We start from the raw sequence: 57,671 nt of genomic DNA on the forward strand, positions 1-57,671 counted from the left end.
GTGGTAGCGCGCCTGTCCCCTCCCCGCCCCCGCCTGCCATTCCACGTAGAGCGGCACCGAGACCTCGGGGCCATACTCCGTTCGCAGCTCACGGCCGGCCCCCACGCCCAGCACCGTCTCAACCTCGGGAGAGACAGACACCACCATGCCCTGGCCCCACCCTGGCCGCTGCTCCAGCCGCAGCGCTCGGCGAGGTGAGCGCCCTGCATCGAGCAGTGCCGTCGCCACCACGCCTCCGTCCGCATGAGGGACTGTTGCCTGGACCCATGCGCCAAGAAGACAGGTTGCGACGAGCAGGACGGGCACCAGGAGGCTCCAGGGAAGGACACGCGCCCATGCCCCACTGCATACGCCATGCTCAGTGGCCGTCCTCTCGTGCACGCCCCTGAGCCGTCCAGAATGGGAGACCCTTCGAGTGAAGCAGGGCCTGCGACGAGCCACCTTCCGCAGTCCTTGATGTCTCATGCGATGAGCTTGAATGCGGGCGACAAGCCGCCTGCCAGCAAGCCTCGAGGTCCCATCCGGCTTCTGGCGGCACCTTTTCGAGCCACGGGTCGCCTTCCTACACGCCCTGATGTCTCACGCGGCATGCCTGGTGGCGACGAGCCCCTGGACCACGAGCCCATTCCCGCCTGCCCGATACCTGGCATGACATGCGCGATGTCCGTCGCGCCTCGCCGTGACGTGAGCGGAGCATCATCCCCTTGTCACCTCGCGGGACGCGCGTCCGCCGCACGACACTCACTCGGTACCCGACGCCCATCCCGCACGGCCGCCCGACTGCTTTCATGCATGCAACGCCAACCTCGTCCGTGAAGGCTCCGCGCCGACATGTGGAGTGAAAGGGCACGCTGCCCCACAACCCACACGAGCATTGCTGCTGCCGGGCGCCTGGGAAATGACCGTTCAGGCGTTCACTACCCTTCGTGCAGCCGGTGTGCGCCTACCCCCGTGGGCGAGGGCCCTTATAATCAAGATGCCTTTTCACCCCGTGGAGGGGGTGCGCCTTCGGGCGTTCCACCCCTGACACGAGCGTAACGCGCGGTCCCACTCCGCGGCGGGGTCCCGAAGGGGCAGCAGGGCTGTCGTGCCTGGGACCTCGTCGGGGTGGGTGTGGAATGGCAGTCATGCCCTCCAGGTTGACCATTTTGGCCCCCCAGTCGGCGCGGCTTTCCGCGTCCCCGGGTGGCTCCGAGGGAGAGACATGAAGGACGCTGAGAAGGGTTCGTGGGTCTCCAGAATCGCCGCGTTGCAGGACGTGAAGACCTACGCGGAGCTCAACTGGGAAGGCTCGTTCGAGGAGTACCTCGAAATCGTCCGGCAGAACCCCAAGGTCACCCGCACCGCCTTCCAGAGGATCTACGACATGATCCTCAGCCACGGAAAGACGGAGTACATCGACAACAAGAAGAAGCTCATCCGCTACCACTTCTTCAGTGACGAGAAGTTCGGCGGCCGTGACGCCATCTTCGGGCTCGATGTCCCGCTCATGAAGCTGGTCAACGTCTTCAAGTCCGCCGCGCAGGGCTACGGCACCGAGAAGCGCGTCATCCTCCTCCACGGCCCCGTGGGCTCGTCCAAGTCCACCATCGCGCGCCTGCTGAAGAAGGGCACCGAGGACTACTCCAAGACGCCGGAGGGCGCCGCGTACACCTTCTCCTGGCTCACCGACAAGAAGGGCTCGGACGGCGCCCCGGTGAAGGAGAAGATGAAGTGCCCGATGAACGAGGAGCCGCTCAACCTCATCCCCCGGGAGTGGCGTTCCAAGATCTACGCCGAGCTGTCTCCGCCCGAGTCCGGCTACACCATTCCGGATGGCTCCGAGCTGTGCCCCGCCTGCCGCTTCGTCTTCAAGGACCTGATGACGCAGTACCAGGGCGACTTCGCCAAGGTCATGAGCCACATCCGCGTCAACCGGCTCGTCTTCAGCGAGAAGGACCGCGTGGGCATCGGCACCTTCCAGCCCAAGGACGAGAAGAACCAGGACTCCACCGAGCTCACCGGTGACATCAACTACCGGAAGATCGCCGAGTACGGCTCCGACTCCGACCCGCGCGCCTTCAACTTCGACGGCGAGTTCAACATCGCCAACCGCGGCATCATCGAGTTCGTCGAGGTGCTGAAGCTGGACGTCGCGTTCCTCTACGACCTGCTCGGCGCGTCGCAGGAGCACAAAATCAAGCCGAAGAAGTTCCCGCAGACGGACATCGACGAGGTCATCCTCGGCCACACCAACGAGCCCGAGTACAAGAAGCTCGAGAACAACGAGTTCATGGAGGCCCTGCGAGACCGCACGGTGAAGATTGACGTCCCGTACATCACCAAGCTGTCCGAAGAGGTGAAGATCTACGAGAAGGACTTCAACTCCCGCGCCATCAAGGGCAAGCACATCGCTCCGCACACGCTGGAGATGGCCGCCATGTGGGCCGTGCTCACGCGCCTGGAGGAGCCCAAGAAGCACAACCTGTCGCTGCTCCAGAAGCTCAAGCTCTACAACGGCAAGACCCTCCCGAATTTCACCGAGGACAACATCAAGGAGCTGCGCAAGGAGAGCAACCGCGAGGGCCTGGAAGGCATCTCCCCGCGCTACATCCAGGACAAGATCTCCAACGCCCTGGTGAGCGACAAGGGCGAGGGCTGCATCAACCCCTTCATGGTCCTCAACGAGCTGGAGGCCGGCCTCAAGACGCACTCCCTCATCAACAACGAGGACACGCGCAAGGGGATGAAGGAGCTGCTCACGTCCGTGAAGCAGGAGTACGAGGACATCGTCAAGAACGAGGTCCAGCGCGCCATCTCCGCGGACGAGGACGCCATCGCCAAGCTGTGCGGCAACTACATCGACAACATCAAGGCCTACACCCAGAAGGAGAAGGTCAAGAACAAGTACACCGGCCTCTACGAGGAGCCCGATGAGCGGCTGATGCGGTCCATCGAGGAGAAGATCGACATCCCCGATACCCGCAAGGACGACTTCCGCCGCGAAATCATGAACTACATCGGCGCGCTCGCGGTGGAGGGGAAGACCTTCAACTACCGGACCAACGAGCGGCTCCACAAGTCGCTGGAGCTGAAGCTGTTCGAGGACCAGAAGGACAGCATCAAGCTCAAGAACCTGGTGTCCTCCGTCGTCGACAAGGAGACGCAGGAGAAGATCGACCTGGTGAAGGACCGGATGATGAAGAACTACGGCTACTGCGAAATCTGCTCCACGGACGTGCTGAACTTCGTGGCCAGCATCTTCGCCCGCGGCGACGCGAAGGAGTAACACCAGAGAGGGGCGAGCCGTCGTGACCTTGAAGATCCACCAGGACCACTCCCGCTTCAAACAGATCGTCCGGGGGAAGATCAAAGCCAACCTGCGCAAGTACGTGCAGAAGGGCGAGATGATTGGGAAGAAGGGGAAGGACGCCATCTCCATCCCCATCCCCTTCATCGACATCCCCCGCTTCAAGTACGGACACAAGGAACAGGGGGGCGTCGGACAGGGTGACGGCGACGTCGGCCAGCAGCTCGGCCCCGGGGCGGTGGAGCCCGGGGAGGGCAAGCAGGCCGGCCAGGGCGAAGGCGACCACGCCATGGAGGTGGACGTCACGCTCGACGAGCTCGCCCAGATTCTGGGCGAGGAGCTGCAGCTGCCCAACATCGAGCGGCGACAGAACGAGCGCATCATCACCCAGAAGATCCGCTACACCGGCGTCAACACCACCGGCCCGGAGTCGCTGCGGCACTTCAAGCGGACCTTCAAGCAGGCCCTGCGGCGGCAGATTGCCGCTGGCACGTATGACCCGGCGCGGCCCGTCATCATCCCCACGCGCGAGGACCGCCGCTACCGCAGCTACAAGCTCCAGGACCTGCCCGAAACGAACGCGGTCATCATCTACATGATGGACGTGTCCGGCTCCATGGGTGACGAGCAGAAGGAGATCGTCCGCATCGAGAGCTTCTGGCTCGATACGTGGCTGCGCCACCAATACAAGGGCCTGGAGGCGCGCTACATCATCCACGACGCGGTGGCGCGCGAGGTGGACCGCGACACGTTCTTCCATACCCGCGAGTCCGGCGGGACGATGATCTCCAGCGCCTACAAGCTCTGCCGGGACATCATCCTGGCGGACTACCCGAAGAGCGCGTGGAACATCTACCCGTTCCACTTCAGCGACGGGGACAACTGGAGCGCGGACGACACGCGGCAGTGCATTGAAATGCTGCGGAACGACGTGCTGCCCAACGTCAACCAGTTCGCCTATGGCCAGGTGGAGTCCCCCTACGGCAGCGGCCAGTTCATCAAGGATTTGCGCGAGGCGGTGGGAGACACGCCCAACGTCGCGCTGAGCGAAATCGCGGACAAGGACGCCATCTACGCGTCCATCAAGAACTTCCTCGGCAAGGGCCGCTGACTTCAGCGGTCCTTTCCCACTGGAGCGACTGCCCGATGCCCAAGAGCCTCCCACCTCGCCTCGCCTCGCTCCGCGACGAAATCCATGGCTACGCCAAGGAGTTCGGCCTGGACTTCTTCGACACCCATTTCGAGATGGTGTCCTACGACGAGATGAACATGGTGGCCGCCTACGGCGGCTTTCCCACCCGCTATCCCCACTGGCGCTGGGGCATGGAGTACGAGCAGCTCGCCAAGGGCTACGAGTACGGGCTGAGCAAGATCTACGAGCTCGTCATCAACAACGACCCTTGCTACGCCTACTTGATGGAGAGCAACCCGGAGGTGGACCAGAAGCTCGTCATGGCCCACGTCTACGGCCACTGCGACTTCTTCAAGAACAACTTCTCCTTCCGGCACACCAACCGCCGGATGATTGATGAGATGGCCAACCACGCCACGCGGGTGAGGCGCTGGGTGGACAAGATTGGCGTGGAGAAGGTCGAGGACTTCATCGACCGGACGCTGAGCCTGGAGAACCTCATCGACCAGCACGCGCCGCACATCCGGCGCAACCCGGACCCGAAGAAGGCCGAGGACGAGCTCAAGGCCAACGAGCGCGTGGAGGGCTTCAAGGTGGGCCGCGAATACATGCGCGGCTACATCAACCCGTCCGAGTTCCTCGACTCACAGCGCAAGAAGGTGGAGGACGAGAAGCAGCGCGCCAAGAAGTTCCCCGAGCGCCCCCAGCGCGACGTGTTGCTCTTCCTGCTGGAAGAGGCGCCGCTGGAACCGTGGGAGGCGGACATCCTCGCGATTCTGCGCGACGAGGCCTACTACTTCGCGCCCCAGGGCCAGACGAAAATCATGAACGAGGGGTGGGCCAGCTACTGGCACTCCACCATCATGACGCGCCGGGCCCTCAAGGACGACGAAATCATCGACTACGCGGACCACCACTCCGGCACCATGGGGACCCGCCCTGGCGCCATCAACCCGTACAAGCTCGGCATCGAGCTGTGGCGCGACATCGAGGAGCGGTGGAACAAGGGCCGCTTCGGCAAGGAGTGGGACGAGTGCGATGATTTGCGCGCGCGCCGCTCCTGGGACAAGAAGCTGGGCGCCGGCCGCGAGAAGATCTTCGAGGTCCGCAAGCACTACAACGACATCACCTTCATCGACACGTTCCTGACGCCCGAGTTCGCGATGGAGCAGAAGCTCTTCGTGTACGGCTTCAACGACAAGCGCAACTCCTGGGAGATCCTCGACCGCGAGTTCAAGAAGGTGAAGAACAAGCTCCTCCAGGGACTCACCAACTTCGGCCAGCCCATCATCGAGGTGGTGGACGGCAACTTCGAGAACCGCAGCGAACTGCTGCTGGCGCACCGCCACGACGGACAGGACCTCAAGGGCGACTACGCCCGCGAGACGCTGCGCAACCTCCAGTCCCTGTGGCGCCGGCCCGTCAACATCCTCACGCGGTACGACAACAAGGGCGTCATTCTGCGCTTCGACGGGCAGAGCCACTCCGAGCGGAAGGTGGAACTCTGAGCAGCCGTGCCCGGCCCCGGGCGGTGCGTCGAAGGTTCACCGACGGCATCGCCTGTTCGCGGTAGCGCGGGCCCGCGGACACAGGCTTCGTCGATGCGCAGGAGCCCCTGAGGACACCGGGTGGGCAGCGCCTCCCTCGGGGGCGCAGGGAGGCTGGGCCAGGCGCTCCTCGGGGGCTTCAAGCAGCCAGGCAGCCGAGCCCGGAAATTTCCCGGCCCTTCGCTGGGCGAGCGCCAGGGCGTCCACTACACTCGGCCGCCGCTCCCATGAGAATCGCTCCCCTGCTCTGCCTGGCCGCCGCGCTGCTGGCTTCGACGTCCGAAGCCGCGGTCCGTCACGTCATCAAGAACCGCCGTATCGAGCCGCGCCAGACGCTCGCGCAGGCGCTGCACGATGCGCAGCTCCCGGACGCGCAGGTGGCCGCAGTCATCTCCGCGCTGGAGGGCGTGTTCGACTTCCGCAAGTCGCGCGTGGGCGACCAGCTGCGGCTCGTCATCCGCGACGGGGAGCTGGACTTCTTCGACTACCGCCAGAGCATGGTGGACGAGTGGCAGGTCCGCCGCGACGGCGAGAAGTACGTGGGCAGCAAGCGCGCCATCGAGGTGGAGAAGCAGGTCGCCGTGGTGGCGCTGGAAATCCAGTCGTCGCTGTACGAGGCGGCGGTGGCCGCCGGCGAGGACCCGGCCATCGGCATGGTGCTGGCGGACGTGTTCGCCTGGGACATCGACTTCTACCGTGACGTGCGCAAGGGCGACACGGCGCGCGCGCTGGTGGAGAAGTTCGTCTCCAAGGGCCGCCTGCTGCGCTACGGCGACGTGCTGGCGGCGACGTACGCGGGCGGCCTCGTGGGCAACAAGAAGGTGTACCGCTACGTGCTGCCGGACGGGCAGCCCAACTATTTCAACGAGGAGGGCGCCAGCGCGAAGAAGACCTTCCTCAAGACGCCCCTGAAGTACGCCAACGTCACCAGCCGCTTCGGCTCGCGCTTCCACCCGGTGCTCAAGTACCTCAAGGCCCACAATGGCGTGGACTACGGCACCCCCATCGGCACCCCGGTGTGGGCGGTGGCGGATGGCACGGTGACGCAGGCGGGCTACGCGGGCGCCGCCGGCAACATGGTGGTCATCCGCCACGCCAACGGCTTCGAGACGCAGTACATGCACCTGTCGCGCTTCGGCGAAGGCGTCCGCGCGGGCGCCCGCGTGCGGCAGAAGCAGGTCATCGCCTACTCCGGCAACACCGGCCGCTCCACCGGGCCGCACCTGCACTTCGGGCTCAAGCGCAACGGCCAGTACACCAACCCGCTCAACCAGCAGTTCCCCCGCGCGGACCCTCTGCCCAAGGAGCTGCTGCCGGACTTCCTCGCCAAGGCGCAGGAGCTGACAGGGCAGATGGAGGCCGTGTCCGTGGCCGCCGTCGCCGGGCAGGCCGCGGCCATGCCGTGACGCTGTGACGCCGTGCGCGTCCCCTCCGTGGGACGCGCGCCGCGGGTCTACTCCCAGGTGATGACGTAGTCAGCGCCTGTCACGCCGCGAGGCGTGCCCACCACCCGGCTCTTGCAGCCAACGACGCTCAGCGCCTCCGTCAAGACGCCCTCGTGGTACTGCACCGGCTGCATGTCCCCGTGGAAGACCAGGCGCACCTGCTTGTCTCCCAGCACGGCGAATTCGCGCCGGCCATAGTTCACCAGCGTCGAGTACGCGGTGGGCGCGTGGGAGAGGAGCCGCTTGGGGTCGCCCTTGCCGATGAGCCGGTTGAGCGTCTGCCCCACCGTGGACTGGAAGAAGTGCGTGACGGCCGCGGCCCCGCAGGCCCGCACCGCATCCTCCATGGAGCCGTAAATGGGCGTGAGCGCTTCCGACGTCGCGTACAAGAGGCGCAGGGCATCCACTGCCGGGTAGGAGAAGAAGTCCACCGGGGAGCGCTTGAAGAAGGGCTCACGCAGGCGCGTGGCCGCCTCCATGCCCAGCTTCTTCTCTGTCAGGTTGAACACCGCGTTGAAGACGAGCCCGCGCACCGTGTCGTCGGGACGGATGACGGCCAACCGTTGTTCGAGGTCGTTCTGCGGAAAGCCCATGGCGGATCGATCTCTACATCAATCCGTCTCCGGGTTGGCGCGCCATCCACCGGCAGGCAGTCCGCCGCCCTTCCAGGTGAGCTGTCCCCAAGGGCTGGGACGCGCTTTACCGGTGCGATGCGAGACATGGCTGCGCTAGCCTGACGCGCGTTCGCGAACCCGGGAAACCCCGGTGCCCGCGAAACCATGAACCCGCAGCAACTCCGTCCAGAGATACCCGCGCCATGGCCCCTCCTGCCTCCGCCTCCCAGCAGCCCCGCCCCGCCCAGCCGGCCACGACCGACGACAGCGGGCTCGGGCACGACGCGGCCAGCTTGCGCCGTTCCTTCCTCGACCACGTCCGCTATTCGCGCGGAAAGAACTACGAGTCGTCCACCCCCCACGACCGCTTCATGGCGCTGTCGCTCGCGGTGCGTGACAGGCTGGCGGACCGGTGGGTGAAGACGTCGCGCACGTATTACGAAAAGGACGTCAAGCGCGCCTATTACCTCTCCGCCGAGTACCTGCTGGGTCGAGCCCTGGGCAACAACCTGTTGAACCTGGGGATGTACGAAGCGGCCACCGAGTCGATGCAGGAAGTGGGGGTGGACCTCACCAACCTGCTGGAGATGGAGCCGGACGCGGGCCTGGGCAACGGCGGTCTGGGCCGCCTGGCCGCGTGTTTCATGGAGTCGCTGGCCACACTGGCCTACCCCGGCATGGGGTACGGCATCCGCTACGAGTTCGGCATCTTCACGCAGGACATCGTCGACGGGTACCAGGTGGAGCGCGCCGACGAGTGGCTCAAGTTCGGCAACCCGTGGGAAATCGTCCGGCCGGAGAAGGCAGTGCCGGTGCGCTTCTTCGGGCGCGTGGAGCACCACCAGGGCCCGGATGGCCGGCCCGTGGCGCGCTGGGTGGGTGGCAAGACGGTGGTGGGCGTTCCGTATGACACGCCCATCGCCGGGTACCACAACAACACCGTCAACACGCTGCGGCTGTGGCAGGCGCGCGCCTCCGAGGAGTTCGACCTGCTGCTGTTCAACGCGGGCGACTACGAGCGCTCGGTGGTGGAGAAGAACGACTCGGAGGTCATCTCCAAGGTCCTCTACCCCAACGACGCGTTCCAGGCCGGCAAGGAGCTGCGGCTCAAGCAGCAGTACTTCTTCGTCGCGTGCTCCATCGCGGACATCGTCCGGCGCTATCTGAAGAACCACACGGACTTCAAGGACTTCTCCCGCAAGGCGGCCATCCAGCTCAACGACACGCACCCGGCCATTGGCGTAGCGGAGCTGATGCGCGTGCTGGTGGATGAGAAGCGCCTGCTCTGGGACGAGGCGTGGACGATTACCCAGGAGACGTTCGGCTACACCAACCACACGCTGCTGGCCGAGGCGATGGAGAAGTGGCCGGCGACGCTCTTCGAGCGGCTGCTGCCCCGCCACCTGGAAATCATCTACGAAATCAACTCGCGCTTCTTGCGGCAGGTGCAGATTCGCTACCCGTACGACCAGGAGAAGATGCAGCGGATGAGCCTGGTGGAGGAAGGGGCCGAGAAGAAGATTCGCATGGCCCACCTCGCCGTCGTCGGCAGCCACAGCGTCAACGGCGTGGCCGCGCTGCACACCGACCTGCTGCGCCGGGACGTGCTGACGGACTTCGCGTCCATGAACCCGGAGCGGTTCAACAACAAGACGAACGGCGTGACGCCGCGCCGCTGGCTGGCCTGGTGCAACCCCCGCCTGTCCAAGCTGATTACGTCCCGCATCGGCGAGGGCTGGGTCACGGACCTGGACAAGCTGACGAAGCTGGAGGCGCACGCGGAGGACCCGGCCTTCCGCAAGGCCTTCCGCGAGGTGAAGCGCGCCAACAAGGAAGACCTGGCCCGGCACATCCGTGACTTGCGCTGGGTGCAGCTCAATCCGGACGCCATCTTCGACGTGCAGATCAAGCGCCTGCACGAGTACAAGCGCCAGCTCCTCAACGCGCTGCACATCGTGGCGCTGTGGATGAAGGCGCGCAGGGACCCGTCTACCATCATCCACCCGCGGGCATTCATCTTCGGCGCCAAGGCGGCGCCGGGCTACCACCTGGCGAAGCTGACCATCCGGCTCATCAACGGCATCGCCGAGGTGGTGAACAGCGACGCGGGCACCACGGGCCTGCAGGTGGTTTTCGCCCCCAACTACCGCGTGAGCCTGGCCGAGCGCATCATCCCCGCCGCCGACGTGTCCGAGCAGATCTCCACCGCGGGCATGGAGGCGTCCGGCACCGGCAACATGAAGCTGATGCTCAACGGCGCGCTGACGCTGGGAACACTGGACGGCGCCAACGTGGAGATTCGCGACGCGGTGGGCGACGAGAACTTCTTCCTCTTCGGCCTCACGGCGGACGAGGTGATTGCTCGCAAGCGCGAGGGCTACCGCCCGCGCGACGAGTACAACCAGCACCAGGAGCTGCGCGAGGCGCTGGACCTGATTTCCACCGGCTTCTTCTCGCCGGAGGACAAGCACCTCTTCAAGCCGCTGGTGGACAGCCTCCTGGAGGAGGACCGCTACCTCATGCTGGCGGACTTCCCGTCGTACATGGCGAAGCAAGAGGACGTCGCGCACGCCTACAAGGACGCCGACAGCTGGGCGCGCAAGTGCATCATCAACGTGGCGCGCGGCGGCATCTTCTCCTCGGACCGGACCATCAAGCAGTACGCCGAGGAAATCTGGCGCATCCAGCAGACGCCGGTGGATCCGTGAGCACAGGGCCCGCCTCCCCTTCCCTCCCGGCCGGTGACGACGCCGGCCGGACGGCGCTGGAGGACGTGGTGCGGGCCTTCACCGACGCCTTCAACCGCGACGACCTCGATGCGGTGATGGCGTACTTCACGCCGGACGCGCTGTACGAGACGTACGACGGAAAGCTGTGCCGGGGCCTCGCGCAGGTGCGCGAGGCCTTCGCGGCGCAGTTTCGCGGTGACTTCGGGCGCATCCGATTCCTCACCGAGGACATGGTGGTGGATGCGCCCGCAGGCAAGGTCGTGTTGCGCTGGCGCTGTCAGCACGAGGTGTCCGCGCGCCGCGGCCCGCGCCAGCTCATGTACCGGCTGCTGTACGGCCAGCACTTCGGCTGGTACGGGCTGGACGTCCTGCACTGGGAAGCAGGACGTCTGCGCGAGAAGCGGACGTATGCCCAGGCCGGGCTGCCCCTGGTGCGACGTGGGAGGCCTTGAGGTCAGGCTGGGACGGGCTCAGTAGCTCCAGCTCCAGCACGCGCCGTAGGTCGTGCGCTCGCAGATGGTGTTCGCCACATCCTGGCAATTGCCCCAGTCGACGCCACCTGCGAACTCCCACGGAGCAGATGGCGCCAGGGATGTAGCCCTCACAGATGGCCTGCGCCGCCGTGGTCAGCGTCGAGCCGTCGGCATCCTCCAGCTCCGCTCCGCCGCACGCACTGACGAGGAATCCGAGCGAAACGCTGGCAAACAAGGTCATCACCTACTTCATGGTGTCCTCCCGGAGAACAATCCAAATCAGAACATAGACACTCACGGACTCGCCCATCACCTTCGTTACACGGAAAACATCCGAGGCCTCCGGCTCCTCTCAAGGGACTGGAGGGTGATTGGCATTGGAGTCGTCACGTCCGAGGACCTGGCGGCATGAGATTGCAAGCCAACCGGGTGCTGGGAGCGAGTGCGGCCATACTGGGCCTGCTCTTGGGCTGGCGGCTTCTCCCCGTGGGACAGAGTGCTGGCGCGCCCCCCGCCCCTGGCCCCGTGAGTTCCCAGGGCCGCAACAGTCCAACGCTCGTGGGGACCCCGGCGAGCCGTCCGCCCACACCGGGCACCGTCACCGCAGCAGCCCCGGCGGCAGAGCCCCTAGCCTTGGAGTTGGAGGTGCTGCGCCTCTCGCTGCTCGAGCGCTTCGGCGCGCGCCTGCACGAACCGTCCGTCCAGCTCCGGATGCTGGAGCAGCTCATGCGGTATTTCCAGACGCGCTCACCAGACCGGTGGCGAGAAGAACTCCAGACATTCCTCCGCAGCGCCTTTCCCGGTCAGTACGAAGCGCTGGCCACCCTGCTGCGCGACCGTCTGGACTACGAGAAATGGGTGAAAGACAACGACGCCTACCTGCGAGGGTTGGACTCGAAGCAGCGCCGTGCCGCCGTTTGGGATGCGCGCAACCGCCTCTTCGGGAAGGAGACGGCGCAACGCCTCTGGGCTTCGGAGCTGAAGCACCAGGCGCTGGTGGACGCGCTCCAGGTGATTGATGCGAGGCAGGACCTGCCCCTCTCGGAGAAGCTGTCTGCCTACAAGGCGCGGCTGGGAGAGGTCTACGGAGACGGGGCACCAGCGCAGCTCGCCCGGCATCCACAGGAGACGATGAATCGCTTCCTGGCGCTGCCCTCCGTTCAACGTGAACTGACGGGCATGACACCGGCCGAACGCGCGCGCAGCCTGTGGGCCGTGCGCCAGGAGATGGGGCTGAATGACGAAGCGCTGCGGCGATGGGACGCGCTGGACCAGACACGGGATGCCCGCTGGGAAGCGGGCCTTCGGTACATGGCGGAGCGCACAACTCTGGCACGGACGCTCTCCGGCGATGCGCTGGAGGCCCGGCTCCAGGAGGTGCGCGCCCGCTACTTCGGCACTGAGGCGGACGTCATCGCCCAGGAAGAGGCCAGTGGCCTCTTCCGCTTCACGCGCCCCCGGCAGTGGGGGCGCAACTGAAACGCGGACGGGACGTCACGCCGCCTGATTGAGCCACTCCTCATAGGCGCGGAAGTCGTAGTCGCGCCCCAGGAAGGCATTCACCAGCCGGGCCGCGTCGTCCGAACCACCCGGCTCCAGCACCGCGCGCCGGTAGGCCTGGGCGGGCTCCGGGGACAGCATCCCCTTCTGCTGGAACACCGTGAACAGGTCCTTCGCGATGACGAGCGACCACATGTACGTGTAGTAGTTGGACGAGTACCCGTCGAGGTGGCCGAAGGAGAGGTGGAAGTAGGTGCCCTCCACGTACGGGAAGGGCGTGAACTTCCCCTGGAGCTCGCGCACGAGCGACACCGCGTCCACGCCCTCCGGCTTGCGCCGGTACAGTTCCAGGCTGAGCGCCGCGTAGAACATCTGCTGGCGCACCCACAGGCCCTTTCCGAACTCCTCCGCGCGGCGCATGCGCTCCACCACGTCCGCGGGGATGGGCTCGTTCGTCTGGTAGTGCTTCGCGAACGTCTGGAGGCTGGCGGTGTCACGCGCCCATTCCTCCAGCATCTGCGACGGCGCCTCCACGAAGTCCCACTCCGTGCGCACGCCGGACACGCCCGCCCAGCGCGTGTGGCCGCCGAAGATGTGGTGCAGCAGGTGGCCGAACTCGTGGAAGAAGGTCTCCACGTCGCTGTGCTGGAGCAGCGCTGGCTCCGCGCCAGGACGGGGGAAGTTGCAGACCAGCACCCCTTCCGGCAGCCGCCGGCCCGACTTCCCGCTGGTCAGCGTGAACTGGGCCGCGTGCTTGTACTTGTCGTCGCGCGGGTGCATGTCCAGGTAGAAGCGCCCGCGCAGCGTGGCGCCCTCGAACACGTCGTAGGCCTCCACATCCGGGTGCCACACCGGCGCGTCCGCGACGCGGCGGTAGGTGACGCCGAACAGACGCGCCGTCAGGTCGAGCACGCCCTGCTTCACGCGCGTGTACTCGTAGTAGGGCCGCACCACCTGCGAGTCGAAGGCGTACTGCTCCGCCTTCACGCGATCCTCCAGGTACGCCTGGTCCCACGGATTGACGCGCTCGGCGCCAGGGACGTCACGGCGCTTGCGCTCCAGCAGCGTGGCGTAGTCGCGCTCCATGCGCGCACCGGACGCGGCGGCGATCTTCTCGATGAAGTCCGAGGCGGCCCCCTCGTCCCGAATCATCTTGTCCTCGGTGGCGTAGGCCGCCCAGTTCCGGTAGCCCAGCAGCGTGGCCAGCTCGTTCCGGCGGGACACCATGCGCTGCAGGACGTCCGCGTTGGCGGGATGGCCGCGCTGGCGGAAGACGCGCCACATCTGCTCGCGGGCCTGGGCATCACGCGAGTACGTCATGAAGGGGACGATGTCCGGGTAGTCCGTGGTGATGCGCACCTTGCCATCCGGCCCGGGCGGGTGGGCGCGCACGTAGTCGTCAGGCAGGCCCTCCAGCGCGGACGGCGCCAGCGCTTCCGTGCGCGTGTCCTGGCGGATGTTGCGGCTGAACTCCTGGCCGATGCGGACCAGCTCCTCCTGGAGCGCCTTCACCCGGGCGCGGGTGGCGTCATCCCGGTCCACGCCCGCGCGGCGGAACTCCCGCCGCACCTTCTCCATCCACTTCCGCGTGGCGGCGTCCTCGCCGGACAAATCCAGCGCGGCCAGCACGTCATAGACGCCCCGGTCCATGCGGATGTCGTTGCTGAGCGTCTCCAGGGCCTGCTCGGCGGCCTCGGCGGCCTCGCGCATGGCGGCGTCCGGGTGCGCATGGCGGGCGACGCTGGCGCGGGCTCCCGCATCGTCGAGCGCGGCCGTGGCCTCGTCGTAGAGCTCCAGCACCTCGCGCGTGACGTAGGGGGGGCGGAGGGCCTTGAGCTGGGCGATTCCCGCTCGGGCGGCGGCCATGGCCTCCTCACCGGCACGCGTGAATTCGGCCGGTGGGCAGGTGACGAGGCGGGCGGCGTCGGGGACTTGGCTCTCTGACACAATCTGCTCCTGGACGTGATGACGGCGAATGTACGGCCGCAAAGGTAATGCGCCGGACGCCGGGGAGCAGCAGGGATTGGCGGCGGAAATGCGAGAGGCCGCCCGGCGCATGCACGCCCGGCGGCCTCCGTGTGAAACGCGGCGCTTCCAGCCCGGCTACGGCTGTTCCGTCGGGCTCAGGGAGTTCTGTGGTTGACGGGCGGCCCGGGTGACGAAGTCCGCGCTGTTGTTGTTCGAGTCCCGGCCGTTGCCGAAGTCGGCGTCACTTCCCCCAATGGCCATGGTGGCGGACGTCGAGGTGCTCAGGGCCTTCCGCTCCAGGCTGCCGCCCACCGCGGGGTGATTGGGCGCGGCGGTGCCCTCGGGCGAGTTACCGCCGCCCCACGCCACCTTGTCTACCGCCACGTCATTGACGGCGGTCGTCAGGCCAGGACCGATACGAACATGGCCACCAGCCGTCGTGGACGACGAGACGTCGAACGAATAGCCCAGATCCCGCGCCACGGGGCCGCTGTAGTTGGCGCCCCCCAACAGGAAGTACCCGTGAGCGCGGATGACAGTCCCGGCGGGGATGGTGACGGAGCCGGAGTACGCAGGCCCTGTCGCAGACTTGTACTGCACCAGCCAGCCGCCGATGTTCACGTCGGCGTTCGTCGGATTATAGAGCTCGATGAACTCATCGGTCGCCGCGGCACCGCTTCCGTTGCCGCCGCTCACCTCGCTGATGACAACGTGGTTCGCCACTGGGGGCGGCGGCACCACCGTCACCGTGCCATAGTTGCCCGTGCTCCCCTCCGCGACGACGCCGTCCTGGTCGCAGTACACCCACGCCTGGGCCGCCGCGGGCCCCTGGGTGAAACGGTAGCGGAAGCCGTAGATGTAGTTGCCCGGCGCCGCGATGTTCAGCGGAGCCACCCGCTCATCGTCGTTGCCCGGCGTGGCGAAGCCCGCGTTCGGCTCCGCCGCCACCCACGTCCACGATGCAGGTGACGCGGCATCAGTCCCGTAGCCCAGCTCCGCCACGAGGTGCGGGAAGCCGTCGTTGCCGTTCTGGTTCCGAGTGCTCACCTGGGGCTCGTAGAACTGGCTGTAGACGGACTCCGCGCGGCCCGCCCGGATGGGGGTAGCGAAGGACTTCGGATTCTGAATGGCGCAGTGGTCCACCGGGCCGGTGAGCTCCACACCGCAGGACGCGTTGGCGCTGCCCGGCGTGCCCCGCCCACCGCCAGAAAGCACCTCCTCCGAGTCACACCAGTACCAGGCGTGCTGGCTGGCCCGCGTGCCCACCACCACGGATGACAGGTTCATCGAGCGCCCCGTCGTCTGCGGGAAGGAGGCCGAGTACGCCACGTCATCCACCACGGTGGCGCCCATCTCGACGAAGAGGTGCCCCGAGTGGCCAAGCTCGAAGAGCGTGCTCCCGTAGCCGTACTGCGCCACCACGCCGCCGTTGGTGGCCTCATCCGTGTTGCTCGCGAGGACGAAGGTGCCCCGGCCGGGGACGATGAGCGGCCGGTCCTCGGTCGTCAGCACGCTGAAGTCCGCCTCACTGCCCGCGCCATTGTCGAAGCGGATGCGCAGGTTCGCGATGTCCCGCGGTCCGTCGACGGTGCTGGTCAGCTCGATGTACTCGGTGGTGTTCGCGTCCGGGCGGTGCATCACCTCGCTGATGACCAACTCACCCGCTACGGGCGCGGGCGCTGTGTCACAGACACCGGCGATGCAGACGCCATCCTGCCCCGGGCAGACCTCCGGGGTGGCCGTGTACTGGCACTCCGCCAGGCCCGCCGTCACCACGCACGCTTCCTCGTAGCTCACACGTTGCACGCCGTCCTCGTCACACTCCGGCGCGCGCGGCGCGCAGACGATATTGCCGCAGGGGCCTGGCACTGCGATGGAGACGAACGCCACGGTGCTGCCGTTGTTCGCGCTGTCGAAGACGCGGAGCGCGAAGTACCAGGTGGCCGCCTGGGACGGCGGCACCGCGTGAATCACTTCCTCCGCCTGTCCCGGCGCCCGGGGCGCCGCCGTGGGCACCTCGCTGGCCAGCGCGAAGCTCTGCGGGTCAATCGGCCCCGCGCTGTAGCGCAGCTCGTAGCGCGCGGCGTTGCCCACGACGCCGTTGTCTCCCGTGGCCAGCCACGTCAAGCGAACCGTCGTGTCGTCCACCAGGCTGGCGCTCAGAACGGGCTCGGCAGGCGCGACGTCGTCGGTGATGGTGACCATCGTGTCGACGGACGGCAGCGCCGGGTTCTCCGTGGTCGCGGAGAGGACGAAGCTGCCCGCCTGGTCCACCGTGAGGTCGCTGAAGACGGCCACGCCCGCCTCCGGTGCCACCGTCAAGGTGCCGCCCAGCGTCACCCCGACCGCCCCCACCAACTGGAGCGTCACGGACGGCGCCGTGACGTTCGAGACGTTGCCGAACGCATCCTGCAAGGCCACCCGCGTCTCGGACAGCGGCTCCAGGACGGTGCCCGGCTCCGGAGGCGCGACGAACGCGAGCTTCACGGGCGCGCCCGCCTCCACGGTGAAGTCAGACGTACCGGACACAGGGGCATCGCCGTCCGTGAACGTCACCGACTGCGCCCCCGCCGTCTCGAAGGTGATGGTGAAGGTGTGCGCTCCCTGGTCCGCCGCGGTGTACACGTGCGCCGACAGGGGCGCAGCCTCCGGGTCCGTGGACGCAGGCGCCACCGTTCCCTGGTACGCCGTCAGCACGTTGCCGAAGCGGTCACGCGCGGAGACGGTGAAGGATTGAGGCTCGCCCGCGACGATGGCCTCCGCCGGCCCTGCCACGGACAACGCCGCGAGGAGCCCGGGCTGCACCGTCACAGAGGCATTCCCAGTCAACGTCGCCGTCGTGGTGTCCGTGACGACGAGCTGCCCCGTGCCCACTGTGGCGAACTCCACATTGAAGAGGCGCTGACCGGCGTCCAACTCGGTGAAGGTGTAGTCCGAAGGCACGGTGGCCTGGGCGTCCCCTGGAATCTCGAAGTGGACGGTGCCCCGGTAGCCCGAGGCGAGGTTGCCATGGACATCCCGCACCGACACGGTGGCCCCCACGGGCTCGCCCGCGCGGGTCGTCGATGAGTCCAACTGCAGCGTCAGCTGCACAGCGGGACCAGACAGGACCTGGGTGTTCACCACCGCCTCCAGCCCTGTGTTGCCCGCCTCCCGCACCGTCACCGAGCGCGCGCCGGAGGTCACCAGCGTCACCGAGAACATGCGCTGCCCCGCGTCCTGCCCGGGAACGAAGGTGTAGTTCGCGGGCAGCGTCGCCCCCGGGTCATTCGATTCGAAGTGCACCGTGCCCGTGTAGCCCGTGACGATGTTGTCAAAGCTGTCGCGCGCGGTGACTGTGAGGCTCTGCGCCTCGCCGGCCTCCACTTCCGCGGGAAGCGCGCTCAGCTCCAACACGGTGACCGCACCCGTGCTCACCTCCACATCGAGCGTGTCGGTCAGCTCCGGCCGCGCCGTGTCCACCACGGCGACGCTCTGAGGCCCAGAGGTCAGCAGCCTCACGCCGCTGAAGGTCCGCCGGCCCGCATCCGCCACGGTGAACGTGTAGTCGCCAGGCAACTCCGCCTCGGCGTCAGTGGACGAGAAATGCACCGCGCCGGTGTAGCCCGTGGCCACGTTGTCGAAGGCGTCATGGGCCGTCACCACGACGCTGCCCCCTGCGCCCGCGGCCACCGGCGAGACCAGGCCCGTGAGCGACAGCCGGACGGCGTCGCCCGGCGCGATGGTGAACGCGTCGCTGGGGACCGAATCCAACCCCGTGGCCGACGCGATGAAGCGGTGCGTTCCCGCCTGCTCCACCACCACGCCCGAGAAGGTCGCCACGCCCGCGACCGCCGCCACCTGCAAGGGCGTGAAGCCGGGCTCGTCCTCCAGCGTGAGCGTCACCGGCGACGTGGCCGTCGTGACGACCGCTCCATCCTCATCCAACAGCGAGACGCGGAGCTCCGGCTGCGTATCGCCCGCGTCCCCATCCACGGGCTGCTGGGAGAAGACGAGCCGCGTGACGCCCTGCACCTGCGTCTGCACCATCAAGCTGGAGGAGCGGGCCGCGTTGCCCTGGTTGTCCGCCACGCGCAGCGCCACGTAGTAGTTCGTGCCGGGCTGAAGGCCCGTGAGGACGGCGGACTCCTGCGTGCCAGCCTCCGCGGGCTCGCCCAGGCCGTCCACCGGCGTCGCCTGGTTGAAGTCCGCATCCGTCTCAATCGGGTTCAGCGAGTAACGCAGGGCATGCGACGCGGCCCGCCCCTGATCGCCGTCATCACCCACCGCCGTCCAGGAAACCGTGACGCTGTCGGGCGTGGCCGCGGTCGCGGCGAGGACAGGGATGGCGGGGAACACGTTATCGATGATGTCGATGTCCGTGCTCGTGGCGGGCGCCAGTCCATCCGCGGTGGCCTGAAGCTGGAAGCGGCCCTCCGTGTCCACGTGCACGCTGGAGAACGACGCCAGCCCCTCCATGGGCGCCACCTCGGTGACACCACGCAGTGGCACGCCACCCGCCGGCACCAGGGACAGCGTCACCGAAGGTGCGCCCACGGGCGTCCGGTTGCCATGCGCATCCTGGAGCACCACCTCCACGGCGGTCAGCGCGGCGCGAACAGACGCATGCGAGGGCACGCGCGCGAAAGCCAATGCCGCGGTCTGGTCCGCCGAGACGCGCACGTCCTGGCGCCCCGCCAGGCCCGCTTGCGCGGCGTCCTGTACATCGACGCGCTGGGTGCCCGCCCGCCGCAGGGTGATGCCCGTGAAACGGAAGCGGCCCGCGTTCACCTCCGTGAAGGTGTGGCCGCCCGGCAGCGTGGCCGTGGCGTCCGAGGACTGCACGCTCAGCGTGCCGCGATAGCCACTGGCGACGTTGCCGAACGCGTCACGCACCGTCACCTCCGCATCATGCGTGGAGCCCGCGATGGCGGTCTGCGGCAGCCCCGTCACCTCGACGGTGGCGGCGGCGGCCGGCGTCACGTCGAACGAAGGGCTGACCGCGCCCTCGACGCCGGTGGCCTCGGCCTTGAGCTGATAGCCCTGGCCCGCGCGCGTCAGCACCACTTCCTGGAAGCGGGCGACGCCGTCCACGGCCTGAGCCCGGAGCGTGCCTCCCAGGGAAGCCCCACCCGGGCCAGCGGCCAGCGAGAGCGTCACCTCCCCCGTAACGGACGGAACCGGGCGGCCGTCGGCGTCCCGGAACTCGACGTCCAGCCCGCCAATGGGCGCACCGGCTCGGGCCGACAGCGAGGCCGCCGCGAAGGCCAGCCTCGTAGCCCGCAGCGCGGTGAAGCCGACGACAGGACGCGAGCCCAGCACCACCGCGCCTCCCTCGGCATCCACTGAGGCCGTCACCCGCTTCGAGCCGCCTCGCGTGGACACCACGGACGCGGTGGCCACGCCCTGGGCATTCGTCCGGTCCGCGGGCTGCGTCACGGTGTTCCCGTCGCCGGAGACCTCCACCCGCACCGTGCGACCCTCCATGGGAGCGCCGTCCTTCTGCCGCACCGTCACGGTGATGGTGACCCGGTCCACGCCGTCCGCCAGCACCTGCTCCACCCGGTCCACCTGCACCGTGGAGAGCGCCGCGTCGGGCAGAGACTTCGCTAGCGGCGGGAGCGGCGACGTGCCGCTGTCACCACACCCCACCAGCACAACGCCGAGGCACAGCACGCCCAACCCCAGCAACCGGGTGAGCGCGAGAGGACAACGGGACATGAGCGGCTCCGGGAACGAACGGACCCCGCACGGAAGAGAGCACTCGCGAGGTCCCAGTGCCTTCTACCAGACAAGTCCCTTCACCACGTAGACCTCCACCAGAGCTTTGCATCCCGGGTGGAACCCACGGGGCTATCGTGACCCACGCCCCGTTGAGTGCGTCTCCTTTACATGCCGAGCGCGGCCATGAGCGCGCCGCCGCCCAGCAGGGACTGGCCACCGTCGCAGACCATGATGGAGCCGGTGATGTAGGACGAGCCTTCCGACGCCAGGAAGAGCGCGAGCTGGGCAATGTCCTGCTTCTTCCCGAAACGCTGGAGCGGCAGGACCTGGGCGAGCTTGTCGCGGCCCTCGTCACTGGGGGCGAGCCGGCGCATGCCTTCCGTGTCGTCGATGGGGCCAGGGGTAATCGCGTTGACGCGTACGCCGGAGCCACCCCATTCAATGGCCAGCACGCGGGTGAGCATGTCCACGCCGGCCTTGGCGGCGCAGACGTGGGCCTGCATGGCCATGGGGAGATAGGCCTGGGGCGCGGAGATGTTGATGAGGGACGCGCCCGGCTTGCGCAGGTGCTCGAAGGCGGCGCGGCTGATGTTGAAGGTGCCCAGCACGTCGATGTCCATGACGGCCTTGAAGCCGTTGGAGGACATGCCCAACGCGGGCGCGGGGAAGTTGCCGGCGGCGCCACACACGACGATGTCCAGCTCACCGTAGGCTTCGCGCACCGCCTGGAGGGCCTTCTCCACCGCGGCATAGTCCCGGACGTCGGCGGCCACGCCCATGGCGGTGCCGTGCGCCTGAAGCCCCTTCACCGCGGCCTCGAGCTTCTCCACGTTGCGGCCGTTGATGGCCACCTTGGCGCCCGCCTTCACGAAGGCCTCTGCGATGCCGAGGTTGATGCCACTGCTGCCGCCAGAAATGAACGCCACCTTGCCCGCGAGCAGCCCGTCCCGGAACACGCCATCAGCCATTTGGACCCGTCTCCTGTGGAAGCAACCGGGCAGGGACTTGAACAAACCTGCCGCACTGCGTCCATGACGTTCGCCGGACGGACAGCGGAACCCGGGGCCGTGTGTTAGAGGTCGCGCCATGACCCGCCGCCGCCCCGAAATCCTCGCCCCCGCTGGGGACCTCGACTCGATGAAGGCCGCGCTCGCCAGTGGCGCGGACGCCATCTATTTCGGATTGGACGAAGGGTTCAACGCACGCGCACGCGCGGAGAACTTCTCGCTCGCCACCCTGCCAGGGACGCTGGCGCTCGTGCACCGCGCCGGCGCCCGCGCCTATCTGACGCTGAACACCCTGGTCTTCGAGCCCGAGCTCCCCGTGGTGGAGAACATCCTGCGCCGCATCGCCGAAGCCGGCGTGGACGCGCTCATCGTCCAGGACCCCGCGATTGCGCTGGTGGCCCGCGCGGTGTGTCCGCAGATGGAGGTCCATGCCTCCACGCAGATGACCATTTCGAGCGCGGAAGGCGCGCGCTTCGCGAAGGGCCTGGGCGCCACGCGCGTGGTGGTGCCGCGCGAGCTGTCCGTGGCGGAGATTCGCCGGCTGGCTTCGGAGACGGACGTGGAGCTGGAGGTCTTCATCCACGGCGCGCTCTGCATGTCGTGGAGCGGCCAGTGCCTCACGAGCGAGGCGTGGGGTGGACGCTCCGCCAACCGGGGACAGTGCGCGCAGTCGTGCCGGCTTCCGTACGACCTGGTGGTGGATGGCCAGACGCGGGAGCTGGGCGACGTGCAGTACCTGCTCAGCCCCAAGGACCTCGCGGGCGTCATGGCGGTGCCGCAGCTGGTGGAGATTGGCGTCCACTCGCTGAAGATTGAAGGCCGGCAGAAGGGGCCGCAGTACGTCGCCACGGCGGTGCAGGGCTACCGGCGCTGGGTGGATGGCGTGTCGGCGGGGACGCCGGACACGGGGGCGCTGCGCAAGGATCTGGCGGACATGACGCTGTCGTACAGCCGGGGCTTCTCGCACGGCTTCTTCGCGGGCTCGGACCACCAGACGCTGGTGGAGGGGCGCTTCCCGAAGCACCGGGGCGCGTACCTGGGCCGCGTAGAGTCCGTGCACGGCCGTGACGTGCGCGTGGTGGACGACACGGAGGGCCGTCCCTGGACGGGCGGGCTGGGCCAGGACGACGAGAAGGCGCGCCCGGATGCCCCCGTGGGCAAGGTGTCCTCTCCGCTGGAGACGGAGACACCGGTGGCGGCCGAGGTGTCGCCCCGCCCCGGCATGGGCGTGGTGTTCGACGACGGGCACCCCGAGGACAAGCACGAGCCCGGTGGTCCGCTGTTCCGCGTGGAGCGCAAGGGCCGCGGCTGGGTGCTGGGCTTCGGCAATCCCGGTCCGGACATGGGCCGAGTGAAGCCGGGCCAGCGCGTCTGGATGACGAGCGACCCGGCCCTGGCGAAGCGCACGGAGGAGCTGCTGGGGCGCGGCGAGCCCGAAGGCCGCGTGCCTCTGGAGCTGACCGTGACAGGCGCCGCCGGCTCGCCGCTCACCGTGGTGGGCCGGGCGCGCGGTGGACACGTCCATTCGGTGTCCAGCGAGGTGGCGCTGGCCGAGGCGCGCGGTGGCGGCATCGACGAAGCGCTGCTGCGGGACAAGCTGGCGGCGCTGGGCGGAACGCCTTTCACGCTGACGGGGATGGATACGTCCGGGCTGGCGGCGGGGCTGCATTTGCCGGTGTCGGAGATGAAGGCGGTGCGTCGCCGGCTGGTGGCAGAGCTGTCGGAAGCCGTGGCGCGCGGTCCGGTGCGGACCGTGAACGAAGGCTCCACGCTGGAGTCCCTGCGCGCGTCGCTGCGTGAGCGTGTGCAGCCGACGCCCCGCGCCGTGGAGGACGTGCGCTTGCTGCCGCTGTGCCGCACGGACGAGCAGCTCGAAGCGGTGATTGCCGCGGGGCTGCCCGAGGTCGAGCTGGATTGGATGGAGCTGGTGGGCCTGCAGCGCGCGGTGGAGCGAGCGCGCGCGGCGGGGCTGCGCGTGACGATTGCCACGGTGCGCGTGCAGAAGCCGGGCGAGGAGGGCTACGACGCGCGCATCGCGAAGCTGAAGCCGGACGCGGTGCTGGTGCGGCACTGGGGCGCGATGATGCACTTCCTGGAGCGGCCGCCCGCGCCCGGGGAGACGCGCCCTGCCCTGCACGCGGACTTCTCGCTCAACGTCACCAACTCCGTGACGGCGCTGCATCTGCTGGGGCTCGGGCTGGACACGCTGACGTTCGCGCATGACCTGGACGCGGTGCAGTTGGGGGCCATGCTGGAGCACCTGCCGGCGGAGCGCTTCACGGTGACGGTGCATCACCACATCTCCACGTTCCACACCGAGCACTGCGTGTATTCCCACACGCTGTCCCACGGGCGTGACTACCGGAGCTGTGGTCGTCCCTGCGAGAAGCACCGCGTGTCCCTGAGGGACCACAAGGGGCTGGAGCACCCGGTGGTGGTGGACGTGGGGTGCCGGAACACGGTGTTCAACGCACAGGCGCAGAGCGCGGCCTCGCTCGTGCCGTCGCTGCTCGCGCGGGGCGTGCGGCGCTTCCGGGTGGAGTTCGTGCGCGAGTCCCGCGAGGAGGCTTCGCGCGTGCTCTCCGCGTACCAGGAGCTGCTGGCCGGTCGCATCTCCCCTGCGGAGGCCGTGCGCCGCGCGGCGGTGCATGAACAGTTCGGTGTGACGAAGGGAACGATGAAGGTGCTCAACCCCACCTTCACCGTGCAGCGCTGACGCTGAAGGCCACCGCGTTCAGCGGGAGCCCGTGGGCACGGCGCGGCGTGAGAAGCGCAGGACGGCACGGAACACGTCTTCCGTGTCGTCCGCGTCCATCCCCTGCTCCGTGGCCCACTGGCGCCGGGTCTCCAGCAGGCTCGCCTCGCGCTCCGCGTCTGGCAGCGGGAGTCCGTGCTCGGCCTTCAGGTGTGCGGCCTGCTGGATGAGCTGGGCGCGACGTTCCAAGAGTTGAACCAGCTCACGGTCCAACGAATCCACGCACTCGCGGACTTCCGTCAGTCCGGGCGGCGCGGCGACAGGCTCCGGCGCGCCCGAGCGCCCTGATTCACAACCCAGGTGGAGCTGCGTGAGGGCATCCAGCAGCCGCACGCGTGCGTCCCGCGCGTAGGGATTCTCCGACTGCACGACGCCGAAGAGATGGGGCACCTCCAGCCGTGCGTACTCCTCCAGGCGGGCCACGGGCTGGAAGCTGGGCGGCGCGAAGGGCAGGTCCTTTCCGGCCTCCGCCTTGAGCAGTCCGTGGGCCAGGAAGAACGTGAGCACGTGCGTGCGCGCCATCAGGGCGTCGTGCGCATCCGGCGACAGCTCCGTCACTTCACAGCCGATGCGTTCAAACAGGACCCGGGCTTTGCGCACGGCCTCTGGGTGCAGTTCGTTCGGGCACACCACCGTGCGGCGAGGCAGGTCGCCCCTCGCCAGACTGGCCGGGCCGAACAGCGGATGCGTGCCCACCCAGGGGATGTCCCGCCCCAACACGGAGGCCAGCACCTGCACAGGGCGCACCTTGACGCTTCCGACGTCGAGCACCGTCTGCGCGGGCGACAGGCGCGGGCGAAGCTCCTCCAGCACCGAGCGCATTCCAGACACGGGCATGGCGAGCACCACCAGCCCCGCGCCATCGACAGCATCCGCGAGCGTCGGTGCCCTCAGTGCGTCGGGCACGTCATCCTGGCGCGGCTCGAACACCCGATGCGGGATTCCCGCTTCCAGCAGGAGGCCAGACAGGGCACAGCCAAAGCGGCCGTACCCCAGCAGCGCGATGCTTTCCGTCATGTCGCCGGACTCCGAATCCCAGGTGTTCCTGGAATTCTCGCATCGCCAGCGCAAGCAGAGGAAGCCCCTCGGCCGGGGGGCTCAGCGCCCCTGGAAGTGAGGGGGACGGCGTTCCACGAATGCGGAAAAGGCTTCGGCCAGGTCATGGGACTGAAGGAACGCGGAGTTCCACACCGCCACATAACGCAGGCCATCCGCGATGGATTTGTCCGCGCAGTACTCCATGACCTGCTTGGCGCCTTGGACGACGAGCGGGGCATTCTCGGCGATGCGCTTCGCGGTCGCTCGGGCCTCCTCCAGCAGGGCCTCCGGCGAGGGGAACACCTCGTTCACCAGCCCCATGCGCAGGGCGCGCGCGGCGTCCACGTCGCCACCGGTGTAGGCCAGCTCACGCGTGTGGCCCTCGCCGATGATGCGAGGCAGGCGCTGGAGCGCGCCCAGGTCGGCGACGATGCCCACCTTCACCTCGCGCAAGGAGAACTTCGCGTCCTGGGAGCAGTACCGGAAGTCACACGCGGCGATGAGGTCCATGCCGCCACCGATGCACCAGCCGTGCACGGCGGCGATGACGGGCTTGCGGCAGCGGGCCATGCCCTCGGTGGCCTGCTGCATGTCGCCAATCAGCGACAGCAGCTTCAAGCGCTCCAGGGCCAGGTTGCTTTCGCCGGTGAGCAGCGGCCCCAGGGACTCCATCATCCCCATGAGGTCCAGGCCGAAGGTGAAGTGCTTGCCCTCGCCGCGAACCAGCACGACGCGGACGGAGTCATCCGCATCCAGCGCGCGGATGGCCTCGGGCATCTCCCGCCAGAAGTCGGGCCCCATGGCGTTGCCCTTGCCAGGGCCGGTGAGCACCAGCTCGGCGACGCCTTCATTCTTCTCGATGCGCAGCGACTTGTAGGTCCCGTCCATTCAGCTCAGCCCTCCCGGACTTCGAGTTCCTCGAACGTCACGCCATCCAGCTCGAGGTCATTCACGGCTTCGACGAAGCGCTCACTGACGATGACGGTTGCCCAGCCCTGCCGGTGACGAAAGACGTCCCGGTCTCCCGGCAAAGAAGCTGCGTCGAGGACGACGGTGCGGGGCCAGGCCTGTTTGCTGGCGCCGCATGCCGGGCATGGTGGTTCGCGCTCTTTCGGCAGACAGGCTTGATGCAGCAGTCCATGCAGCTCCAGTTGCAGTTGGAGCAGTTCGGGCGGAGCCTTTCCACGGAAACGCACCTCGACCGACGCCCCTTGAAGCCCTCGCAGGCCCGCGGCATTCAATCGCTCGAAAGCGGCCCGCTGAACAAACAGCGTGGGTGCGTCCTGCATGAAGAGCGAGCCGAAACGGCCAGCGCCCTTCCCTTCACACGGTCCGAATTGGGCCCCTGGCTCCAGCAATGCCCACGGCGGAGCCAGGGGCGCAATCAACGCTTTCAATCGCGAGAACTCCTCACGAGAGACCGGCCAGGGGTCGGACAGCTTCTTCAACTCGTCGCGAGGAAGGCTGGACAGGTCCACGCACGGATATGTGAGCCAGGGAGCCCCTCCGCCCGCGCGGCAAACGGGACAGGGATGCACGCCAGGAAGACACCACTTGTTCACCGCGTCCACGGAGCCCGTGTAGCCCGACGCCGTGTCTGGATGAACTCGGTAGAACTTCAAGGTTCCTCACGGAGCACGGATGGATGGCACTGCTTGATAGGGCGCGACCGGCGCATTGTATGGCACGACGGGCCCCGTCAGCTCGAAGCGGAAGATCAACTCCACCGCCTTGCGGTGCAGTTCCTCTGACGTCATCGAACGCCCCTGCTGGCTGTCCCGAAAGTCCCGCCACGCCTGGTTCCACATACCACCCCGACCCTTGCCGCTATGGAGTTGGCGGTGGATGTGCTCGGGGATGAGGATGGTGAACTTGTGGATGTCGACGCCGTGCGACCTGAACCACCTCGCAAGCTCTGGCTGTTGAGGAAACAGGTGGTGATGCACCAACTTGCCGGGCCCCCTCGGCAGCGCGGGAAGAAAGCCCTCCCGGTAACGGAAGTGGAACGTCATCCGTGGCCGTAAACCGGAGCGAATCCCCAGGTTCCGCCAGTGGCGAAACGAGGGAGCTCCACGGGCCGGTGGGCGAACCGCTCCAGCCAGCACCGGCCTGAATGCGACCTGCGCCTCTTCCTCCAGCGCGACGTCCTCGCAATCAAACAGCCCACACGTCCCGCTTTCGCAAGCGAGGACCACGCAGGCGCCCTCATCCGAGCGCTCACACTCCAGCGAGGAAGGAGGTTCGCTTAGCGAAGCGAGCCCCGGCGCCGTCGACGCACAGCCCACCAACAGCAGGCTCGCGAGTCCAGACAGCAGCAGCCATCCACGACACTCAAGCCCCATGGGCCAGCCACTGTACTGGCGCTGGCCCATCAGCCGTCATGGAATCCGGCTTTTAGAAATCAGCCCCGGCTCAGCCGAACTCCACCACCCGCATGCCGAACAGGCGGTCCACCGCGAGCAGCAGGTCGTCATTCACCTGCACCTTGATGGACGTGTTGCCGATGAGCGCCTCGCCCTCGCCCTTGAAGAGCACGCTCACCGCCACGGGCGTGGCGCCGGCGTACTTCTTCGCCAACTCGTGCAGCTTCGCCACCCGCTCTTCCGTGAGCAGGTCCGCCGGCACGCGCAGCTCCAGCCGCTTGGTGCGCTTCTCACGCACCGCCTTGAGGCTCTGGATGTCGTCGACGATGAGCTCCGGCGTCGGCGTGTCCTCGTCACGCTGGCTGATCTGCACCGTGCCCGACACCAGGATGGGGTCGTCCGACTTGAGCAGGTGCTCCCAGTTCTCGAAGCCCGGCTTGGGGCCCTGCTTCGCCCACTTGCCGTCCCGGCCCATCACGTTGCGCGTGCCGTCCTTGCCCGGGAAGCACACCAGCTCGATGGAGCCGGACAAGTCCTCAATCGTCACCCACGCCATGCGCTTGCCCGTCTTCGTGGGCCGCTCGCGCAGCACCGTGACGATGCCCGCCACCGTGAGCTTGTCGTCCTTGCGCGCGCGCTGCACCGCCGTAATGGGCCGCGCGTAGCGCTTCAGCTCCTTGTCGTACTGGTGCAGCGGATGGCCGGACACGTAGAAGCCAATGGCCTCCTTCTCCAGCGACAGCCGCTCCTTCTCCGACCAGTCCTCCACCTCGACGTAGTCGTCCTTCAGCCCGCCGCCACCACCGTCCGAGGACGGACCCGCCAGCATGCCGAACAGCGAGCTCTGCCCGGCCGCCTTGTCCTTCTGGCTGGCCGAGCCGCGGTTCATCGCCTTCTCGATGGTGTCGAAAATCTGCCGGCGCGAGCGCTTCTCGAAATCGAAGGCCCCCGCCTTCACCAGCGCTTCCATCACCTTCCGGTTCACCTTGCGGCTGTCCACGCGCTCGCAGAAGTCGAACAGGCTCTTGAAGGGGCCGTCCTTGCGCGCCTCCAGGATGGACTCGATGGCGCCCTCGCCCACGCCCTTGATGGCGCCCAGGCCGAAGCGAATCTTCCCGCTCACCGCGCCGAATTCCATGTCGGACTGATTCACATCCGGCGGCAGCACCTCGAGGCCCGACTCGCGCGCCTCGCCGATGTGCTTCACCACCTTGTCCGTGTTGTCCTTCTCGCTGGAGAGAAGGGCCGCCATGAACTCGCAGGGGTAGTGCGCCTTCAGCCAGGCCGTGTGGATGGTGACCAGGCCGTAGGCCGCCGAGTGGCTCTTGTTGAAGCCGTACTCGGCGAACTTCTCCATCAGGTCGAAGATTTCACCGGCGACCTTGAGGTCGACGTTGTTCTTCGCGCAGCCCTCGAGGAAGCCGGCCCGTTCGGCCTGCATGACCTCGGCCTTCTTCTTGCCCATGGCGCGGCGAAGCAGGTCCGCGCGGCCCAGGGTGTAGCCACCCAGGACCTGCGAAATCTGCATCACCTGCTCCTGGTACACGATGACGCCGTAGGTGTCCTTGAGCACCGGCTCCAGCGCGGGGTGCGGGTACGACACCTTCTCCCGGCCGTGCTTGCGGTTAATGAAGACGTCCACCATGCCGGAGTCCAGCGGACCCGGGCGGTAGAGCGCGCCGGCGGCGATGACGTCTTCGAAGCAGTTCGGCTTGAGCTTCACGACCATTTCCGTGAAGCCACTGGACTCCATCTGGAAGATGCCGGCCGTGTCGCCCTTGGCCATCAACTCCCAGGTCTTCTCGTCGTTGAGCGGAATCTCGTGCCGCGGGATGTCCTTGCCGTGGTTGCGCTTCACCAGGTCCAGCGCGTGCTGAATCACCGTGAGCGTCTTCAGTCCGAGGAAGTCGAACTTCACCAGGCCGGCCGCTTCCACCTCGTCCTTGGCGAACTGGGTGATGAGCGTCTTTTCACCCGGCGGCTGGTAGACGGGCACGAACTCCCACAGCGGCTTGTCGGCAATCACCACGCCTGCGGCGTGCATGCCGGGCTGGCGGTGCAGGCCCTCCAGCGCGAGCGCGATTTCGAGCACGTCCCTGGTGGTGACGGGCTTGCCCTCCACCTCGCCGATGTTGGAGGGCGTCTCCATCATCTCCTTGAGGCGAGGCTCCATCTCGATGGCCTCCCTCAAGGTGATGTTGAGCACCTCGGGAACCAGCTTCGCGATGCGGTCACCTTCGCTGAACGGCAGCGCGAACACGCGGCACACGTCACGCAGCACGCTCTTCGCCTTGAGCGACCCGAAGGTGATGATCTGCCCCACGTTCATCTCGCCGTACTTCCGGCCGACGTACTGGATGACCTCGTCCCGGCGGTCCTGGCAGAAGTCGATATCGAAGTCGGGCATCGACACGCGTTCCGGGTTCAGGAAGCGCTCGAACAGGAGGTTGTACGGGATGGGGTCCACGTCGGTGATGCGCAGCGCGTAGGCCACCAGGCTGCCGGCGCCGGAGCCACGGCCCGGGCCCACGGGGATGTTCATCTTCTTCGCCCAGTTGATGAAGTCCTGGACGATGAGGAAGTAGCCGCTGAACCCCATCTTCTGGATGACGCCAATCTCCAGCGCCAGCCGCGCCTGGTACTGCTCGCGGTCGATGGGGTACGTGACGGTGGCCGCCAGCTCCTTGAAGCGCTCGCGCAGGCCCTCGTACGCCAGCTCCGCCATGAAGCTGTCCGGCGTGTGGCTGTCCGGCACCTTGAAGGTGGGCAACATCGGCTTGCCCAGCTTGAGCTCCAGGTTGCACTGCTCGGCGATGCGCTGGGTGTTGTGGACCGCCTCGGGCGTGTCCTTGAAGAACTCCAGCATCTCCGTGGGGCTGGTGACGTAGAGCTTGTCCGTGGAGTGCTTCATGCGCTTGCCGTCCGCCAGCGTCTTGCCGCTGGCGATGCACATGAGCAGTTCGTGGGCCCGCGCGTCCTCGCGCTTGATGTAGTGCGCGTCCGCAGTGGCGCACAGCGGGATGTCCAGGTCGCGCGAGAGCTGCTTGAGGTTCTCGTTCGCCTTGTCCTGCTCCGGCATCCCGTTGGACTGCACCTCCAGGAAGAAGTGCCCCGGGTCGAAGATGTCCTTGTACTCCTGCGCGGCGCGGCGGGCGTGGTCCATGTCGCCGCGGAAGCACGCGCTGGTGACTTCACCACCCAGACAGGCGGTGAGCGCGAACAGGCCCTTGCTGTGCTCGGCGAGCACCTTCTTGTCGATGCGCGGGTGGTAGTAGAACCCGTGCATGTACGCGGTGGAGGAGAGGTAGCGCAGGTTGGCGTAACCCTCCTCGTTCTTCGCCACCAGGATGAGGTGGTGGGAGACCTTCTCGGAGCGGTCCTCACGCCCCTTGGGTCCGGCGACGTAGGCCTCCATGCCCAGAATCGGCTTGATGCCGGCATCCTTCGCCTTCTTGTAGAAGTCGATGGCGCCGAACATGTTGCCGTGGTCCGTCACGGCAACGCTGCTCATCCCCTTCTCCTTCACCGTCTTGATGAGGTCCTTCATCCGGATCGCCCCATCGAGGAGCGAGTAGAGGGTGTGCAGGTGGAGATGGGTAAAGGACATAAGCGCGTTCCGCTCCTGGAGGCCGGGGTGCAACCGAACACCGAACACTAGGGCCGTGCTCCCCTGCTCGCCAGTCCAGTGTTGCCCCTGGCGGAGCAGCGCGGGGGAAGCCGGAAAATCGGCCTCTTGCGGCGTTCCGCCATGAGCGGAAGCCCTGGACGGAACGCTAACGGCCCTCCCTTCCCACCGCCCGTCTCCGTGGAAATCACGATGGGTCCAACCCCCAGGCGCCGGGACGTGGCTCCTGGGCCGGTGAGCGCACGGGCGGCTTCATACTTCTTCACGCCTCGTACAAGTCCCAGCAACGGCGGGCCGGCACATTGCCACCGTCGCCGCGAGGGGTGGCGACTTCACGTGGAGCCGTCCGCGCTCCACCCAGGAGAAGGCCATGATGAAGAGGTTCGCCGTCGTCGGTTCCGCGATGCTCGCTGTCGCGCTGCTCAGCGGCTTCGCGCTGCGGGGAGGCCCCCGGTGGGGCAAGGACCCAGAGCGCGTGAAGCAGTTGGTGACGTGGAAGCTCGACGACAAGCTGGACACGCTGGACGCCACGGAGTCCCAGCGTCAGTCCATCCACGCCGTGAAGGACCGACTGTTCTCCGACGGGGTGCAGTTGATGCAGGAGCACCGCGCGGTGCGCGAGGAGGCCTTCCAACAGCTCGCGTCGGACACGCCAGACCGGCAGAAGCTCCACGCCCTGGTGGACGCGCGCATCGAGGCCATGCGCGCCTTCGCTCACCAGGCGACAGACGCCGCCCTGGAGGTCCACGGCACGCTGACGCCGCAGCAGCGCCAGGCGCTGGCCGAACAGTACCGCGAGCACGTAGGCCCGTAGTCCGCGCGCACGCCACCGTGGCGTCAGGACAGGTGGGGTGTGCGCTTGCGGGAAAGGGTGGGCGGGGCGGCGGAGCACGGCTAGTTTAGGTGCGTGAATTACACCGACTACGCAAAGCGGATCCGCGCCCACGCCCAGGTCGCGGACATCTCCGAATACGGCCGCGTGACGGAGGGGGACCAGGACTACCCTCTCTTCCGGCTCGTCGTCCCGGGAGAGCGTTGGCTGGTCATCACCTCCGGTTTCCACGGAGAGGAGCCCGCCGGCCCCCTCACCCTGGCCGAGCACTTCCCGGCGGTGGCGGCGTACGCGGTGGAGCGCGGCGTGGGGCTGCGCGTCTACCCCTGCATCAACCCGTCCGGCTTCGAGGCGGGTACCCGGTACAACCGCAGCGGCGAGAAGCCCAACAACGACTTCCTCCGCTACGAAGTCGCCCCCGGGGAGTGGGTGGGCGAATTGAACGTCGCGCGCCCCTTCCTCCGCTGGGCCCTGTATGACGGAGGCCCCAAGGAGACGCGCGCGATCCGCAGCGAGCTGGCGCGCTATGCCGCTCCGGCCGCCGCGCTCGACATCCACCAGGACGACTACCTGGGCGGGGCGTCGACGTATGCGTACACCTTCGGAGACAAGGCCGCCTACCGCCCGCTGGTGGAAGCCAGCGCGAAGCACGTCGCGGTGGTGCGCAGCCAGAAGGTGGACGACCACAGCTTCACCGACGCGGACGGCCTCATCGAGTACCACGACGGCAGCGTCACCGACTGGTACGCGCGCCAGGGCGTGCCCTACACGGCCGCGCTGGAGACGACGACGCCGACACCGCGTGACGCCTGCGACGCGGTGAATCTCATCTGGATTCGCGGCTTCATCGACCTGGTGGCGCGCGGCGGCTGATGGCGGAGCACCGGGCGAAGCGACGGGCTACGGCGACCGCGCGTTGCCCACCCGCCGCGTCCACAGCGTGAGGAGGTTGCGGACCACCGCGCCATCAGGGACTGCCGCGCCGTCCGGCACGTCCACCTGGAGGCCCCGCGCGGCCAGCGGGGGAAAGAGGCTGGCCTCTCCGGGGGGCGTCAGCGGCACGGAGGCATCCGCGGGGCGGAAGCCGAAGGCCAGCGCGCGCTGCTGAACCGGCCGGCTGTGCAGATAGCGCAGCCACTCCAGCGCGGCCTCACGCTGGCGGGGCAGCACCCAGTCCCCGTCCAGCACCGCCGCCGGATGGTCGCTCCAGGACGTGAGCGTCGGGTACAGGACCTTCAGCGCCCCCCAGTTCCCCGGCGGTTGGGAGAGCTGGGCGATGGCCAGGTTCTCGTACACCACGGCGATGTCGTAGCGCGACGGGCCGAAGCGGACCATGTCCGCCATCAGCGCGCCCGTGGACTGCTCGAAGCGGCCCGTGCCCCGCTCCAACTGGCTCAGCCACGTCTGGAACCGCGGCTCCAGCAGGTCGGCCACCGTCAATCCGCTCTGCTTGCCGTAGAACTCCAACGACGCCAGCAGCAGCGCCTGGAGCCCGGAGTTGGAGCGCGTGGGGTCCGTGTGGCCCAGCTTCACGAAGCCCCACTCCGGCTGGCCGCCCACCGCCGGCCAGCCCTGGTCACTGGACACCGCGTCGTGGATGACCTTCCAGGACACCGCGCCCCCGCCGCTGGCGCGCAGGAGCACCTCCGCCCGGTCCTCCCACGCCACGAAGACGAGCGGCGTCTTCACCAACGGCCGCGGCGCCGCTTCGCCCTCCGAGGCGAACAGCGGCTCGCGCGTGGCGTCCGTGGCCCAGTCCGACTCCAGCATCCGCAGCACCGCGCTGTCGGCGGGGCTCCACACGGTGGGCCGCTCACGGCCTTCGAGGATGGCCCGCGCGGCCTCCAGCGAGCCCTGGCCCACCAGGTTCACCCGGATGAGCGGATGCGCCTTCTGGAAGTCCGCCGCGGCCTCCTCCACCCACGCCTTCTTCTCCGTGCTGTAGAGGAACGTGATTTCCGTCCGCACCGCGCGGGTGGAGACGGGCGCCTGCGCCGCGGGACGCGCCTCTTCCGTTCGCTCCGCGGCGCGCCGCGAAGACAGGTAGAGGGCCCCACCCAACGCAGTGAGCACCCCGATGATGATGAGGACCGCGGGCTTCATGGACCGGCTCGCACTTCTGGGAACGGGTGCTCTGCGCCTGAGCATCCTTGTAGGCAACCTCCGCGACGCCGTACAGGGGCGGCACGCCCGCCTGGGCCCCGGGCCTGAAACCCGAAGTGTCCGCCTCTGCACGTTTGTTTGAACACAAATGACATGCCAGAATGGGCGGATGACGCCAAACATTCGGCAGCTCGTGCTTGCGGGCCTGGGCACGGCGCTGAGCGCGTGCGCGACCAAGCCCGCTCCTCCGGTGGAGCATTATTCGCTCGGTATGTCCCGAGCGGAGTACCGGGACTACAAGAAGGCGAAGGCGGACCCCTGTGCGTCCTCGGAACCGCGGTGGCTGGCGGACGAGCTGACGACCGTGAATGGAACCATGGCCCGCTTCCTCAGAGAGACGGAGAACCTCTCCAAGCTGGACGCGCCGGACCACGCTCGCCAACTGGCGATGATGCGGGAGGCCACCGGCTCACTTCCGCCCCTCATGGAGGTGCACCGCTACACGCTCAACCGCCTGAAGGAGTGCGGCTTCCGCAACACCGGGGCCTTCCCGGAGATTGCCCGTCGTGGCCAGGAGCTGCTGACGGAGGTGGATGCCCGGCTGGAAGAAGGGCCCAAGGTGCTGGCTGCCGTGGCACTGAAGGATGCCCGCCGGCAGTGGCGCGAGGAGATGCCCGAGCGGGAGGAGGCCGCCCGCCGCACCTGGTGCCCGCCCAACCCCCAGGTGGGGCAGACGGACCTGTTCTACGCGCGGCAGGAGGTGGACGGCCGCAAGCTGTGGCGCTTCTGCGACGGACACCTGGTGGAGCAGCGCGCCGAAGGTGAGCCCGTGCTCGTGCAGCCCGACAACCTGTCGTGGCGCATGCGCCGGCGCATCAAGCCCCAATCCTACCTGGATGCCGCGCGCGCCTATCCGACGGCGGAGATGGACCGTCAGCCCGACAGCGTCCCGTCCTCGGGCCAGGGCGCCGCCAAGAAGTCGTCCGCGCCCAGCGACGGCGGCCCGGGCTAGCCCACCGCCTCTCGCGGAGCGCGTGGGGCACTCCCACGCGCTCCTGAAAGCCAGCGACGCTGGCGCCTCACGCCTCCAGGCGGGCCAACCGGCTGGCCAGGTGCGCGTCCTTTGAGGCATCGATGGACTGGGCCCAGGTGGCCAGCGAGCCGCCGCTGGAGGACAGCTGTTCCTCCACGTGCGGCCGCAGGCGCGTCCACCGCTTGCTCCACCCCTCCTCGGAAGGCGCGCCCGCCTGACCGGGGCGCTCCGCCAGCAGCATGCCCATGCGCAGCGCCAACTCGGGCTGCCCCAGCGCCGACGCCTGCCGGGCCACGGTCGTCGCGGCGGGGACGGCATCCGGCGCGGCGAGCCACACCTCGGCCGCGCGGGTGAAGGCAGCCACGTCCAGTTCGCCCAGCAACGCAAGCGCGTGCCGCAGCGGGAGCCGGCCATCCTTGTTCGGAGCGACGACGCGCTCCATCAACGCAGTAAAGGTGCCCGCCAGCTCCGAGTGGGCCGCGGGGTCCACGCCGCCCAGGGCCCGCAGCGCGCGCTTCGCACGCCGGGCCCGCGACGTCACCTCCCAGCTCCGCCACCCCAGCCGGGCCCGGAGCGCGGCCAGCGCCTCGGCGGCGGCCTTCAGCGACTCGGGCGTGGGCGTGGCCGCGGGCACGCGGCGGGGAAGCTCCGCCTTCTTCGGCGCGGGCGGTGGCGCGGACGCGGGCGCGGCCTCTGCGGCGCCGCCCTCCGTCACCTCGAGGTAACCCTCGCGCAGCTTCTCAGCGACCTTCTTCTCGTATTCCTTCCGGGCGCCGGCTTCGTCCGCGAAAGCCTTCTCCCGCCGCTGACCGGCGGTGCCGATGCGGCCGAAGGTGACGATGAAGGTGTTGCCCTTGAGCTCCGGCTCCCAGAACTTGGAGCTGGAGCCTTCCACGAACTCGAACCTTCGCATGCCTCAGAGCATACGCGACGCCGTGCTCTGATGCTCCGCCTTCATCTCCCGGAGCCCTTCTTCACGGGAGCGGCGGCCCTCGTACCCCAGCTCCCGGCGGGCCTTGTCGTCTCGCACCGTCACCTCCCGCCCCATGAGCAGCACCTCGGTGCGGGTGAGCGGAGGCCTGCCGCCCAGGCCGAAGGTGCCCCACAGCAGGTCCCCCACCGTGGCCACCGTCGCGGCCACGCCATATGGCAGGGTGCGCTCGCCCGCGACCACGCCCTGCGTCGCGAGCATGGCGGTGATGAAGCCCCGGAACTCCACGGGTTCCCCGTCGGTGAGGAAATAGGCCTCGCCGCCGCGGCCCTTCTCCGCCGCCAGCAGCATGCCCTCCACGCAGTTGGCCACGTGGCAGGTGGACGTCAGGTAACGGCCGCCGCCGAACCACCGGAAGCGCCCGGTCCGCACCGCCTCCTGGAACTGCGGCAGCAGCGACGTGTCACCGGCGCCCCAGATGAAGCGGGGACGCACCGCCACGGTGACGAAGTCCGGCGCATTCACGCTGAGCACCCGGCGCTCCGCCTCGCTCTTGGTGGAGGGGTAGTCGCCAATGGGGCGCTCGGGCAGGGGCATCGTCTCATCCACCCGCTCCAGGGGCGAGCCATCCGCCAGCACCGCCTCCGTGCTGACGTGGACCAGCCGCTTGACGCCCGCGGCGCGCGCCGCCTCCAGCACCCGCTCCGTGCCGCGCACGTTCGTCTCGTAGAACTCGCTGCGCGCGCCCCAGCTCTTCACCACCGCGGCGCAATGGAAGACGGTGTCACAGCCCTCCATGCCGGCCTTCAGCTTCTCCACGTCCGACAGGTCGCCCTCGAAGGGCTCCCCGCCGGCCTCCGTCACCGAGGCCAGTGCCGCGGCCGAGCGCGCCAGGGCCCGAGCGGGCGTCCCGCGCACCTTCAGCGCGGTGAGGAGGTGCCTGCCCACGAAGCCTGAACCACCGGTGACGAATGCCCGCATTGCCTGCACGCTCCTGTGAAGGACTGCTTGCGCTCCTAGCACTCCCGCGCCGGGCCCGATAGAGCGCCCGGCCCGGGTCAGAACATGTCGCGCAGGGAGGGCGGCGCCCCGGCGAAGAGACTGCCCGCCGCGCGCACCGAGGCATCATCACCCTCCAGCGCGCCCATGGCCCGCAGCGACGCCGCGGACAGGTGGCCGGTGTAGAGCGGCGCCAGGTACCGCACGTGCAGCCGCAGGCCGCCGTCGCCGCCACGGCGCACGCGCGCCTGACCGTCCGAGACCTCCAGCACGAAGCGGCCCTGGTTCTCCGGGAAGAGGTCGTCCTCGACGTCCAGATGGAGGGTGCCGGAGAGTCCCTCCGGCCAGCCGCGCGCCTCCAACGCGGAGGCCACGTCCAGCACCCGCACCATCCAGTGCGTGGCCTGCTTCACCGCGTACGTCTGCTCGCGAAGCAGCAGGAGCAGCGGGTCGTCCACGCCGCCGTACCAGAAGACATCCGTGGCCAGGGAACGGTGGTCCCCCAGGAAGCTCAGAATCCTCCGCGCCGCCGCGGGCGTATGGGCCACGACGTCGGTGAGGAACAGCTCCTGATTGAAGTCCTTGAGCTGCCGACGGATGACGTAGAGGTAGCCCTCCACACCGGCGCTGCCCTCCACCAGGTAGCCATGTGCCACCTCGCCACGCATGTTGCGGACGCGACCCCATGAGAAGTCCCCGCGGTCCAGCCAGCCCGGCCGGTGACGCGCGTGGCGCTGGTAGCTCAGGACGATGGCCTGCGTGTCCTTCTCCTCGATGGCCCGGAGCGACAACGTCCGCTCACTGAAGTCCAGCGATGGGACCTGGATGCGAATCTCCTGCCGCGTGCCCGCGTGCTCGTACCCCACGCGCCGGTAGAGCGGCTGCGTCGCGGGATAGAGCACCGACAGCGGAGCGCCCGTCGCGCGAGCCTCGCGCAGCAGGTGCTGCATCAGTCGCGTGGCGGTGCCGCGTCCCCGGTGGACGGGAGACACGCCCACGCCGCCCACGCCGATGACGGGCACGCTGCGCCCGCCGTACCACTGCCCCATGCGGATGAACACGAGCGTGGCCGCCACCTCGCCGCCCTCGCGCAACAACCGCAGGTCCGGCCTCGACGCTCGCTGCACCCAGGCGGCGGTATCGGCGGGTGACAGGGCATACGACTGCATCATGATGTCCGCGACGGCGGCCATCTCACGTTCGTCTCGCGGCGGTCCGAAGTCGCCAGGCTGCGTCTCCACGCACATCTCCGTTCCCCGATGGCGCACGCAGGCGCCGCTCGGCCGGCCGCATTCTCAGGACGGCCCGGCCTGCCTGTCGAGCCACAATCCACGGCCAGGCAGGCCCGTGCGCCCACGTCCGGACAGCAGGTGCGACGTGAGGATGCGCCTCCCGGGCCCGGCGAACAGGCCCACCGCGTCCACACGACGCGTGTGGTGGCTTCGTCACCCGAAGGCGACACGGCTGGTATCCTCGCCGCCATGAAGCGCCCTACCGAGCCCGACGCCCCCGTGATGCCGTCGCTGCTCGTCTTCGCCGTCGCGGTGCTCCTCTTCGGCTCTCCCCTGCGCCGACTGTGGCTGGCGGAGGGCGCGCCGGGGTACCTGCCCTTCGCAGTGTGGCTGGGCGTCATCCTCCTGGGCGGCTGGGCGGCGCACCGGAGTCGTGCCCCATGACGCTCGAGCTCGGCTCGCTCGTCGCCGCGTCCGTCGCCTACCTGCTGGTGCTCTTCCTGGTGGCCTACGCGGCGGAGCGAGGCGCCATCCCCGCGCGCATCACCCAGCATCCGCTCGTCTACGCGCTGGCCCTGGGTGTGTACGCCACGTCGTGGTCCTACTTCGGCAGCGTGGGCTACGCGGCCCGGCATGGCTTCCGCTACCTGGGCATCTACCTGGGCGTCACCCTGGCGTGCCTGCTGATTCCGGTGCTGTGGCGCCCGCTGCTGCGCCTGTCCCGCGAGTTGCAGCTCACGTCGCTAGCGGACGTGCTGGCCTTCCGCTACCCGGGGCAATCCACCGGCACGGCGGTGACGCTGTTCCTGCTGGCGGGCAGCCTCCCCTATCTGGCGCTCCAGGTGCGGGCCGTCGTCGAGTCCGCGCGCGTGCTCAATCCCTCCGCGTCTCCCACGCTGGTGGGCCTGGGCTTCTGCGCGGTCCTCACCGTCTTCTCCGTCCTCTTCGGCGCACGGCACCTCACCCCGCGCGAGCGGCACGAAGGCCTGATGCTGGCCATCGCCTTCGAGTCCGCGGTGAAGCTCGTCGCCCTGGTGGCCGTGGGCGTCTGGGCGGTCTCCAACGTGTTCGGCGGCGTGGACGGGCTGCTGGCCTGGGTCGACGCGCATCCAGAGGCCATCGACGCACTTCAGCGCCCGGCGCGAGATGCCTCCTGGTCACCGCTGCTGGTGCTCTCTTGCGCGGCCGCGTTCCTCACGCCGCGCAGCTACCACGTGGCCTTCACCGAGGCCCCGGAGCGAGAGGGACTGGCCACCGCCACCTGGGCCTTCCCGCTGCTGTTGCTGGTGATGAACCTGGTCGTCCCCGTGGTGCTCTGGAGCGGCGAGGCGCTGGGACTGCCCTGGCCCGCGGACTTCCACGTGCTGGCGGTGCCCGCGTCACGCGGCGCCACGTGGCTGGCGCTGGGTGCCTTCCTGGGCGGCGTCTCCGCGGCCAGCGCCATGGTCATCGTCACCACGCTGGCCCTGGCGCCCATGTGCCTCACGCACCTGGTGCTGCCCCTGGGCTACGCACGCGGGCAGCCGAATCTCTACGGCTGGCTGCTGTGGGCGCGCCGGCTGCTCATCGGCATCATCATCCTGGCCGGCTACGGCTTCCACTGGCTGCTGAACATTCGCGGCACGGGACTGGTGGACCTGGGGCTGGTGTCCTTCGTCGCGGTGGCGCAGTTCATCCCGGGCGTGCTGGGGCTGCTGTTCTGGAAGCGTGCCACACGCGCCGGGCTGCTGACGGGCCTGGTGGCGGGCGCCAGCCTGTGGTTCCTGACGCTGGTGGTGCCCCTATGGGCGTCGCCGGGCGTCGTCGCGTGGACGCACCGCATGGCGGCGCTGCTCGGGTTCTCCGACAGTGAGCCCTGGGGCTTCGCCACCTTCGCCTCGCTCACGCTCAACGGGCTGGCCTTCATCGGCGTGTCGCTGGCGACGCGTCAGTCCGCCGAGGAGGCAGAGGCCGCGCGGGCCTGCACACGCGAGGAGGCCGCGCCCGCCGCGGGTGGCGTGGTGGCGGGCTCGCCCGACGAGTTCCGCCGCAAGCTGGCCCCCCTGCTGGGTGAGGAGGCCGCGACGGCGGAGGTGGACCGGGCGCTGCAGTCCCTGTCGCTGCCGCAGGACGAGCGCCGGCCCTCCGAGCTGCGCCGCCTGCGCGACGGCGTGGAGCGAAACCTGTCGGGCCTGCTGGGACCCGTGCTCGCACGGATGACGGTGGAGGAGGCGCTGCGGCTGGAGCCCGGCGCGCGCACGGCCCTGGCCGAACAACTCCGCTTCGTCGAGGAGCGCCTCCGCGACGCGAGGGGACTGCAAGGCCCGGTGCCCGCGCTGGAGGCCGTGCGCCGCTACCTGCGCCGCATCCTGGAGGACCTCCCGGTGGGCGTCTGCGCGGTGGGGCCGGATGGTGAGGTCGTCATCTGGAACGCGACGCTCGAGCAGCTCTCCGGCGTGCCGGTGGACACCGTGCGCGGCCATCCCCTGGAGGCCCTGCCCGCCCCCTGGGGCCCGCTGCTGTCCGGTTTCGCCAGCGGTGTGGACGGAGACACGGAGACGCGTGTCACCGTGGCGGGCGTCGAGCGCATCCTCCGGCTGCACCGCTCGCGGCTCTCCCCCGCGGAGCAGGGCACGGGCACGTCCGAGGGCATGGCCCTCCTGGTGGAGGACTTCACGGCACGAAAGGCCGTGGACGCGCGCATGGCGCATCAGGACCGGCTGGCCTCGCTGGGGCGCGTGGCCGCGGGCGTGGCCCATGAGATTGGCAACCCGCTGACGGCCATCGCCAGCCTGACGCAGAACCTCAAGTACGAGCTGGAGGACCCGGCGGCGGTGCAGGAGCGCGCGGGGCTCATCCTCCAGCAGTGCCGGCGCATCGACGCCATCGTCCGGACGCTGGTGGGCTTCAGCCACGAAGGCACGGTGGGCGGACAGGCGCGGCCCTTCACGCGCGTCGCGGTGGCGCCCCTGCTGAGCGAAGCCGTGCAACTGGCGCGGCTGGCGCGCAAGCAGCATGGGGTGAGCTTCGAGCATCGCTGTCCAGAGGGCCTGGAGGTGCAAGGCGACGCCCAGCGGCTGGAGCAGGTGCTCGTCAACCTGCTGACCAACGCGATGGACGCCTCACCCGAGCACGGCGTGGTGGAGTTGGAAGCGGACATCGACGGTGGCGCGGTGCGCCTGCGCGTCATGGACCGGGGACACGGGATTCCCACCGAGCTGGCGCAGCGCGTGTTCGAGCCCTTCTTCACCACGAAGGGCCCCGGCGAGGGAACGGGCCTGGGCCTGGCGCTCGCGGCGGGCATCGTCCGAGAGCACGGCGGAACGATGCAGGTGGACAAGCGGCAGGGGGGAGGGACTAGCGTCGTGGTGAGCCTTCCGGAGCCACGCCGGATGGAAGCCAGCGTGAACCCCGAGCGGGAGGCCCCGGCATGAGCCGCATCCTGGTCATCGAAGACGAGCCCATCATCCGCACGGAGCTGCGCCGGCTGCTCGTGCGCGCGGGGCACGACGTGTCCGAAGCGGGCTCCGTGCACGAGGCATCGAGCGACTACCCGCTGGACTCGTTCGACCTGGTGCTGTCGGACCTGCGCCTGCCGGGCGCCCCGGGGACGGACATCATCTCCATGTGTCCAGGCGTACCGGTGCTCATCATGACCAGCTACGCCACCGTGAAGTCGGCGGTGGACGCGATGAAGCTGGGCGCGGTGGACTACATCGCCAAGCCCTTCGACCACGACGAGCTGCTGATGCAGGTGGAGCGGGTGCTGCGCGAAGGCCTGCTGACGCGGCAGAACGCGGCGCTCAAGCGCGAGGTGGAGCAGGCCCACCCCGTCAGCGGCATGGTGGGCAACAGCGCCGCGATGCGCGAGGTCTTCGAGCGCGTCCGCAAGGTGGCGCCCTCTCCCGCCACCGTGCTGGTGCTGGGCGAGTCCGGCACGGGCAAGGAGCTGGTGGCGCGGGCCCTCCACGCCCAGAGCCCCCGGGCGGACGGGCCGCTGGTGGCGGTGAACTGCGCGGCCATTCCCGAAGGTCTGCTGGAGAGTGAGCTGTTCGGCCACGAGAAGGGCGCCTTCACCGGCGCGCAGGCCGCGCACCCGGGGCTCGTGGAGGCGGCGCACGGCGGCACGCTCTTCCTGGACGAGATTGGCGAGCTGCCCGCCCCCGCGCAGGCGCGCCTGTTGCGCATGCTCCAGGACGGCGAAGTGCGGCGAGTGGGCGCGACGCGGCCCCGCAAGGTGGACGTGCGCATCGTCGCGGCGACCCACCGGGACCTGCCCCGCCGGGTGCAGGAGGGCTCCTTCCGCCAGGACCTCTACTTCCGCCTGCGCGTGGTGGAGATCCGCCTGCCGCCGCTGCGGGAGCGCACGGAGGACGTGCCCGCACTGGCCAGGCACCTGCTGGAGAAGGCGAGCCGCAAGCTCGGCCGCCCCACGGCGAGCCTGTCTCCCGAGGCCCTGGAAGCGCTCACCTCCCATCCCTGGCCGGGCAACGTGCGCGAGCTGGAGAACGCGCTGGAGCGCGCCGTCATCCTCGCGGATGGTCCGGTGGTGACAACGGGACTCCTGGCGCTGGAGCTGCCCGACACGGCGGACAGCTTCGGAGCGTCCACCGAATCCGCCGACACGGGCCCTGCCGCCGCCGAGGAAGCCAGCGCCGCCTCACCGGACTCCATGGAGGAGTACTTCCGCCGCTTCGTCATGGAGCACCAGGAGCACATGGGCGAGACGGAGCTGGCGAAGCGCCTGGGCATCAGCCGCAAGGCTTTGTGGGAGAAGCGCCAGAAGCTGGGCATCCCTCGCACGCGCGCCTGAGGCACGGCGCCTGCGCACCTGTCCACTGCCCTCCAGTGCTGGAAGCCCGTCCGCCAGAGGCGCCGCCCCGGCACGGCGGAACGCCTGCCGCGCCCCATCGCTAGGATTTCCGCCAACACACCGTTGGGGGGAGCTCATGGCAGACAGCGTGCCTGTGATTGGCAGTGGGGCTGGCAATCGCGCGGGGGACGTCGTTGGCGTCATTCCTCGCGCGGAGTACGGGCGGATGGTGGTGCTCACCACGGTCATGCCCATTGCTGTCATCGCCACGACGTGGTTCCTGCCGCCGGGATGGAACCTGCTCGGAACGGCCGCCATGCTCACCGGCTTCCTGCTGGTGTTGGGCAAGGCCATCGCGGGCGTGCCGCTGGCGCTGCTCATCAGTGAGCGCAACCTGATGAGCCTCTCCCGATTCCAGGCGCTCGTGTGGACCGTGGTGGTGATGGCGGGCTACCTGACGATGACGCTCTCCCGCGTGAAGTCGGGCGCGCCCAACGCCGTGGGGGTCGACATCCCCCAGGAGCTCTGGATTGCCATGGGCATCTCCACCACGTCCCTGCTGGGCACACCGCTGGTGCTGGGCGGCAAGCGTGCGCGCAGCCCGGACGAGAAGCTGGTGCAGAACACCTCCGTCCAGCTCGCGGAGGCCCCCGCGGACATCGACGCGCACCGCCAGGGCGTGCTCTACGCCAACGCGAACATGACGGACGCGCGCATGGCGGACATGTTCCAGGGAGACGAGGTGGGCAACACCGCGCACATCGACCTGGCCAAGGTGCAGATGTTCTATTTCACGCTCATCGCCGCGGTGGGCTACTTCATGGACGTGGCCATGTCGGTGGCGCGCGGGACGACCCACGCGATGCCCGCCCTGTCGCAAGGCATGCTCGCCCTGCTGGCCATCAGCCATGGTGGATACCTGCTAGGAAAGACAGGCGACCACTCGAACTCCAAGCAGACCTGACGCCGCGCGCGAAGCGTTACGACGCAGCGCATGAAGCGTTACCGCGGTAACGCGAACGTCACCTTCGGTAACGTCCTGACGCGTCGAGCCAACCTGCAACGTCTTGAATCTCCGAGCGCGGCGCGTTGGCAGACACGTTGCTCAGTGCTGGGGCATGCGCACTGCCCCCGCACGCATGCTGTCGTTCATGGCCGCGCTCGCGGTCCTGCTGTCAGCCACGCCGTCGAGCGCATTCAAGATTCCCATCAGCGAGGAGTCCTACCTCAACGTCGCCATCCTCCTGCAGCCGCAGCTCCAGATTGTCGACAAAGGCGCGCCGTCCGGCGGCCCCAGCTCCGACATGTTCCTGCGGCGCACGCGCCTGCTCGTCTTCGGCCACGTCACCCAGAAGCTGTCGTTCTTCGCCGAGACGGACCAGCCCAACTTCGGCAAGAACGGCGACTGGAACGTCGCGTTCTTCGTCCAGGACGCGTTCATCTCCTATGAGGTGGCGGAGAAAGTCTGGATTGACGTGGGCATGCTGCTGCCGCCGCTGACGCGCCATGTCCTCCAGGGCGCCGTCGCGTTGCAGGCAGTGGACTACCACTCCAGCCTGGTCCGCTGGGCACCTGGCGTGGGCAAGGTGTGGCGGGACATCGGCGTGCAGGTCCGCGGCTTCGCCGGCCCCTTGGGGTTCCGGGCCGCCATCTTCAATGGCGTCAACGGCAAGACGACCCCGGAGGGCACCGTGCTCAACCCGGACGATTTACCTCGCGTCACGGCGATGGCGCGCTGGAACTTCTTCACGCGCGAGGAGGACCTCTTCTTCCAAGGCATCTACTTCGCCTCCGAGCCGCGCTTGTCGGTGGGCATCGGCGCCGACTACCAGCCCAAGGCGGTGGCCACCGAATCCGGTCTCCATGACGCGTTGGGCACGGCCGCGGACGTGTTCCTCGACGTGCCCCTGGCGAACGACCAGGAGTTCGTCTTCAACGCCACCCTCTTCCACTACCGCCAGGGCTTGGACAACCCGCAGAGCGGCACGGGCTTCTACGCGGAGACGGGCTGGCGCTTCGGCAAGTTCCAGCCGCTCATCTCCGGCGAGTACTTCAACGCGCGCGTGGCGGGCCAGGACCTGCTCGCGCTCAAGCCCGGCTTCAACATCTGGTTCCAGAAGCACACGCTCAACCTCCGGACAGAGGTCGCCGTCGCGTGGACGGGCGACATCTCCCAGGCCCGTGCCGCGGTGACAGGCACGAGCCAGCTGCAGCTCTTCTACTAACCCTCCTCCACTCCCAAGGAAGCCAACGATGGCCCAGACGCAGGACGCGCTCATTCCCACGAAGGACGCCTTCAGCCGCAAAGCCCACGTGAAGAGCCTGGAGGACTACCAGCGCAGCATCCAGCAGCCCGAGGCCTTCTGGAGCGAGATGGCCGAACAGCTCACCTGGTTCCACAAGCCAGACGCCATCATGGACCTGAACGCGGAGCAGGTGGACTTCTCCTGGTTCGGCGGCGGCAAGCTCAACGCGGCCTACAACTGCATCGACCGGCACGCCACGGAGCGCCCTGGCAAGGTCGCCATCCTCTGGGCGAAGAACGAGCCGGGCGAGTACGAGTCCATCACCTACCGCGACCTCCAGCACCACGTGGGCCGCGTGGCCAACGTGCTGAAGGCGCACGGCGTGCGCAAGGGCGACCGCGTCTGCATCTACCTGCCCATGGTGCCGGAGCTGGCCTACACCATGCTCGCGTGCGCGCGCATCGGCGCGGTGCACTCCGTGGTGTTCGCCGGCTTCTCATCGGAGGCCCTGCGCGAGCGGATTCTCGACTCCGGCGCCAAGGTGCTCATCACCGCCAACGAAGGGCCGCGCGGCCCGAAGTTCGTGCCCACCAAGGCCATCGCGGACGAGGCCGTGGAGGGCCTGTCCCTGGTGGAGTCCATCCTCGTGGTGCGCCGCACGGGCAAGGAAGTGCCCATGCTCGCCGGCCGCGACTACTGGCTGGACGCGGAGATGGCGAAGCACCGCGGCGTCTGTCCCGCGGAGTGGATGGACTCCGAGGATCCGCTCTTCATCCTCTACACCTCCGGCTCCACGGGGAAGCCCAAGGGCGTGCTGCACACCACCGGCGGCTATCTCGTCTACGCGGCCACCACGTTCCGCTACGTCTTCGACATCCAGCCGGAGGACGTCTACTTCTGCGCGGCGGACCTGGGCTGGGTCACCGGCCACAGCTACATCCTCTACGGGCCGCTGATGAACGGCACCACCACGGTGATGTTCGAGTCCACGCCCACCTACCCGGACGCGGGGCGGCTGTGGCGCGTGGTGGACGACCTCAAGGCCACCATCCTCTACACCGCGCCCACCGCGCTGCGCTCGCTCATCAAGGAGGGTGACGCGTGGGTGAAGAAGTCCTCGCGCCAGTCGCTGCGACTCCTGGGCAGCGTGGGCGAGCCCATCAACCCGGAGGTGTGGCGCTGGTACCACGACGTCGTGGGCGAAGGCCGCTGCCCGGTGGTGGACACGTGGTGGCAGACGGAGACGGGCGGCATCCTGATTGCCCCGCTGCCGGGGGCCACGCCCACCAAGCCGGGCTCCGCCACCCTGCCCTTCTTCGGCGTGGAGCCCGTGCTGGTGGACGACGAGGGCCGCGTCATCGAAGGCAACGGCGTCAGCGGCAACCTGTGTCTGGCGCGCTCGTGGCCGGGACAGGCCCGCACGCTGTATGGCCACCACCAGCGCTTCAAGGAGACGTACTACGCGCGCTTCCCCAACCTGTACTTCACCGGTGACGGGTGCCGCCGCGACGAGGACGGGTACTACTGGATTACCGGCCGCGTGGATGACGTGCTCAACGTCTCCGGGCACCGCCTGGGCACCGCCGAGGTGGAGAGCGCGCTGGTGGCCCATGAGGCCGTCGCCGAGGCCGCGGTGGTGGGCTTCCCGCACGACCTCAAGGGCACGGGCGTGTGCGCGTTCGTCACGGTGAAGCCGGACTGGCAGGAGTCCGCCTCCGAGCAGATGGTGGGCGCGCTCAAGGAGCAGGTTCGGCATGTCATTGGCCCCATCGCCACGCCGGACCGGGTGGTGCTGGTCAACGGCCTGCCGAAGACCCGCTCCGGGAAGATTCTGCGCCGCATGCTCCGCAAGATTGCCTCGGGCGAGGTGGAGAACCTGGGTGACGCCAGCACCCTGGCGGACCCGTCGGTGCTCGACGAACTGCTCGCGAAGGCCACACCCCCACAGGCGAAGCGCTGACCGGAGGAGACATCCCATGTCCACGAATCCGAATGAGGAAGCGCTGGAAGCACTCGCGGCGGCGCGCTGGCGCGTGGCCGGCGTGCTCACCGTGACGACGCTGGTGGCGTACCTGGGCTTCATCCTGCTGGTGGCGTTCAACAAGCCGCTCATGGGGCAGCAGCTCGTCCCCGGCCTGTCCATTGGCATCCTGCTGGGCGCGCTGGTCATCGTCGCGGCCTGGGCGCTGACGGGCATCTACATGCTGTGGGCGAACGGGAAGTACGACCGCGCCCTGCACCAACTCCGCGGTGGGAAGTGAGGCAGGCATGAACCCCGCAGAAACGACGACGCAGCTCGGCCAGCCGAACGCGACGGCCATCCTGTTCTTCCTCATCTTCGTCGGCATCACCCTGGCGATTACGTACTGGGCGGCGCGCAAGACGAAGACGACCTCGGAGTTCTTCGCCGCGGGCGGCGGCGTGAGCGCGGCGCAGAACGGCTTCGCGCTCGCGGGTGACTACATGAGCGCCGCCAGCTTCCTGGGCATCGCGGGCCTGGTGGCCACGTCCGGCTTCGACGGGCTCATCTACTCCGTGGGCTGGCTGGTGGGCTGGCCGGTCGTGACGTTCCTCATCGCCGAGCCCCTGCGCAACCTGGGCAAGTACACCTTCGCGGACGTGGTGGCCTACCGGCTGAAGCAGACGCCAGTGCGCCTGTCCGCGGCGGTGGGCACGCTCACCGTGGTCAGCTTCTACCTGATTGCGCAGATGGTGGGCGCCGGCAACCTCATCCACCTGCTGTTCGGCCTGTCCTACGAGGCGGCGGTCGTCATCGTGGGCGCGGTGATGATTCTCTACGTCCTCTTCGGCGGGATGATTGCCACCACGTGGGTGCAGATCGTCAAGGCGGTGCTGCTGCTGGCGGGCGCCACGGGGCTCGCGGGCATGGTGCTGTCCAAGTTCGGCTTCAGCCCGCTGCGGCTCTTCAACGAGGCCGCCACCCAATACGGTGCGGAGGTGCTGGCACCCGGGAAGCTGGTGAACAACCCGCTGGAGGCCATCTCCCTGGGCGTGGCGCTGATGTTCGGCACCGCGGGCCTGCCGCACATCCTGATGCGCTTCTACACAGTGCCGGACGCGAAGGCGGCGCGCAGCAGCGTCTTCTACGCCACGGGGCTCATCGGCTACTTCTACCTCGTGACGTTCATCCTGGGCTTCGGCGCGTCCGTGCTGGTGGGCCGTCAGGCGATTACCGGCGTGGACAAGGGCGGCAACATGGCGGCGCCCATGCTCGCCGAAGTCGTGGGTGGCACGGGCTTCCTGGGCTTCATCTCCGCCGTCGCCTTCGCCACGATTCTGGCGGTGGTGGCCGGCCTGACGCTGTCCGGCGCGGCGGCGCTGTCCCACGACTTGTGGTCCAGCGTGGTGCGCAAGGGCCAGGCCCCCGAGGCGGAGCAGCTCAAGGTGGCCCGGCTGGCCAGCCTCTTCCTGGGCGTCCTGGCCATCATCCTGGGCGTGGCCTTCAAGGGGCAGAACGTCGCCTTCATGGTGGGTCTGGCCTTCGCCATCGCGGCGAGCGCCAACTTCCCGGCGCTGCTCCTGTCCATGGCCTGGAAGAAGTTCACCACGAATGGCGCGGTGGCCAGCATGCTGACGGGCGCCATCAGCTCGGTGCTCTTCATCTTCCTGTCCCCCACGGTGCAGGTGGACCTCCTGGGCAACACGTCCGCGCTGTTCCCCCTGCGCAACCCGGGCGTCATCACCATTCCCCTGGCCTTCATCGTGGGCGCGGCGGTGTCGCTGCTCTTCCCTGAGCACGAGTCCGCCGCCCGCTTCGCCGAGGTGAAGCACCGGATGCACGTGGGGGTGCCCCAGCCGGTTCCCGCGGCGGCCGCCGTGGCATCGAAGCCCGCGGATGGGCCGCCCCTCCCTGCCTCCACGGGCAGCGAGGCCAAGGCCTGAGGACGGGCGTTCCCCTGGGGCTCGGGTCGCCTACACTGGGCCCGTGTCCAACGCCTCAGAGCAGGGCCCCACCGAGGGCCTCCGCGGTCGGCTGCACGAAATCATCTTCGAGGCGGAGACGCCCGCGGGCAGGGCATTCGACGTCGGCCTCCTGTGGGCCATCCTCTTCAGCATCATCGCGGTGATGCTGGAGAGCGTCGCCTCGGTGCGGGCCCAGTACGGGAGCGTGCTGCTCGGCGTCGAGTGGTTCTTCACGGGCCTGTTCACCCTGGAGTACCTGCTCCGGCTCTTCTCCGTCAGCAAGCCGCTGCGTTACGCCCGCAGCTTCTTCGGGCTGGTGGACCTGCTGGCGCTCCTGCCCACCTTCCTGAGCGTGATTCTCCCCGGGGCGCAATCCCTGCTGGTGATTCGGGTGCTGCGGCTGCTGCGCGTCTTCCGCGTGCTCAAGCTGACGCACCTGCTCGGACAGGCGGAGGTACTGCTCACCGCGCTGCGCGCCAGCCGCCCGAAAATCACCGTCTTCCTGGGCACGGTGCTGACCATCGTCGTCATCATGGGCGCGCTGATGTACGTGGTGGAGGGCCGGGAGAATGGCTTCGACAGCATCCCCCGCGCCATGTACTGGGCCATCGTCACCGTGACGACGGTGGGCTTTGGCGACATCACCCCCAAGACAGTGCCGGGGCAGTTCATCGCCTCCATTCTGATGGTGATGGGCTACGGCATCATCGCGGTGCCCACGGGCATCGTCTCCGTGGAGCTGGCCGCCGCCACGCGGCACGCGGTGGACAACCGGGCGTGCCCCGCCTGTGGCCAGCAGGGGCATGACCTGGATGCGCATTTCTGCAAGCACTGCGGTCACGGGCTGTAGCAGGCGATTGAAGACGTCTGCACTGGGGGGCATGGCGGACGCCCCCCAGTACTCTCGACGACCTTGAATGGTAGCCGGAGGTAGCGGGCCGCCCAGCGATGTATGCAATCACCAGCCGCGCCATTATCAGCAAGTTGTAGGGGTGTCGTCACTAGAGCCGGTCTCGAAATTGAGCGAGCAGGCATGAGAGCGGTGGCCGGGCCGCTGATCGACATAGAGGGGATGGCCATGTTCGAAGCTGACCGGTGGACCTGACTGATGAACAGTGGGGCCTGATTGAGCCGCTACTCCCCGCGCGGAAGCTGAAACGGGAGGACCGGCCTGGGCGAACGCCCACGCCCTCACGGGCGCTGTGGGACGGCACCCTGTGGATTCTGCGCACCGGGGCCCAATGGAGCGAGCTGCCGCGGGAGAAGTATCCGCCCTACAAAACGGTCCACCGCTGGTTTCAGGGCTGGGTAAGGGACGGTACTTTCCGCGCCGCCCTGCGAGCCTTGGCCCTGGACCTCAAAGAGCGCGGAGGATTCGACCTGGAGGAAGGCTTCGTCGACGCGCACATCGCCTCGGCGAAAAAGGGGGGTCCTGCGTCGGGAAAACGAAGCGGGGCAAAGGAACGAAGGTCATGGCAGCTGCAGACGGCGCTGGTCTTCCTCTCGCCATTGGCGCGGCAAGCGCTTCTCCCCACGAAACCAAGCTCCTCGAAGCCACCCTCGACGAGAGCCTCATCGACGAACTTCCCGAGCGGCTCATCGGCGACAAAGCCTATGACGCTGACAAGCTCGACGAGCGATTGTGGCATCAGCGGGGAGTGAAGCTGATTGCCCCACACCGTCGAGGACGCAAGACGAAGACGCAGGATGGGCGCGAGCTGCGTCGATACCGCCGACGCTGGAAGATGGAGCGGCTTTTCGCCTGGCTCCAGAACTTCCGGCGTCTCGTCACCCGCTATGAAGTGAAGGTGGAGAACTTCCTCGGCTTTCTCCACCTCGGCTGCATCCTCATCCTCTTGAGGCAATTCTGAGATCATTTCTAGCGTTCCGGTCTATGCCTACGCGCACAACAATCCGGCGTACTACACAGACCCTTCCGGCAAGGCAGTCCCTCTCCTCCTAGGCCTCGCGTGCGTCGGCGGTGTTTGCGAGGCGGCAGTCGCGACAGCTGCGGTTGGGGCGACCGTCACCACTGCCTATATCGCAGCCAAGGTCATGCCGTACCTGTCCGACGGCAGTGGAGAGGTGGCAACTCCCACCTTGGGAGAGTCTATCGGAAAGGGGCATGCACAAGACGATCATGAAGAAGATTTTGCAGAAATCGATGTCAGTAGAGAGGATCTTCCTCAGTTCATTGATGACGTGATTAAGAATGCAAAGGCGAAAGATGTCATTGACCTAAAGAGAGGGCGAACTGCATACATCGCCCCTGAGACGGAAACCGTTATGATTCACGATCCAAACCATCCTGACCTGGACACCGTCTTCAGGCCAAGAGACCGGGCCACCGGAGAATCCACCTTCACGGCCTACGTCGAGAAGCTTAAAAGAGAGTCGAAGAAGTAGCTGGACGAGCCCGGAATCTACCCATACTGCGAAGTTGTTGTAATTTGCGTGTAATCATGACGCTCCAAGCGCGATGTACCGAAGCCGAACTTGCAGTTCTGAAGGAGTTGACCGCGTACCTGCAGGTTCATGTTTGGACGGGGCCCGGCACTCCAGTCGAGCGACACCTCGCACTGTGGCAGAATCTTGCATTCAGTCTTGGTGAATACAGGGGCGGGATTGATGACTACATTTATTCTCTGCATTCCCGGGACAGGCTCGAGGTCATCATCAAAGAATCCCCAGGGCCTCACAACGAGTTGCTGCAGCGGTTGGTCAGCGAAGCCGATGAGACGTTCCGCAATGCTACCCGGGATGATGGAGGCCAAAGCCTGTCGGAATTCCTCATGCCGGCAGCGAACAGAGGTTGGTGGTACAGCCGCCGCCCGATCATCGGCCCACTGAATACTTATCTGGATGCGGGTGAAGCATAGCCACGAAGGATAAGAATTTGGATCTGTGGTTTCCGTGCGATGCGGAAGCGCCAAGCTCAGTCCAGGCGAACGCAGCCGCAAATGAGGCCTCGCGCGTATGAGTGAAACGGGGCCCTGGGAATTCCTCCCCAGCGCCCGTGACGTTGCGTCAGCGTCGCACTGCCCTGGAACCACATGGACGCCGCTCCCGCATCTGTTGCGCGGTGTCGCAACTTAGTTCAGGTATATCCGTCCGGCGAACGACGCGCCGTGAGGGATGGTTGGAGTAGCGGCAACGGCGGACGCTTCAATGCATGGCGAAGCAGGTGGAGAGGCCGGAGAGGGTCCGGGCCGAGGAAGCGTTCGAGGCCAGTGGGCAGACGTAGCGGCAGTCCGCGTCGGTGCGAGGTATACAGCTGAGCACGCTGCAGTCGTGGGTGTACCGCACGCAGGCGGCGGGCCATGACCTTGGCATGACCGGCTGTACACCGACATCCAAAGGATCGCCCACGGCATGAAGCAGCGACTGCCGTCAAAGGGACTGGCCCATGCGGTTCCCGTGAAAGCCCCAGCACGAGTCTGAGTCACCAGCCAATGCGTTACCGCCCTGCGCAGCGTGACGCCCGCCGAAGCGAGCCAGCGCCACAACAACACGCCTCATCTCGCCCCCATCAGAGCCAAGGACACGCACCGAGGGCAGGCAACATCTGCGACTCCAGGGCAGGTACGTTGATGCCAAGCGCACAACTCGCTGAAACACCAGCCAGAAAGCGGGTGCCAGACGTTCACCCCGCACCACGCCAAGTAGAATGCCGTTCCATGCCTCGCACCGCGCATAGGCCGCTGGAAGTGGATGAGGAGAAGCTCGTTCTTCAATTCCCCAGCCTGGACCGCAAGGCCGTGGGTGCGTTCTTCACGCCAGCGCCGCTGGCGGAACGCACACTGGCGCTTGCGCTCCAGCACGTGGGCGAAGGACCCCTCACGGTGGTGGACCCCTCCTGTGGAGCGGGGGCGTTCCTCACCGCCGCTTCGCGGCTGCGGCCCGGCGTCCGGCTCTGTGGCCTCGAGTTGGACCCCGAGGTCGCCCGCCTCTGCCAGGCCCGCGTGCCCGAGGCCACCGTGCGCGCGGGAGACGCGCTGCGAGACGGACTGGAGCCCCTGCTCGCCACCACTCCGCCGGACCACCAGGAGCTGTGGGTGGGCAACCCGCCCTACAACGGCACCTCCTCCGTGCTGAAGGACCCGCGCACCTATGCGCGGCTGCGCGCCCTGCTCCCCCTGGCGCTGATGCCTGGCACCAGCCTGCGAGACGACTTCGCCTTCTTCCTCCTGGTGGCCGCGCACCGGCTGGCCACCCGTCCCGGCGCGCTCGCCTTCATCATCCCCGCGAGCTTCCTCGACGCCTTCATGTACGCGCCGCTGCGCCAGTCGCTGCTGGAGACACTCTCCCTGCGCGAGGTGGTGGACCTGGGCCCCGGCGCCTTCGCGGGCACCCAGGTGCGGACCTGCATCACCGTGTGGAGCTCCCTCCCGGGCCCCCACCCCGCCCCGCGCTTCGAGCGGCGCGGCATCGGACAACACTTCACCCCCGAACCTCCCGAGTGGCGGCTCGCCCCCACCGCGCCCGAGGCCTCCGCCCTGGATGCCCGCTGGCGAGAGAGTGGAGAGCCCCTGACGCGGCTCGTCCCCGTCAGCCTCCCCGGCGTCAAGACACGCTTCGACGAGCTGCTGGTGGACGCGGACCCGGAGCGGCTCCTCACCCGCGTGAAGGACTTCGCGACCACGCCCGAAGAAGCCCTGCCCGAGTTCGCGAAGGCCCACGGCCTGCCCGAAGAGCTGCTGCCCAAGCTGCGCGCATTGAAGACCGGGCCACCGCTGGAGGTGGACGCCAGCTACGTGCGGCCCTTCTATCGCTACGGCGGCGCGCGCCACCGCGGCAGCGTGCCGCCCGAGGCCCGCGCCTACTGCTACCTGGACCGGCGGCTCGTCCCCCGCGGTGACCACCGGCTGCGCGGCCCCTATGACCCGCACCTGGGCGCGGTGAAGCTGCTCTTCAACGTGCGAGAGCTGCCCTTGTCGGCCGCGCTGCTGGAGGACGAAGGCTGCGTGCATGACCACCGCCACGCGCGCTTCGCCCCGCTCTACGTGCCGCAGCGCCTGCGCGACGAGGGCCTGGGCCTCACCCGGTCCGTGAAGACACGGGACGAACTGGGCCCGCTGGTGCCCAACCTCTCTCCCCGGGGCATGGCGTGGGCCGAACGCCTGGGCGGCCCCCTGCCCGCCTTCCAGGCCCTAGTCCGCTTCCTCAACGGGCCGGAAGTCCAGGGCATCTGGGCGCCCGCCTTCGGTGCCTCCCGCGTCGTGCCCGTGCCCCTCGCGGAGGAGTGAGCGCTACAAGGCAGATGGCTCGGATGCCCGCTTGCTTTCCCCTGCGGCGAGCACGAGCAACCGCTAGTGTCCACCTTCGCTCCGTAGCGCACGACCCCAGGAGGAAGACACACTCATGAAGATTCGAGCCCTGCTCACCGCCGCCGCACTGACCGCCGCCCTCCCCGCCCTGGCTCAGGAGGGCGCGGCCACGCCGCCGCCAGCGGACAAGAAGACGCCGCCCAAGGGCCAGACGGCCAAGGCCCAGGTGAAGGACTCCGAGGGCATGGACGTGGGCGAAATCACCCTCGAGCAGACCAAGCAAGGCATCCTCATCAAGGGCAAGCTGAGCAACCTGCCGCCGGGCCAGCACGCCTTCCACATCCACGAGGTGGGCAAGTGCGAGGGGCCCGCCTTCACCACGGCGGGCGGCCACTTCAACCCCAGCAAGAAGGCCCACGGCCTGCTGGCGCCCAAGGGCAAGCACCACGGCGACCTGCCCAACCTCTACGTGGCCCAGGACGGCACGGTGCAGTTCGACATTTTTTCGCAGAACGGCCTCACCGTGAAGTCGCTGTTCGACAAGGACGGCTCCGCGATGGTGGTGCACGCCAAGGAGGACGACTACCACACCGACCCGACGGGCGACGCGGGCGGCCGCATCGCCTGCGGCGTGGTGGAGAAGACCTAGTCCACCCCACGCGGGAAGCAACCCGGCCTCTCCCTCGCACTGGGAGAGGCCGCTGTCACACGTAGCCGAAGCGCCGGCGGGCGAACCACTCCGCGCCCAGCAGCGCGATGAGCGCCACCAGGTAGTACCAGCGGTCCCACAGCGGCTGATCCCTGGCGCGGCCCACCTCCACCACCGGCGGGTCCAGCAGCGGCACATCCGGAAGGCCGTCCAGCGGCAGCGTGTAGGACTTGCCGCCCGTCTCCTTCGCAATCTGCGCCATCAACTCCGGCCGCACGGACGCGTCCGACAGCTCGGGCCCCACGGCGCGCACGGCCACCGCGTCCTCGCCCTTGCCCAGGTCCGTCTCGCCCTTCTTCGCGGAGGCCAGCAGCTTGTAGGGCCCGGGCGCGGGGGGCTCGAACTCCAGCCGCACCACGCCGTCCGTCCCCGTGGTGCCCGTCTGCACCGCCACCGGCTTCTGCGTGGCGACGGAGAAGAGCTCCACCCGCACCTGCGCGTCCTGCGCCGGCTGGTAGTCCGCCATCCGCGCCTGCACCACGACGCCCACGGGCCGGCCCGGCTCCACGGACGGCGGGTCCGCCGTCACCTTCAGCGTCGTCAGGTCCGGGTCCCTCACCAGCCACCGCAGTGCGTTGCCCCAGAAGCGGTCATACGCGCGGCTGGGCGAGCCGTGCTTGTGCGCCGCGAAGGCCCAGTACCAGGAGGCGTCCGTGGCCATCACCAGCGAGCGGCCCCGGCCGTAGTCCCACACGGCCACCAGCGGCGCATTCTTGCCGCCCACCGTCAGGTGCGGGTGGTCCAGCAGCACCGTGGCCCCCGGACGCGCCTGCGTCAGGTTGGCGCCAGGGATGGGCGGCAGCTCCGCCCACGCGGCCTCCGTGCTGGCGGCGCCCATGCCAATGCCCGTCACCGGGTGGCGTAGACCCTCGGGCGTCAGGCGCGGCTTGAAGGCGTCCAGGTTGGCGGGGCCCGCGGCCGCCACGGGCAGCGCCTCCATCAGCGTGGGCATGGTGGCGCGGCCTTCGCCCAGCACACTGTCGCCGCCAATCATCACGAAGGCGCCGCCGTTGTGGACGTAGCGCTCCAGGTTGCGCTCGTACTCGGCGATGGAGAGCGACGGGTCCGAGTGCCCGAAGTTCTGGAAGATGACGACGTCGAAGGTGTCCAGCTTCGTGTCGAAAATCTCCTCCATGGGGAACGGGATGAGGGACAGCTCGCGCTGGTCGTTCACCACGCCCGGGTCGTCCGACAGCGTGCGCAGGATGTAGAAGGACACCAGGTCCACGTTGGCGTCCTGGCGCAAGAGGCCACGCAGGTAGCGCTCGTCCCAGGAGGGCCGTCCCACCACCAGCAGCACGCGCACGCGGTCCCGAATCACCTTCAGCGTGAAGGAGCGCGTGTTGTTGTCCGCCACGGCCTCGCCCGGGAAGGTGGGCACCGTCACCGTGTAGACGAAGCGCCCCGTCTGGTCCGGGGTGAAGGTGAAGGCCACGGGCTTCACGTCGTCCGCGGACTCCATCCGCACCACTTTGCTGGCGACCGTCTTGCCTTCCTGACTCAGCACCACGGGGATGTCCTGCCCCGCAAAGCCGCGGCCGTGAATCTCCACCTCCACGGTGAGCGAGTTGCGCACGAAGGCGAAGTCATCCACCTTCAGTCCCTCCACGGCGACGTCCTTCAACGTCTCCTGCCCCACGGTGAAGGTGGAGACGGGGACGTTCAGGTCCGCCAGCGCCGCGCGCGCCCGGCCCACCACGCCCGCCTTGAGCTCGGTGTTGTCCGCGCCGTCGCTGAACAGCAGCACCCCGGACAGCTTGCGCGAGCCCTGCCCCGCCCCCGCCGCGGCGCGCACCGCCGAGAGCAGGTCCGTGGTGCCCGCGCGCGCGGGCGTCATCAGCGTCTCCGGCGTCGCCGGCGCCAGTTCCGGGTCGAAGCCGTACAGCTCCACCGTGAAGCGGTCCTGCAGCTCCGCCAGGCGCGGCGCGGCCCGTTCCAGGAACGCGGCCACTTCCTCGGAGCGCGAGCGTCCGCCCACCTCCGCGGGGAAGCTCATGGACGCGGAGCGGTCCACCAGCACCGCGACGCGGTTCTTCATGCGCGCCACCTGCAGGTGACGGATGCCGGGCTCCAGCAGGAAGAAGAGCGCGGCCACGCCGGCGCCGACACGCAGGGCCCAGAGCAGGACCCGGCGCCCGCGCGAGGGCTCCCGGCGCACGCCCCAGGCGGCCAGCGCCACGCCCAGCACCAACCCCAGGGCGAGCAGGACCAGCGCCCACGGTGGCAATGGCGAGAGGGTGACGAGCTTCCAGGCGTTGAACGTGGGGGAATTCATCCAGGCTTTCGGCGGAGGGCCGGGGCTTCAGCGCCGCTTGTTGAGGATGAGCGGCAGGTGGACGGCATCGTCCTTGTAGTCCAGGCAGAGGGCATACATGCACACGTTGATGCCCAGCCGCACCGCCAGCTCGCGCTGGG

General features: G+C 68.3%; 40 protein-coding genes and 1 pseudogene (1 of these 41 running past the window's edge). 25 read left to right on the forward strand and 16 right to left on the reverse strand.

Annotated elements, in window-relative coordinates; all coding sequences use genetic code 11:
* A pseudogene (locus FMP39_RS17125) lies at positions 1 to 228 on the reverse strand (hypothetical protein); the annotation flags it as partial.
* A gap of 976 nt (positions 229 to 1,204) precedes the next feature.
* Between FMP39_RS17125 and FMP39_RS17130 the strand changes: the two are divergent.
* The 4 genes from FMP39_RS17130 to FMP39_RS17145 all read left to right on the forward strand — a co-directional run bounded on the left by FMP39_RS17130 (position 1,205) and on the right by FMP39_RS17145 (position 7,374).
* Positions 1,205 to 3,268: a PrkA family serine protein kinase gene (locus FMP39_RS17130; protein ID WP_141591406.1), complete on the forward strand. Its 2,064-nt coding sequence runs from the start codon at positions 1,205 to 1,207 to the stop codon at positions 3,266 to 3,268.
* A gap of 22 nt (positions 3,269 to 3,290) precedes the next feature.
* Positions 3,291 to 4,400, forward strand: coding sequence for a DUF444 family protein (locus FMP39_RS17135; protein WP_141591408.1), 1,110 nt, complete (start codon positions 3,291 to 3,293; stop codon positions 4,398 to 4,400).
* A gap of 35 nt (positions 4,401 to 4,435) precedes the next feature.
* Complete coding sequence (locus FMP39_RS17140) at positions 4,436 to 5,929, forward strand: SpoVR family protein (RefSeq protein WP_141591410.1); 1,494 nt, start codon at positions 4,436 to 4,438, stop codon at positions 5,927 to 5,929.
* A gap of 266 nt (positions 5,930 to 6,195) precedes the next feature.
* Positions 6,196 to 7,374: a M23 family metallopeptidase gene (locus FMP39_RS17145; protein ID WP_141591412.1), complete on the forward strand. Its 1,179-nt coding sequence runs from the start codon at positions 6,196 to 6,198 to the stop codon at positions 7,372 to 7,374.
* A 47-nt stretch (positions 7,375 to 7,421) separates the two neighbouring features.
* On the opposite strand, the gene FMP39_RS17150 is transcribed toward FMP39_RS17145, so the two are convergent.
* On the reverse strand, positions 7,422 to 8,006 hold the full coding sequence (locus FMP39_RS17150; protein WP_141591415.1) for a DUF2378 family protein: 585 nt from the start codon (positions 8,004 to 8,006) through the stop codon (positions 7,422 to 7,424).
* 224 nt (positions 8,007 to 8,230) lie between these two features.
* Here FMP39_RS17150 and FMP39_RS17155 point away from each other — a divergent pair, with 224 nt between their 5' ends.
* From FMP39_RS17155 to FMP39_RS17165, 3 genes are all read left to right on the forward strand, one after another.
* Positions 8,231 to 10,735, forward strand: a complete 2,505-nt coding sequence (locus FMP39_RS17155; RefSeq protein ID WP_141591417.1) for a glycogen/starch/alpha-glucan phosphorylase — start codon at positions 8,231 to 8,233, stop codon at positions 10,733 to 10,735.
* Entirely contained in the window at positions 10,732 to 11,208 is a 477-nt protein-coding gene (locus FMP39_RS17160; RefSeq protein WP_141591419.1) for a nuclear transport factor 2 family protein, read from the forward strand. Before FMP39_RS17155 ends, FMP39_RS17160 begins: the two co-directional genes overlap by 4 nt.
* A 429-nt stretch (positions 11,209 to 11,637) precedes the next feature.
* Positions 11,638 to 12,708 carry a lipase secretion chaperone gene (locus tag FMP39_RS17165; protein ID WP_141591422.1) on the forward strand — a complete coding sequence of 357 codons (1,071 nt, stop codon included), beginning with the start codon at positions 11,638 to 11,640 and terminating at the stop codon, positions 12,706 to 12,708.
* 15 nt (positions 12,709 to 12,723) lie between these two features.
* Here the strand turns inward: FMP39_RS17165 and FMP39_RS17170 are convergent, their stop codons facing one another.
* The 3 genes from FMP39_RS17170 to FMP39_RS17180 form a co-directional block, all read right to left on the reverse strand.
* The gene (locus tag FMP39_RS17170) at positions 12,724 to 14,676 is read right to left on the reverse strand and encodes a M3 family metallopeptidase (RefSeq protein WP_090490379.1); all 1,953 of its coding nucleotides are present in this window, start codon (positions 14,674 to 14,676) and stop codon (positions 12,724 to 12,726) included.
* 156 nt (positions 14,677 to 14,832) lie between these two features.
* Complete coding sequence (locus FMP39_RS17175; protein WP_141591424.1) at positions 14,833 to 20,397, reverse strand: lamin tail domain-containing protein; 5,565 nt, start codon at positions 20,395 to 20,397, stop codon at positions 14,833 to 14,835.
* A gap of 167 nt (positions 20,398 to 20,564) precedes the next feature.
* On the reverse strand, positions 20,565 to 21,368 hold the full coding sequence (locus tag FMP39_RS17180) for an SDR family oxidoreductase (RefSeq protein ID WP_141591426.1): 804 nt from the start codon (positions 21,366 to 21,368) through the stop codon (positions 20,565 to 20,567).
* 118 nt (positions 21,369 to 21,486) lie between these two features.
* On the opposite strand from FMP39_RS17180, the gene FMP39_RS17185 reads away from it, so the two are divergent.
* Positions 21,487 to 24,123, forward strand: coding sequence for a U32 family peptidase (locus tag FMP39_RS17185; protein ID WP_141591428.1), 2,637 nt, complete (start codon positions 21,487 to 21,489; stop codon positions 24,121 to 24,123).
* 18 nt (positions 24,124 to 24,141) lie between these two features.
* Here the strand turns inward: FMP39_RS17185 and FMP39_RS17190 are convergent, their stop codons facing one another.
* The 5 genes from FMP39_RS17190 to dnaE all read right to left on the reverse strand — a co-directional run bounded on the left by FMP39_RS17190 (position 24,142) and on the right by dnaE (position 31,170).
* Positions 24,142 to 25,179 carry a prephenate dehydrogenase/arogenate dehydrogenase family protein gene (locus tag FMP39_RS17190; protein ID WP_141591430.1) on the reverse strand — a complete coding sequence of 346 codons (1,038 nt, stop codon included), beginning with the start codon at positions 25,177 to 25,179 and terminating at the stop codon, positions 24,142 to 24,144.
* An 81-nt stretch (positions 25,180 to 25,260) separates the two neighbouring features.
* Positions 25,261 to 26,088 (reverse strand): crotonase/enoyl-CoA hydratase family protein, encoded by an 828-nt coding sequence (locus tag FMP39_RS17195; RefSeq protein ID WP_141591433.1) that lies wholly within the window; start codon positions 26,086 to 26,088, stop codon positions 25,261 to 25,263.
* Between the two features lie 5 nt (positions 26,089 to 26,093).
* Entirely contained in the window at positions 26,094 to 26,822 is a 729-nt protein-coding gene (locus FMP39_RS17200; protein ID WP_141591435.1) for a double-CXXCG motif protein, read from the reverse strand.
* A gap of 6 nt (positions 26,823 to 26,828) precedes the next feature.
* Positions 26,829 to 27,572, reverse strand: coding sequence for a TIGR02269 family lipoprotein (locus tag FMP39_RS17205; protein WP_141591437.1), 744 nt, complete (start codon positions 27,570 to 27,572; stop codon positions 26,829 to 26,831).
* 40 nt (positions 27,573 to 27,612) lie between these two features.
* Entirely contained in the window at positions 27,613 to 31,170 is a 3,558-nt protein-coding gene (dnaE, locus tag FMP39_RS17210; protein WP_090490387.1) for a DNA polymerase III subunit alpha, read from the reverse strand.
* Between the two features lie 388 nt (positions 31,171 to 31,558).
* Between dnaE and FMP39_RS17215 the strand changes: the two genes are divergently transcribed.
* Positions 31,559 to 32,002: a Spy/CpxP family protein refolding chaperone gene (locus tag FMP39_RS17215; RefSeq protein ID WP_228558064.1), complete on the forward strand. Its 444-nt coding sequence runs from the start codon at positions 31,559 to 31,561 to the stop codon at positions 32,000 to 32,002.
* A 93-nt stretch (positions 32,003 to 32,095) separates the two neighbouring features.
* The gene (locus FMP39_RS17220) at positions 32,096 to 32,893 is read left to right on the forward strand and encodes a M14 family metallocarboxypeptidase (RefSeq protein ID WP_141591441.1); all 798 of its coding nucleotides are present in this window, start codon (positions 32,096 to 32,098) and stop codon (positions 32,891 to 32,893) included.
* 27 nt (positions 32,894 to 32,920) lie between these two features.
* Here the strand turns inward: FMP39_RS17220 and FMP39_RS17225 are convergent, their stop codons facing one another.
* Positions 32,921 to 34,123: a substrate-binding domain-containing protein gene (locus tag FMP39_RS17225; protein ID WP_141591443.1), complete on the reverse strand. Its 1,203-nt coding sequence runs from the start codon at positions 34,121 to 34,123 to the stop codon at positions 32,921 to 32,923.
* 169 nt (positions 34,124 to 34,292) lie between these two features.
* Here FMP39_RS17225 and FMP39_RS17230 point away from each other — a divergent pair, with 169 nt between their 5' ends.
* A complete protein-coding gene (locus tag FMP39_RS17230) occupies positions 34,293 to 35,135 on the forward strand; it encodes a hypothetical protein (RefSeq protein WP_228558065.1) in 843 nt (280 codons plus the stop codon).
* 67 nt (positions 35,136 to 35,202) lie between these two features.
* Here the strand turns inward: FMP39_RS17230 and FMP39_RS17235 are convergent, their stop codons facing one another.
* The 3 genes from FMP39_RS17235 to eis all read right to left on the reverse strand — a co-directional run bounded on the left by FMP39_RS17235 (position 35,203) and on the right by eis (position 38,333).
* The gene (locus tag FMP39_RS17235) at positions 35,203 to 36,069 is read right to left on the reverse strand and encodes a WGR domain-containing protein (protein ID WP_141591447.1); all 867 of its coding nucleotides are present in this window, start codon (positions 36,067 to 36,069) and stop codon (positions 35,203 to 35,205) included.
* A 3-nt stretch (positions 36,070 to 36,072) separates the two neighbouring features.
* Positions 36,073 to 37,068 carry an NAD-dependent epimerase/dehydratase family protein gene (locus FMP39_RS17240; protein WP_141591449.1) on the reverse strand — a complete coding sequence of 332 codons (996 nt, stop codon included), beginning with the start codon at positions 37,066 to 37,068 and terminating at the stop codon, positions 36,073 to 36,075.
* Between the two features lie 77 nt (positions 37,069 to 37,145).
* Positions 37,146 to 38,333 carry an enhanced intracellular survival protein Eis gene (gene eis, locus FMP39_RS17245; protein ID WP_228558069.1) on the reverse strand — a complete coding sequence of 396 codons (1,188 nt, stop codon included), beginning with the start codon at positions 38,331 to 38,333 and terminating at the stop codon, positions 37,146 to 37,148.
* Positions 38,334 to 38,567: 234 nt separating this feature from the next.
* Here eis and FMP39_RS17250 point away from each other — a divergent pair, with 234 nt between their 5' ends.
* The 14 genes from FMP39_RS17250 to FMP39_RS17315 all read left to right on the forward strand — a co-directional run bounded on the left by FMP39_RS17250 (position 38,568) and on the right by FMP39_RS17315 (position 55,196).
* Positions 38,568 to 38,762, forward strand: coding sequence for a hypothetical protein (locus FMP39_RS17250; protein ID WP_090490395.1), 195 nt, complete (start codon positions 38,568 to 38,570; stop codon positions 38,760 to 38,762).
* Complete coding sequence (locus FMP39_RS17255) at positions 38,759 to 41,731, forward strand: ATP-binding protein (RefSeq protein ID WP_141591453.1); 2,973 nt, start codon at positions 38,759 to 38,761, stop codon at positions 41,729 to 41,731. Before FMP39_RS17250 ends, FMP39_RS17255 begins: the two co-directional genes overlap by 4 nt.
* Complete coding sequence (locus tag FMP39_RS17260; RefSeq protein WP_141591455.1) at positions 41,728 to 43,110, forward strand: sigma-54 dependent transcriptional regulator; 1,383 nt, start codon at positions 41,728 to 41,730, stop codon at positions 43,108 to 43,110. The genes FMP39_RS17255 and FMP39_RS17260 overlap by 4 nt, the downstream gene beginning before the upstream one ends.
* 136 nt (positions 43,111 to 43,246) lie before the next feature.
* Positions 43,247 to 44,074 (forward strand): hypothetical protein, encoded by an 828-nt coding sequence (locus FMP39_RS17265; protein ID WP_141591457.1) that lies wholly within the window; start codon positions 43,247 to 43,249, stop codon positions 44,072 to 44,074.
* A 154-nt stretch (positions 44,075 to 44,228) separates the two neighbouring features.
* The gene (locus FMP39_RS17270) at positions 44,229 to 45,335 is read left to right on the forward strand and encodes a hypothetical protein (protein WP_228558066.1); all 1,107 of its coding nucleotides are present in this window, start codon (positions 44,229 to 44,231) and stop codon (positions 45,333 to 45,335) included.
* A 28-nt stretch (positions 45,336 to 45,363) separates the two neighbouring features.
* Complete coding sequence (gene acs, locus FMP39_RS17275) at positions 45,364 to 47,316, forward strand: acetate--CoA ligase (RefSeq protein WP_141591462.1); 1,953 nt, start codon at positions 45,364 to 45,366, stop codon at positions 47,314 to 47,316.
* A gap of 16 nt (positions 47,317 to 47,332) precedes the next feature.
* Complete coding sequence (locus FMP39_RS17280; RefSeq protein WP_140856764.1) at positions 47,333 to 47,617, forward strand: DUF485 domain-containing protein; 285 nt, start codon at positions 47,333 to 47,335, stop codon at positions 47,615 to 47,617.
* Positions 47,618 to 47,624: 7 nt separating this feature from the next.
* Positions 47,625 to 49,259, forward strand: a complete 1,635-nt coding sequence (locus tag FMP39_RS17285) for a sodium/solute symporter (protein ID WP_141591464.1) — start codon at positions 47,625 to 47,627, stop codon at positions 49,257 to 49,259.
* Positions 49,260 to 49,302: 43 nt separating this feature from the next.
* Positions 49,303 to 50,130: an ion transporter gene (locus FMP39_RS17290; protein ID WP_141591466.1), complete on the forward strand. Its 828-nt coding sequence runs from the start codon at positions 49,303 to 49,305 to the stop codon at positions 50,128 to 50,130.
* Positions 50,131 to 50,375: 245 nt separating this feature from the next.
* Positions 50,376 to 51,151, forward strand: a protein-coding gene (locus tag FMP39_RS17295; protein WP_141591469.1) for an IS5 family transposase whose coding sequence is annotated in 2 segments (ribosomal slippage) — positions 50,376 to 50,727 and positions 50,727 to 51,151 — 777 coding nt in all. Because the reading frame shifts where the segments join, the coding sequence is not laid out codon by codon here.
* Positions 51,152 to 51,335: 184 nt separating this feature from the next.
* Positions 51,336 to 51,686, forward strand: a complete 351-nt coding sequence (locus tag FMP39_RS17300) for a hypothetical protein (RefSeq protein ID WP_141591471.1) — start codon at positions 51,336 to 51,338, stop codon at positions 51,684 to 51,686.
* A gap of 56 nt (positions 51,687 to 51,742) precedes the next feature.
* Positions 51,743 to 52,159 (forward strand): hypothetical protein, encoded by a 417-nt coding sequence (locus tag FMP39_RS17305; protein ID WP_141591473.1) that lies wholly within the window; start codon positions 51,743 to 51,745, stop codon positions 52,157 to 52,159.
* Positions 52,160 to 52,957: 798 nt separating this feature from the next.
* Entirely contained in the window at positions 52,958 to 54,526 is a 1,569-nt protein-coding gene (locus tag FMP39_RS17310; RefSeq protein ID WP_194858437.1) for a class I SAM-dependent DNA methyltransferase, read from the forward strand.
* Positions 54,527 to 54,641: 115 nt separating this feature from the next.
* Positions 54,642 to 55,196: a superoxide dismutase family protein gene (locus tag FMP39_RS17315; protein WP_141591478.1), complete on the forward strand. Its 555-nt coding sequence runs from the start codon at positions 54,642 to 54,644 to the stop codon at positions 55,194 to 55,196.
* 55 nt (positions 55,197 to 55,251) lie between these two features.
* On the opposite strand, the gene FMP39_RS17320 is transcribed toward FMP39_RS17315, so the two are convergent.
* Positions 55,252 to 57,531: a glutamine amidotransferase gene (locus tag FMP39_RS17320; protein WP_141591480.1), complete on the reverse strand. Its 2,280-nt coding sequence runs from the start codon at positions 57,529 to 57,531 to the stop codon at positions 55,252 to 55,254.
* A gap of 27 nt (positions 57,532 to 57,558) precedes the next feature.
* Positions 57,559 to 57,671 carry the end of a DUF4159 domain-containing protein gene (locus FMP39_RS17325; protein WP_141591482.1) on the reverse strand. The gene runs 646 nt beyond the window's last position, so 113 of the gene's 759 nt are visible here — the last part of the coding sequence; the start codon falls outside the window, past its right edge; its stop codon occupies positions 57,559 to 57,561.

Source organism: Myxococcus sp. AB056 (assembly GCF_006547365.1).
Classification (GTDB): domain Bacteria; phylum Myxococcota; class Myxococcia; order Myxococcales; family Myxococcaceae; genus Myxococcus; species Myxococcus virescens.

Coding starts and splice junctions, on each gene's coding strand:
- FMP39_RS17130 (WP_141591406.1), top strand. CDS start 1,205: ATGAAGGACGCTGAGAAGGGTTCGTGGGTCTCCAGAATCGCCGCGTTG.
- FMP39_RS17140 (WP_141591410.1), top strand. CDS start 4,436: ATGCCCAAGAGCCTCCCACCTCGCCTCGCCTCGCTCCGCGACGAAATC.
- FMP39_RS17145 (WP_141591412.1), top strand. CDS start 6,196: ATGAGAATCGCTCCCCTGCTCTGCCTGGCCGCCGCGCTGCTGGCTTCG.
- FMP39_RS17150 (WP_141591415.1), bottom strand. CDS start 8,006: ATGGGCTTTCCGCAGAACGACCTCGAACAACGGTTGGCCGTCATCCGT.
- FMP39_RS17155 (WP_141591417.1), top strand. CDS start 8,231: ATGGCCCCTCCTGCCTCCGCCTCCCAGCAGCCCCGCCCCGCCCAGCCG.
- FMP39_RS17165 (WP_141591422.1), top strand. CDS start 11,638: ATGAGATTGCAAGCCAACCGGGTGCTGGGAGCGAGTGCGGCCATACTG.
- FMP39_RS17175 (WP_141591424.1), bottom strand. CDS start 20,397: ATGTCCCGTTGTCCTCTCGCGCTCACCCGGTTGCTGGGGTTGGGCGTG.
- FMP39_RS17180 (WP_141591426.1), bottom strand. CDS start 21,368: ATGGCTGATGGCGTGTTCCGGGACGGGCTGCTCGCGGGCAAGGTGGCG.
- FMP39_RS17185 (WP_141591428.1), top strand. CDS start 21,487: ATGACCCGCCGCCGCCCCGAAATCCTCGCCCCCGCTGGGGACCTCGAC.
- FMP39_RS17190 (WP_141591430.1), bottom strand. CDS start 25,179: ATGACGGAAAGCATCGCGCTGCTGGGGTACGGCCGCTTTGGCTGTGCC.
- FMP39_RS17195 (WP_141591433.1), bottom strand. CDS start 26,088: ATGGACGGGACCTACAAGTCGCTGCGCATCGAGAAGAATGAAGGCGTC.
- FMP39_RS17205 (WP_141591437.1), bottom strand. CDS start 27,572: ATGGGCCAGCGCCAGTACAGTGGCTGGCCCATGGGGCTTGAGTGTCGT.
- dnaE (WP_090490387.1), bottom strand. CDS start 31,170: ATGTCCTTTACCCATCTCCACCTGCACACCCTCTACTCGCTCCTCGAT.
- FMP39_RS17215 (WP_228558064.1), top strand. CDS start 31,559: ATGATGAAGAGGTTCGCCGTCGTCGGTTCCGCGATGCTCGCTGTCGCG.
- FMP39_RS17225 (WP_141591443.1), bottom strand. CDS start 34,123: ATGAAGCCCGCGGTCCTCATCATCATCGGGGTGCTCACTGCGTTGGGT.
- FMP39_RS17230 (WP_228558065.1), top strand. CDS start 34,293: ATGACGCCAAACATTCGGCAGCTCGTGCTTGCGGGCCTGGGCACGGCG.
- FMP39_RS17235 (WP_141591447.1), bottom strand. CDS start 36,069: ATGCGAAGGTTCGAGTTCGTGGAAGGCTCCAGCTCCAAGTTCTGGGAG.
- FMP39_RS17240 (WP_141591449.1), bottom strand. CDS start 37,068: ATGCGGGCATTCGTCACCGGTGGTTCAGGCTTCGTGGGCAGGCACCTC.
- eis (WP_228558069.1), bottom strand. CDS start 38,333: ATGTGCGTGGAGACGCAGCCTGGCGACTTCGGACCGCCGCGAGACGAA.
- FMP39_RS17250 (WP_090490395.1), top strand. CDS start 38,568: ATGAAGCGCCCTACCGAGCCCGACGCCCCCGTGATGCCGTCGCTGCTC.
- FMP39_RS17255 (WP_141591453.1), top strand. CDS start 38,759: ATGACGCTCGAGCTCGGCTCGCTCGTCGCCGCGTCCGTCGCCTACCTG.
- FMP39_RS17260 (WP_141591455.1), top strand. CDS start 41,728: ATGAGCCGCATCCTGGTCATCGAAGACGAGCCCATCATCCGCACGGAG.
- FMP39_RS17265 (WP_141591457.1), top strand. CDS start 43,247: ATGGCAGACAGCGTGCCTGTGATTGGCAGTGGGGCTGGCAATCGCGCG.
- FMP39_RS17270 (WP_228558066.1), top strand. CDS start 44,229: ATGCGCACTGCCCCCGCACGCATGCTGTCGTTCATGGCCGCGCTCGCG.
- acs (WP_141591462.1), top strand. CDS start 45,364: ATGGCCCAGACGCAGGACGCGCTCATTCCCACGAAGGACGCCTTCAGC.
- FMP39_RS17280 (WP_140856764.1), top strand. CDS start 47,333: ATGTCCACGAATCCGAATGAGGAAGCGCTGGAAGCACTCGCGGCGGCG.
- FMP39_RS17285 (WP_141591464.1), top strand. CDS start 47,625: ATGAACCCCGCAGAAACGACGACGCAGCTCGGCCAGCCGAACGCGACG.
- FMP39_RS17300 (WP_141591471.1), top strand. CDS start 51,336: ATGCCGTACCTGTCCGACGGCAGTGGAGAGGTGGCAACTCCCACCTTG.
- FMP39_RS17305 (WP_141591473.1), top strand. CDS start 51,743: ATGACGCTCCAAGCGCGATGTACCGAAGCCGAACTTGCAGTTCTGAAG.
- FMP39_RS17310 (WP_194858437.1), top strand. CDS start 52,958: ATGCCTCGCACCGCGCATAGGCCGCTGGAAGTGGATGAGGAGAAGCTC.
- FMP39_RS17315 (WP_141591478.1), top strand. CDS start 54,642: ATGAAGATTCGAGCCCTGCTCACCGCCGCCGCACTGACCGCCGCCCTC.
- FMP39_RS17320 (WP_141591480.1), bottom strand. CDS start 57,531: ATGAATTCCCCCACGTTCAACGCCTGGAAGCTCGTCACCCTCTCGCCA.